This window comes from Actinoplanes sp. TBRC 11911, from assembly GCF_012933445.1.
GTDB lineage: Bacteria > Actinomycetota > Actinomycetes > Mycobacteriales > Micromonosporaceae > Actinoplanes.
The window spans coordinates 1-57671 of sequence record NZ_JABBNC010000021.1 but is presented as its reverse complement, the minus strand read 5'-3'; the positions used below and the strand labels follow the sequence as shown (position 1 = coordinate 57671).

Below are 57671 nucleotides of genomic sequence, written 5' to 3'. Positions count from 1 at the left end.
CTGTCGGCAGCGATTTCGTCAACGACATCTACTCGACCGGCACCGAGGCCGCGTACAACATGTACCAGTACTACCGGTACACGAATGACACCGCGTATCTGCAGAACGTCGCCTATCCGTACATGAAGGACTCGGTTCGCTTCTATCAGAACCGCCTGTCGCGCAACGGATCCCAGTACTACATGGCGAGCTCGAACGCGCACGAGACGTACTGGGATGTCAAGAACGCCCTGACCGATCTGGCCGCCGTCCGCCTGTTGTTCCCCCTCACCATCGCGGTCTCCACCCAGCTCGGCGTCGACGACAATCTCCGGGCCGGTTGGCAGGACGTGCTGAACAACCTCGCGCCGTACCAGGTCAGCAACGGCGCCTACCTGCCGCACGACCCGCCCACGGCGCAGATCCGTAACGGCGAGAACGTGGCCCTGGAGCTCGTCTGGCCGTACGACCAGACCGGCATCGGTTATCCCGACACGCAGACCGCGGTCAATACCTGGAACGTGCGCCCGTTCCCGTACGGCAACGTCTGGGCGAACGACCACGTGCACGCCGCACGGCTCGGCCTCGGCGAACAGGCGTACCAGGGAATGCGGACCATGCTGCAGAAATACCAGAATTATCCGAACGGGATGACGAACAACACCAACGGCGTGTTCGAGTATCTCGGCATCCACCTGGCCGCGATGAACGAGTCGCTGATGCAGTCCTACAACGACAAGATCCGGGTGTTCCCGGCCATCCCGAACGACAGCAATTTCGTCGGCAAGTTCAGCCTGCTCGCCAAGGACGGCTTCGTGGTCAGCTCCGAACGGGAGGCCGGCGAGACCAAATACGTCGGGATCCGTAGCCAGTTCGGCAAGCAGGCCCGCGTGGTCAACCCGTGGGGCACCCAGCAGATCCGGGTGCGCCGCACCTCCGACAACGCGATTCTCACGACGGTTTCGACCGGTGAGGTCAGTTTCGCGACCGCGGCCGGCACCAATTACGTCGTGGAGAGAACCGCCAAACCCCTTTCCTCGTACGCCTCGACGACGCTCACCGGCACCGCCAACCAGAACGTCAAGTCGCTGAGCGGCACCGCGTCCACGCTCGGGCTCGGCACCGCGACCGGCGGCGGTGGTGGCACCGCGCTGCTCGCCCAGGCCAACAACCAATATGTCAGCGCGCCGAGCAACAGCCCGCTCATTGCCAGCGCGACGGCGATCGGCGCGAACGAGCGCTTCGACCTGGTCGACCTGGGCGGCGGCAACGTGGCACTGCGATCGAGAGCCAACAATATGTATGTCTGCGCCGAGAACGCCGGCGCCAACCCGCTCATCGCCAACCGCACCGCGGTCGGCCCGTGGGAGACGTTCGCCCGGATCAGCAACAGCGACGGCACGATCAGCCTCCGGGCGACGGTCAACAACAAATACGTGGTGGCCGAGAACAGTGGCGCCGCCGCGCTGATCGCGAACAGGGACGCCATCGGTCCCTGGGAGAAATTTACGCTCGTCAACGGGTAAGGAGTCAGCCCCCATGCTGCGACGCCTCACCACCGTCCTGTCCGCCCTCGTCCTCCTCCTCATCGCCGCGCCGGCGATCCCCGCGCCGGCGGCGGCACCCGTCACCAAGGTTCTGGTCTTCTCGAAGACCGCCGGTTTCCGGCACGACGCCATCCCCGCCGGCATCGCCGCGATCCAGACGCTCGGCAGCCAGAACGGCTTCTCGGTGACGGCCACCGAGGACGCCGGCCAATTCACCACCGCCAATCTGGCGCAGTACCAGGCGGTGGTCTGGCTCTCCACCACCGGCGACGTGCTGAACGCGACGCAGCAGACCGCGTTCCAGTCGTACATCGCGGCCGGCGGCGGTTACGTCGGCGTGCACGCGGCGGCCGACACCGAATACGACTGGCCCTGGTACGGCGGGCTGGTCGGCGCCTACTTCAATTCACATCCGGCAATTCAACAGGCCACGGTACGCGTCGAGGACGCCACCAATCCGGCGACGGCACATCTGCCGGCGGCGTGGGTCCGCACCGACGAGTGGTACAACTACCGCGCCAATCCCCGCGCGAACGTCCGCGTGCTGCTCAGCCTCGACGAAAGCACGTACTCGGGTGGCTCGATGGCCGGCGACCACCCGATCACGTGGTGCCAGAACTACCAGGGTGGCCGCGCCTTCTACACCGGGCTCGGGCACACCCAGGAGTCGTACGCGGATGCGAACTTCACCCGGCTGCTCCTGGGCGGGATCCGCTTCGCCGGCGGCGCGGTGACCGCGGACTGCACGCCGCGCACCAACCCGGTCCCGGCCGGCACCGCGCTGCGCTCGAAGGCGAACAACAAGTTCGTCAGCACCGCGGCCGGCAACCTGATCGCCAGCGCGACCACGGCGTCGACGGCCGCCGAGCGCTTCGACATCGTGCCGCTGACCGGGAGCAACGTCGCGCTGCGGTCCAAGGCGACCGGCCAGTACGTCTGTGCCGAGAACAGCGGCAACAACCCGCTGATCGCCAACCGCGCCGCCGTCGGGTCCTGGGAGACGTTCACCCGGATCACCAACAGCGACGGCACGGTCAGCTTCCGCGCGACGGTCAACAACCGTTACGTCACGGCGGAGAACGCGGGTGCGTCCGCGCTCATCGCCAACCGCACCGCGATCGGCCCGTGGGAGAAGTTCGACCTCGTCACCGGAGGATGACCATGCGTCTGTCCAAGTATCTGGCCGCGCTGCTCCTCGGCGTCACCGGCGCGGTCGCCGTGGCCACCGTTTCCGAAGCCGCGGACATCCCCGCCGCGGACTACCAGCAAGTGTCGCTGGCCAGCGGCAGCGCCGAGCTCGGTGAGGCCATGTCGCTGGCGGTGCTGCCGAACCGCTCGGTCATCCACACCGCGCGCAACGGCACCGTGCGGGTCACCGACGCGGCGGGCAACACCAAGGTGGCCGCGAACATCCCGGTCTACACGCACGACGAGGAAGGGCTGCAAGGTGTCGCGGTCGATCCTAACTTCGCCAGCAACCGCTGGATCTATCTCTACTACTCGCCACCCCTGAGCACCCCGGCCGGGGACGCGCCGACCACCGGCACGGCGGCCGACTTCAACGCGTGGAAGGGTCATCTCAACCTGTCCCGGTTCACGCTCAACGCGGACGACACCATCAACATGTCCAGTCAAGTCGTCGTGATGACCGTGGACAACGACCGCGGCCAGTGCTGCCACGTCGGCGGCGACCTCGACTTCGACGCGGCCGGCAACCTGTATCTGACCACCGGCGACGACACCAACCCGTTCGAGTCGCAGGCGTTCACCCCGATCGACGAGCGCACCAACCGCAACCCGCAGTTCGACGCGCAGCGCTCCGCGGCGAACACGAACGACCTGCGCGGCAAGGTGCTGCGGATCAAGCCGCAGGCGAACGGCACGTACACGATCCCGGCCGGCAACATGTTCGCGCCGGGCACCGCGAACACCCGCCCGGAGATCTACGCGATGGGCTTCCGTAACCCGTTCCGGATGAGCGTGGACAAGCCGACCGGCATCGTCTACCTCGGCGACTACGGGCCGGACGCGGGCGCCGCCGATGCGAACCGCGGGCCCGGCGGGCAGGTCGAGTTCGACCGGATCACCGCGCCCGGCTTCTACGGCTGGCCGTACTGCACCGGCGGCAACTCGACCGCCGAGACCTACAACGAGTACACGTTCCCGTCCGGGCCGTCCGCAGCCAAGTACAACTGTGCCGGCGGGCCGACGAACAACTCGTTCCGCAACACCGGCCTGCCGACGCTGCCCGCCGCGAAGCCCGCCTGGATCCGGTACGGCTTCGACTCGACGCCCCCGGAGTTCGGCGGTGGATCGGAGTCCCCGATGGGCGGCCCGGTCTACCGGTACGACGCGGCGCTGAACTCGGCGGTCAAGTTCCCGCAGTCGCTGGACGGCCGGTACTTCGCCGGTGAGTACGGCCGCCGCTGGATCAAGGCGATCCAGGTCAACAGCAACGGCACGTACGGCGAGATCAGCGGCTTCCCGTGGTCCGGCACGCAGGTGATGGACATGGCGTTCGGGCCGGACGGCGCGTTGTACGTGCTCGACTACGGGACCGGGGCGAACAATCAGGCGCTGTACCGGATCGAGTACATCGGGGGTGGCAACCGCAGCCCGGTGGCGGTGGCGACGGCGAACAAGACGTCCGGGCCGAGTCCGCTTACCGTCACCTTCTCGTCGGCCGGGAGCAGTGACCCGGAAGGCGGGGCGCTGAGCTACCTGTGGACGTTCGGTGACGGGACCTCCTCGACGGCGGCCAACCCCGTCAAGACGTACGGGAGCAATGGGAATTTCACCGCGACACTGCGGGTGACCGACCCGACCGGGCTGAGCGGCACGGCCAGCATCCCGATCACGGTCGGCAACACCGCGCCGACCGTCACGTTGACGACGCCGGCCGACGGCACTTTGTTCAGCTTCGGCGACACGGTCCCGTTCACGGTGACGGTCAGTGACCCGGAGGACGGCACCATCGACTGCACTAAGGTGACCGTGACGTACCTGCTCGGGCACGACAGCCACGCGCACCAGATCACCTCGAAGACCGGCTGCAGCGGCACGTTGACCGTGCCGGCCGACGGCGAGCACGACAGCGCGGCGAACATCTTCGGGGTGTTCGTGGCCTCGTACACCGACAAGGGCGGGCTGACCGGCACCAGCCAGCGGACGCTGCAGCCGCGGCACCGGCAGGGTGAGCACTTCGGCACCCAGTCGGGCGGCGTGCAGGTCGCGACGCACGCGAACGCCGAGGGCGGCGCGACGGCCGGGTTCATCGACAACGGCGACTGGATCTCGTTCCGGCCGTACAACCTGTCCACGGCGACCCGGTTCACCGCGCGGGTGGCGTCGGCCGGCGCGGGCGGGACGATCGAGGTGCGCAGCGGGTCGGCGACCGGACCGCTGCACGGCACGGCGACCGTCGCGAACACCGGCGGATGGGAGACGTACGTGGATGTCAGCACCGCGCTGACGAACGTGCCATCCGGTCCCACCCAGTTGTATCTGGTGTTCAAGGGCGGTGCGGGCAACCTGTTCGATGTGGACGCCTTCACGTTCGACACCGGCGTGGCGCAGCCGACCGGCTCGACCCTGAAAGCGCTGGTGAACAACCAGTTCGTGTCGGCGCCGAACACGACCACGGCGCTGATCGCCAACAAGGCGACCGCGGGTGCCACCGAACGGTTCGACGTGGTCGACCTGGGCGGCGGCAATGTGGCGCTGCGGTCGCGGGCCAGCGGCATGTACGTCTGTGCCGAGAACGCCGGGGCGGCGGCACTGATCGCGAACCGGGCAACCGTCGGGCCGTGGGAGACGTTCGCGCTGATCCGTAACGCGGACGGAAGTGAGAGCCTAAGATCGGCGGCCAACAATATGTACGTGACGGCGGAGAACGCCGGGGCCGCACCGCTGATCGCCAACCGGGCGGCCATCGGGGCGTGGGAGAAATTCGATCTGGGAGGTTAGATGGCGCTCACCGACGAGGCGATCAACAAGATAAAGCGGATGATCACCTCCGGTGAGATGGGTCCCGGTGACCGCCTGCCGCGAGAGGCCGACCTGGCGGAACGGCTCGGCCTCTCGCGCAACTCCCTGCGCGAGGCGGTACGCGCGTTGTCGACGATCAACGTGCTGGACGTCCGGCAGGGCGACGGCACGTACGTGACCAGCCTGGATCCCGCGCTGCTGCTGGACACGTTGAGTTTCGTGGTCGACTTCCACCGCGACGACACCGTGCTGCAGTTCTTCGAGGTGCGGCGGATCCTCGAGCCGGCCGCCACGGCGCTCGCGGCGGAGCGGATGTCGGTGGCCGACATCGGGAAGCTGCAGGTGCTGCTCGACGAACTGAGCACGGCGCCGTCGGTGTCCGCGCTGGTGGCGAACGACCTGGAGTTTCATCGCCGGATCGCGGCCGGGGCGGGCAACGCGGTGCTCTGCTCGCTGATCGACGGGTTGTCCGCGCCGACCACCCGGGCCCGGATCTGGCGCGGGCTGACCCAGGAGGGGGCGATGGCCAAGACGCGCGAGCAGCACCAGGCCATCCACGACGCTCTGGTCGCGCGGTCGCCGGAGCTGGCCCGGTCGTGGGCGACCGTCCACATTGCCGGGGTGGAGGAGTGGCTGCGGCAGGCGACCTGAATCACAAGAAGTTTCGGCTCGTCGTGAATTTCCGGCCGTGGCGAGCGTTTGACCAAGAGATGGCTAGATCTCGGCGTTCTCCCGTCCGCTTTTGTCCGGTACTGTGGCGATATGTCCGATAAACCACGGGAGCTCCTGGCGGGCCGCTACCGGCTGGGACGTCCGCTCGGCGAAGGCGCCATGGGGCGCGTCTGGGAGGCCCGGGACGAGCTTCTCGGGCGCGCCGTCGCGATCAAGGAGATCGCCCCCAACGGCCTGACCACTGTGGTGCTCGGCGACCTGCGGCGCCGGGCGATCCGGGAGGCCCGCGCGATCGCGCAGGTCAGCCACCCGAACGTGGTGCGCGTCTTCGACGTGGTCACCGAGGACGACGTGCCGTGGATCGTGATGGAGCTGGTCCGGTCGCGGTCGTTGTTCACGGTGGTCAGCGAGGAAGGGCCGATCGATCCGCGGCGGGCCGCCGGGCTCGGCCTGCAGGTGCTCGCCGGGCTGCGGGCCGCGCACGAGGCGGGCATCCTGCACCGCGACGTGAAACCCGCGAACGTTCTGGTCACCGCCGACGGGCGGGCCGTGCTCACCGACTTCGGGCTGGCCGCGCTGGCCGGCGACGCGACGATGACCAGCACCGGCGTGGTGATCGGGTCGCCGTCCTATCTGGCCCCGGAACTGGCCCAGGACGAACCTGCCGGGCCCGCCTCCGACCTGTGGTCACTGGGGGCGACCCTGTTCGCCGTGGTGGAGGGCCGCCCGCCGTACTCGAAATCCTCGCCGATGGCCACGCTCGCCGCGCTGATGGTGGATCCGGCGCCGGTGCCGCGCCGCGCCGGTGTGCTGACGCCGGCCCTGCGGGCGCTGCTGACGAAGGACCCGCAGGAGCGGGCCGGCGGCGACGAGGCGGAGAAGCTGCTGCGGGACGCGGCGGACGGGGTGACGCAGCCGGGGCCCCGGGTGGCTTCCGGTGCCCAGCCCTCGCCCGCCGGTGCCCGGCCGCACACCGTCGGGCCCCCGGAATCGACCGCGTCGCGCTCACGTAAGCGGGCACTGCTCCTGGCGGCCGGTGTCGCGGTCATCGCCGCGATAGCCGCCGCGGCCGTCGTGGTCACTCGTCAGGGCTCGCCGGACACGGTCGTGGTGGAGGCGCTGTCGAGCGCCCCGGAAAATGCGATAAATTCGGTTAAATCCCCTGTCGCCGGGCAGACGCCCAGCGCCAAACCGTCGGTGTCCGCCCCGGCCAGCATCCGTCCCCCCAGCCAGGCGGCTTCGAACCCCGCCGCCACCACGACGACGCGGCCCCCGGTGACCAAGGCGCCCCCGGTGGTGAAACCGTCCACGCACACCCTCGCCGCCGCCTTCAACAACGTGGCGATCACCAGCGACTCGCAGACCACCGCGGGCAACTTCGACGGCGGCGGCGCGACCTATTCGGCGCAGGCGTTCGCCTCGGCCGGCGCGACGCCCGGGACCACGGTGACGGTCGGCGGTGTCGGACTGAAGTGGCCGGCCGGCGCCGGGACCGGGCGTAAGGACAACGTCATCGCGGCCGGTCAGACGGTCGGGGTGCCGGGCTCGGGGCGGCGGCTGGCCTTCCTGGTGGCGGCATCCTACGGCGCGGCGGCGGGCAGCGGCCGGATCACCTACACCGACGGCACCACGCAGGCGTACACGCTCTCGGCACCCGACTGGGACGACACCGAGAACGCGGCGGTCGCGGTCATCGCGCCCTACCAGAACCGGTCCGGCGACGGGCGTTACGAGCAGCCGGCCGCGGTCTTCGGCGTCTCGGTCGCGCTCACCGCGGGCAAAACCGTTGCCTCCGTACGCCTCCCCTCCGCCGGCGCCGTGCCGGTGCAGGAGGGGACGACGACCATGCACATCTTCGCGGCCGGGGTCGGGTAGTCACCAGCCCGTACGCGGCAGCGCGGGCAGCGCCGGGTGGTCCAGCCACGCCGTGAACAGGTCGTCCAGCGGCTCCGCGGCGAACCGGCGGGCGTGCTCGCGGAACTGCTCGGTGGTCACCGTCCGGTACCGGTGCTCGGCGACCCACGAGCGGAGCAGGGCGAAGAACGACTCCTCGCCGATCCGGGCGCGCAACGCGTGCAGGGTGAGCGCACCGCGTTTGTAGACCGCCGGGTCGAACATCCGGCCCACGCCCGGGTTCGCGACGACCAGGAAGGCCGGCTGGTCCCGGAGCCAGGCATGCCATTCGGCCGCGTGGGTATCCGCCGACTTGCCACCGGAGACGGCCGACCACAGCCATTCGGCGTACGTGGCGAATCCCTCGTTGAGCCAGATGTGGCGCCAGTCCGCGACCGTGAGGCTGTTGCCGAACCACTGGTGCGCGAGCTCGTGCGCGACCAGCCGCTCGTGGGTGCGCAGCCCGTCCAGGTGGTTGCGCCCGAAGACGGCCATGCCCTGCGCCTCGACCGGGTCGTCCAGGTCGTCGTCGGCGATCACCACGACGTACTCGCGGAACGGGTACGGCCCGAACAGACGCTGCAGGGCCGTCATGATCTGGTCGTGCCGGCCGAAGTCGTGCCGCAGGGTCTGCCGCAGCCGGGCCGGGACCGCGGCTCGCTGACCGGCGCCCAGCTCGACCATCGCGTACCGTCCGATCTGGACGCTCATCAGGTACGGCGAGGTCGGCTCGTTCCGCTCGTACACCCAGGTGCTGGTGCCCGCCCGCGGGCGGCGCGCGACCAGGTCGCCGGTGACCAGCACGGTGTACGGCGACGCGGCGGTGACCGCCACCAGGAAGGTCGCCTTGTCGTCCGGCCGGTCGTTGCACGGGAACCAGGACGGCGCCCCGTTCGGCTGGCTCGCCACGATCACGCCGTCGGTCAGCTCGTCCCAGCCGATCTCACCCCACCGTCCGGAGATGGGCACCGGCTTCCCGGCGTACCGGATCTCGATTTTGAAGGTGGCGCCGTAGCCGATCGAGCGCTCCGGTTTGATCCGGAGCTTGCCCCAGCGGTGGTCGAACTTCGCCGGCTGCCCGTCGACGCGCACCTGCTCGATCCGGAAGCGGCCGAGGTCGAGGCTGAACCGGGAGAGCCGCTGGAGTGCCCGCGCCGTGATGACGGCCTTGCCGGCGAGCCGGTTCGACTCGACCCGGACGTCGAGGTCCAGGTCGTAGTGCAGCACCCGATAGCCACCGTTACCGTGGTCGGGAATGTACGAATCGGACGAATGGTCGGCACCCGGTAACGCGTTACCGGCCGAGGTCATCGCCAGGCCGCGATCGGATTGCCCAGCCATTGACTGTCGTCGGGCACGGCGTCACCGCGGGTGACCAGCGAACCTGGTCCGACCGTGGTGCGCGCGCCGATGCTGGCGCCGGGCAGCACGATCCCGTGCGGGCCGAGCGTGGCGCCCGGACCCAACCTCACCTCGTCCATGCTCATGATCCGATCATGGAACAGGTGGGTCTGCACCACGCACCCCCGGTTGACTGTGGCGCCCGTCCCCAGGCGCACCAGATCGTACTCGGGGAGCCAGAACGTCTCCAGCCACACGCCCCGGCCGATCTTCGCGCCCAGTGTGCGCAGCCACACGGTCAGCAACGGCGTGCCGGTGGCGAAGCGGAGCAGCCACGGCGCGGCGAGCACCTCGACGAACGTGTCGGCGAGCTCGTTGCGCCAGACGAACGACGTCCACAGCGCCCGGTCGGCGACCCGGAACCGGCCCACCAGCAGCCACTTCACGGCTGTGGCGGTGAGCGCGGCGGCGATCGCGGCGGCCAGCACCACCGGACCGGCGGCCAGCGCGGCCACCCAGCCGCCGGCCGTGCGCCAGATCAGCGCCAGCGCGACGAGCACCAGGACCGCCAGCGCACCGGCCAGGACGACCGGGACGACCCGGCACAGTTCGATCGCGGCGCGGGCCAGCTTCAGCCGCAGCGGCGGGGCGAACGTGCGGCTGGTGTCGGCCGCCTCGACCGTACGGCGCAACGGCATCGGCGGGGCGCCGAGCCACGACGAGCCCTTCTTCGCCTTGCGCGGCGCGGACGACAGCACCCCGACCAGGCCGCGTTTGGGCACCGACCGGCCGGGCGCCGCCATCCCGGAGTTGCCGAGGAACGCCTGCTTGCCGATCCGCGCGGGAGCAACCCGCAGCCAGCCGTGACTGAGCTCGTAGGTGGCGACCATCGTGTCGTCGGCCAGGAACGCGCCGTCGTCCACCGTCGTCATCGCCGGCAGCGCGAGCACCGTGGACGCCTCCACCCCGCGTCCCACCTTGGCGCCGAGCAGGCGCAGCCAGACCGGCGTGAACAGGCTCGCGTACATCGGGAACAACGCGACCCGGGCCATCGCCATCAGCCGTTCGGTAGTCCACACCTGCCACGCGATCCGCCCGCGGACGGGGTGGAAACCTGCCCGCAGGCCGATGCTGAGCACCCGGACCGCCAGCAGAATCATGAGCGCGTACGAGACAAAGGCCACCGGCCCCGCGAACAGCACGGCACCGAGGGAGAGGCGATGGGCGAGCAGAGCGATCGCCGGCAGCGCGGCCAGCACCGGCACCAGCCCGAGCAGTTGCGCGGTAAAGCTGTAGAGGGCCACCCAGAGCCGGGAGCGGGTGGGACGTTCCACCGGCCAGCCCGCGGTGTCCTTGCCGGCGACGCGGACGGCCGGGGAACCGGCCCATCGCTGGTTCGCCGGCACCGCACCGGTCACGGTCGAGCCGGCCGAGATCTTCGCGCCCTTGCCGACCCGGGCGCCGGGCATGAGCGTGCTGCGGGCGCCGACCCGCGCGCCGGCGCCGACCCGCACCGCGCCGATCCGCACGACATCCCCGTCCACCCAGTAACCGGACAGGTCGACCTCGGGCTCGATCGCCGCGCCGCGACCAAGTTTGAGCAGGCCGGTGACCGGCGGCGCGGAGTGCAGGTCGACGTCCGGGGAGATCCGGGCGCCCAGCGCCTTGGCGTAGGTGATCATCCAGCCCGCCCCGGCGACACCGGTCGCGCCGGTCAGCTCGGCGAGCCGCTCGGCCGCCCACAGCCGCAGGTGCACGCTGCCGCCACGCGGGTGGTCGCCGGGGCGTACGCCGCGCAGCAGCAGCCGGGCGCCGCCGGCCGCGATGGCGATCCGGCCGGCCGGGCTGGACAGCAGCACCCAGCTCGCCGCGATCCACCACCAGGAGACGTGCGGCACCGACGGCACGGCGAGAAGGTTGCCGAGCGCCGCGAGGACGGTGAGCCAGCGCAGTCCGACGAGCACGAGCATCGGCAGCATCAGCAGCGCCTGGATCAGCCCCGCACGACGCGGGACGGGCCGCACGTCGCGGCGGACCGTCGCCTCGGTGCCGAGCCCCTCGACCACGGTGGCCATCTGCGACAGTCGCGGGTTCTGATAGACGTCAGCGACCGACACCCGGGGGTAGCTCCGGCGGATCCACGCGACGAGCTGCGCCGCGTTGAGGCTGCTGCCGCCGCTGGAGAAGAAGTCGGCGCCCGGCTCGGCGGGGCGTACGCCGAGGATCTCCTCCCAGCCGCCGGCCAGCCATTCCTCCCCCGCGGTCAGCTCGGCCTGCGCGACGCCGGCGGTGACCAGCGGCCAGGGCAGTGCCGCGCGATCAACCTTTCCCGAGGTACGCGTCGGCAGCTCCGCCACCACGGCCAGCAGCGGCACGAGCGCGGCCGGGAGCTGCTCGCGGATCCGCAGCGACGCGGCCGCGGTGTCGAAGCCGTCGCGCGCCACGACGTAACCGACCAGCAGCTGGTTGCCCGCGACGGTCCGTTTCACCGCGGCGGCGGCACCGGCCACCCCGGGCAGCGCCTGCAGCGCGGCGTCGACCTCACCCAGTTCGATCCGGCGGCCGCCGAGCTTGACCTGCTCGTCACCGCGGCCGAGGAACAACAGTCCGGCCGGCTCGGCGCGCACGATGTCGCCGCTGCGGTACGCCCGCCGCCAGTCCAGCGCGGGCAGCGGCGCGAACTTCTCGGCGTCCTTCGCGGCGTCCAGGTAGCGGGCCAGGCCGACCCCGCCGATGACCAGCTCACCGGTCTCGCCCATCGCAACCGGCGCGCCGGCGGCATCGACCACGGCCAGCTCCCAACCGGCCAGCGGCAGCCCGATGCGCACCGGTCCCTCGCCGGTCAGCCGCGCGGCGCAGGCGACGACGGTGGCCTCGGTCGGGCCGTACGTGTTCCAGACCTCGCGCCCCTCGACGGCCAGCCGCTCGGCCAGCTCGGGCGGGCACGCCTCGCCGCCGAAGATCAGCAGCCGGACGTCCTCGAGCGCCTCGACCGGCCACAACGCGGCCAGCGTGGGCACGGTGGAGACGACGGTGATGCGCTGCTCGGCCAGCCACGGGCCCAGGTCGACGCCGCTGCGGACCAGGGAGCGCGCGGCGGGCACCAGGCAGGCGCCGTTGCGCCAGGCGAGCCACATCTCCTCGCAGGACGCGTCGAAGGCCACCGACAGCCCCGCGAGGACCCGGTCGTGCGGGCCGATCGCCTCGTCGTCGGCCAGGAAGAGCTGCGCCTCGGCGTCGACGAAGGCGGCGGCGGCACCGTGCGAGACGGCGACACCCTTCGGGGTGCCGGTGGAACCCGAGGTGAAGATGATCCAGGCGTCGTCGGAGGGTCCGGGCCGTCCTGGGCGCCCCCCGGGGGTACGGCGCATCGACACGGTGAGGTTGTCGCCGAGGACGGCACAGACGGCGGCCTCGGCGAAGACGAGCTCGGCGCGTTCCTCCGGGTCGTCGGCGTCGACCGGGACGTAGGCGGCGCCGGCCGCTAGGACGCCGAGGATCGCGAGGTAGAGGTCGGCGGTGCCGGAGGAGACGCGGATGCCGACGCGGTCGCCGACGCCGATGCCGTGGGCGGCGAGGGTCGATCGGAGGTCGTCGATGCGGTCGGCTAGGTCGCGGTAGGTCAGGGGGGTGCCGGCGGTGTCGATCGCGTGCGCGGTGGGGTGGGCCTCGATCGTGGCGTCGAGGACGTCGACCAGGGTGCGGCGGATCGGGACCGAGCGGGAGCGGAAGATCGCGGGGGTTTCCGGGGCGTCCGTGGCGTTCGCTGCGTCCGGCGCTTCCGGGGCGCCCGAACCGCCTGGGCCGCCTGGGGCCGCCGGGGCTTCGGGTGCGAAGGTGATCGCGGGCAGGTCGATAATTCGCGGATCAGTCGTCGCGGTCACCGGGCGTACTCCATCTCCAAAGGTCGGCCAGGCGTGCGGCGCTGAAGCCGCCCGGGGCAGCATTAAAGGCTACGGGCGGGAAACGCAAAATGACGGCAAGGTGTCGAATTCGTGTCGGGAGCCACACCCAGTCATCCCGTCCGTGCCGCTATTTCGCAATATTTCGGCGGCGCGGGCGCCGGCGCGGGCGCCGCGCTCCCGCCGCCCGCTCCCGGGTGCCTGCCTTCTGTTGCGCTTCGTGGATGGGCGCGCTTGGCAGCCATGCGGGCGGCGCGTCTGGTCACGCTTGCCTGCCGCCCGTCGCGGCGGCCAGCACTCACCGCCCGGCACGCGCAAACCACGCGCCGCGCCCTTGAGAGCGCCCCGTTCGTCACTCTTGACCCCATTTGGCGCCTCCTCGCCGAGGCGCTTTCCGGCGCTTTTTGTAACCTTGGAGAGTTAAGGCTCGTATGTGGGCGTAACTCTCCAAGGTCTCGAAGACGCGCAAGAAACCGGCGTCACAAAGCAGGCCAATCTTGGCAAATACACCGTCCTGTTTGGATGGTCGCTCACGATGCGGATAGGCATGGCCAAATAGTGAGAACGTGGCTGTCCCGAGCGGCAAGGGGCGCACTCCGCGGTCACGCCCGAGCGTGATCCGGTGGGCGTGCTGCACCGCCGCAACTGCGTCAACATCGTCGACCATGTCAATTAACTGTCATTCCCGCGTGCACCTGTCGGCCGGCATTCCGGATCGCGAGCTATAACGGAGCCGCCTCGGCACGAACGAGAATCAGGAATGGCGATGATTGACGATCTCCCGATCCGCGACGACCTCAAAGGCCAATCCCCGTACGGTGCCCCGCAGATCGACGTACCGGTGCGGTTGAACACCAACGAGAACTCGTACGCCCTGCCGGACGCGGTCGTCGAGGCCGTCGCCGAAGCCGTGCGGGCCGAGATGCGCGACCTCAACCGCTACCCGGATCGTGACGCGGTGGGCCTGCGCACCGATCTGGCGCGCTACCTCGGTCACGGCGTGACCGCGGCGAACGTGTGGGCGGCCAACGGCTCCAACGAGATCCAGCAACAACTCCTGCAGACGTTTGGCGGGCCGGGGCGTACGGCACTCGGGTTCGGTCCGTCGTATTCGATGTACCCGCTGCTGGCCCGGGGCACCGGCACCCGCTGGATCGGCGCCCACCGCAACCCCGATTTCGGCCTGACCCCCGACGTGGCGGTGGCGCAGCTCAAGGAACACCGCCCGGATGTCGTGTTTCTGTGTTCGCCGAACAATCCGACCGGGACCGCGCTCGACCCGGCGGTGATCGACGCGGTTCTGGGCGAGACGAAAGGGATGGTGCTCGTCGACGAGGCGTATTTTGAGTTCGCTCGGTCCGGCACGAAAAGTGCGCTCACGCTCCTGCCCCATCACCGCAATCTCGTGGTGACCCGCACGATGAGCAAGGCGTTCGGTTTCGCCGGCGGCCGGCTGGGCTATTTCGCCGCCGATCCCGACGTGGTCGGCGCCGTGCAACTCGTCCGGCTGCCGTACCACCTGAGCAGCCTCACCCAGGCCGCCGCCCGCGCGGCCCTGGGGCAGGCTCCCGCGTTGCTGGCCACGGTGGACGCGATCAAACAGCAGCGAGACCGGATCGTCGCCACGCTTCGTGAGCGCGGCACCAAGGTGGCCGACAGCGACGCCAACTTCGTGCTGTTCGAGGTCGGCGGCGACCAGAAACGGGTGTGGCAGCGGATGCTCGACCGAGGCGTACTCATCCGCGACGTCGGCCTCGACGCGTGGCTGCGAGTCACCGCGGGAACGGCCACGGAAACCGACGCGTTCCTGGCGGCCATCACCAACCGTCAATAGTGGACGGCGAAAGCGAACGTAACCTCCCTGCCACGGTATGTTCACCGTACGTCTCCGTACCCGTCGTGGCAGGCTCCGACGCTGCCTGGGGACTCATCTATTTAGATCTAGCTAATTCCTGGGAGCGTGCTCGCATGACTGTAAGTCGTCGCCAGGTACTCACCGGTGGGACCGCGGCCGGTGTCGGTCTCACCGTGGCGGGGGTGCTGCCGAGCCTCGCCGAGCCGGCCGCCGCCTCGTCCGGCCACCACGGACACTCGTCGTCGGAAAGCCGCCCGTTTCCGCCGTTACGGGACGACCCGAACGGCATCCTCGCGTTACCGGCCGGTTTCTCGTACCGGATCGTCACCCGTGAGGGTTCGACGGACATGTCGTTCGGTCAGGGCAAGACGCCCGCCTTCCACGACGGCACCGGCGTGGTGGACGCCGACCACGACAAGCTGACCATCATCCAGAACCACGAGATGACGCCGCACATGTCGGCCTTCGGCGTCCCGCACATCGCCGGCACGGTCTACGACCCGGGTGCGCCGAACGCCGGCGGCTGCACGGTGATCGTCACCGACCGCAACGGCCGGACCAAGAGCGAATGGGTCGGGATCTCCGGCACCGTGCGGAACTGCGCGGGCGGCGTCACCCCGTGGGGCACCTGGCTCACCTGCGAGGAAACCTTCATCAACGCGGGCACCGCCTGGACCGCCGGCGGGCAGTCCGGCGTCTACCAGAAGGACCACGGCTACGTCTTCGAGGTCACGCGGAGCGAGTCGAAGCGTCAGGTGCCCAAGCCGATCAAGGCGTTCGGCCGGTACGAGCACGAGGCGCTCGCGGTGGAGCCGGACCTCAAGCGCGTGTACCTCTCCGAGGACGCCAGCGGCCCGAACGGCCTGTTCTACCGGTGGTCGGCCCCCAGCGGCCGGCGGCTGGGCCCGGGCCTGGCGAGCTCGCTGAGCGACACCGCCGGCACGCTCGAGGCGATGCAGATCCGGCTGGACGACGGCAGCATCCTGCCGGACGTGGCGTATCTGACCTCGGCGCAGCTGGGCCGCCCGTTCAAGGTGACCTGGATCGAGGTGCCGGACCGGGACGCCCGGACGCAGCCGACCCGCGCCCAGTTCGCCGACGGCACCGTCACCCGCGGCAAGAAGTTCGAGGGCGTCTGGAGCACCAGCAAGGGCGCGTACATCGTGAACAGCTTCGCGTTCGGTGCCAGCGACCTGCCCGCGGACGCCACCAAACACGACGGCATGGTCTGGTTCTACGACTACGCGGACCAGACGATCACGCTGGTCACCTACTTCCCGCACAACCCGGCCGCGGAGAGCGAGGGCGCCGCGCCGAAGTACGCCGACCTCACCTTCGACGGCCCGGACAACGTGACCGTCACGCCGTGGGGCACGCTCGTGCTCGCCGAGGACGGGGTGCGCGCCTCGCACGTGCTCAGCTCGGTGCCGGGCGGACCGACGTACGCGATCGCCCGCAACATGATCAGCAACGGCACGTCGAACGGCTCGCCGACCTACTCCGAGTTCACCGGCCCGACGTTCTCGCCGGACGGCAAGATCCTCTTCGTCAACATCCAGGTTCCCGGCATCACCCTCGCGATCACCGGCCCGTGGGAGAAGTACCTGGGCTGATCGGCACGCGGACCCCTGGCCGAATCCCCGGCCAGGGGTCCGGCCAGGCTATGAGCCGGGAGCCAGGTGGAACGCCAGCTTGGGGCAGCGGTCGACGGCGCGGCGGGCCGCGCGCGTCAGTTCCTCCGGTACGCCGGACGAGCCGCGCGCCATCGGAAAGCCCCACTCGTCGGACTCCAGCAGCTCGGGCAGCAGTTCGGCGCACAGGCCGCGTCCGTCGCAGGCGGTCCGGTCGATGTGCAGTCTCATCGCGCCACGCATTCGCCCTTGAGGTGTGCGGTCACGTCCTCGTGGAACATCCGCATCGCGCTGCCGATCAGCCGCGCTGTCGCGTCCGGATGATGGCACGCGCCGCGGCCCGTCACGAGCCCGCGCAGCCTGTCCACCTCGCTCGTCATGCCCAGCCAGATGCGGTGATGGGCCAGGTCGGACAGCGCCGACGCCATTCGCGGCAGCCCGTTCAGACACGGCCCGCACTGACCGGACACCTGCCCGGCGAGGTACTCCACGATCCGGGCGGTCTCGCGCAGCCCGCACGACGACGCCGGCAGCGCGGTCACGACGCCCGCGCCCGGGGTCGCACCGTAGGAGTCCAGCCCGGCCCGGCTGACCGGCAGCTCCGGATCGGCCGGCACCCAGCCGCCGTGGTAGCCGCCGACCAGCACCGCCGACAACGGTCCGGACGGTCCGCCGGCTGCCGCGAGCAGCTCCCCCAGCGGCACCCCGTACCCGGCCTCGACGACCTGGGGGTTGACGACCGCACCACCGACGGTGGCGAGGAACGTCCCCGGCTCGTCCTGCGTCCCGCGCGTGCGGAACCACTCGGCGCCGTGCCGTGCGACCAGGGCCAGGTGCGCGAGCGTCTCCACGTTCTGGACCAGCGTCGGCATCTCACGCTTGGCCAGCCGCACCATCTTGTCGGCCGGGATCGCCCCGCCGCCCACCACGGCCGCCGCGGCCGCGGACGCCTCCCCCGCGACGAAAGTCGACGGCGCGGGCGCCAGCCGGACCGAGACGGCCTCGCGACGACGGTCCCACAGCGCCCGCCGCACCGGTTCGAGCGCGGCGGGCGGGGCGTACAGGAAAAGGGCCGAGGCGTGGCATGCCCGGGCGACCAGCTGGAGGCCGTCGAGAACTAGATGCGGCTGGTGGGTCAGCAGGTAGCGGTCCTTCTCGCTACCCGGCTCGCCCTCGGCGCCGTTCGCGATCACCATGGCCGGCCGTCCGGTCGCGGCCACCGCCGCCAGCTTGCGCCCCACCGGGAAACCGGCGCCGCCGCGTCCGGTCAGACCGGCCTGGCGGGCCAGGTCGATCACCTGCTTCGGATCCAGTTTGGGCACGTACGCCTCGACGGGCTCGCCGAGCAGGCGAGGTTCCGCGACGGTGGTCATCGGACCTCCTCGAACGGCCGCACGGCTACCCGGCGACGCGGTGGGTCGAAACGCGGGCTGACGCGCCAGAAGACGGCCGCGGCCACGGCGGCCAGGCAGATCATCGTGATGGCCCACAGCCACCAGGTGTTGTTGTCGGAGCCGGTGCCCAGGCCGTGCGCGAGCGCGACCGGCCAGCACAGGTAGGCCAGCCAGTGCACGGCCCGCCAGCCGCGGGCGCCCAGCCGATGCCGGAACAGGGTGGTCAGCAGGATCGCGGCCATCAGTTCCATGCCGAGCGTGCCGAGGCCCTGCCAGAACGGGCGGTAGGTGCTGGAGAACGGGAAGATGGCGTCGAAGATCGTGATCGGGGCCAGCGGGTCGATGAGCAGGCTGATGATGTGCGCGGCCAGGAACACGATCGCGGTCAGCGCGGCGTTGCGGTGCAGCAGGTTGACCGCGAAGCGGGGCAGGTCGAACGGCGTCCGGCCGGAGCGTGCGCCGATGCCGAGCGCGACCACCACGGTCAGCAGCACCAGCGAGATGACGCCGCTGCCGCGACCCACGAACCAGAGCGCGTCGGAGGTCATGCCGGCCAGCCGCCCAGCCTGAGGACCGCGCGGTCGCGGGTCACCAGACGGCTCGGCACCCCGGCGAGCAGCCGGGTCGCGCCCTCGCCGCGCACGATCGCGGCGGTGCTCAATGTGTTGGCAAGCAAACAGGTGGGCGCGACCACGGACACGGTCCGCCACCCGGTCGCCGCCGGGTGCCCGGTGCGCGGGTCGAGGATGTGGTGCAGGTCGCCCCACGCGCGGGAGACGGTGCTGGAGGTGGCGAGCGCGGCGCCGGCCGGAATCGCGACCGTGCACCGCGGATCGCCGGGCCGGTCCTGCACCAGCACCCGCCACCCGCCGGCCGGGGCCGGGCCCGCGGTGGCGATGTCCCCGCCGAGCGCGACCAGCACGCCGGTGCCGAGCCGGTCCGCGACGAGGGCCGCGGCCCGGTCCGCGGCCACGGCCTTGGCGGTCGCGCCGAGATCCAGCCGGACGCCGTCGGGCACGGTCAGCTCGTTGCCGTCCAGGTGCACGTCGCGCCAGTCGGCGCTGGGGAAGACCCGTATCTTTCGCTCCCGGACGGCGGCGAAGTCGCGGTCGTAGCCGAGTGCGCTCATCGCGTTACCCACGGTGGGGCTGACGTCGCCGTCGGTCTGCCCGGCCGCCCGGAGCGCGGCCTCGAGGAGCGTCGCCAGCAGCGGGCTGACCCGCGCCCGGCCCGCCCGGCACGCCCGGCTCAGCTCGGAGTCGTCCCGGAAGCGGCTGCACGCCGCGTCGACCGCGTCGAGTTCGGCCCGGACCAGCGCGGCGGCGGGCGCCACCAGGGCCGGGTCGGTCAGCACGATCCGGGCCGTGGTGCCCCAGACCGTCCACTGCGCCGTGTCCGCGCCCACCGGCAGCGTCTCGACCAGCGGCATCTCAGGACCCCGCGGAGGTGGCCTGGGCGTCACCGTCCGTACCGGACACCGTCGGGAAGCCCTGCGAGGTGGCCGAACCCGATGACGCAGCCGACCCGGAATCTGGTGGATTCGACGCGTACGCCGCATATCCGACGCCGACCGCACCGCCCACGCTGGCCACGACCAGGGCGCCGGTGAGCAGTGCCGTCCGGCGTAGACCGGTGTCCCTCTCCATCCGCCACCCCTTCCTTGATGCTTCAACGAAGCTACTCGGCACCTCGGGCGGCCGTTCAAGGGGTGGACTGTGACGCTGACCGCTCAGGTCAGCCCTTGGGCATGCCGTCGTCGACGCACATGATGTTGCCTTCGCTGTCCTTGAACCACGCCGCCTTGCCGAGCCCCGGAATGGTCGCGACCGGTCCACTCCACTCGACGCCCGGCATATCCGGATAAATCTCGAAGTCGACCCCTTTGGCGGTCAGCTCCCGGACCTCCTGGTCCACGTCGTCGACGTGCCACTGAGCGATGGTGTGCCCGGCCTGCCCGGCATATTCCGTCCGATAGACATTGAAGAACGTCCCACCGGCCGTGCGATACCGCAGGGCCTCCCCACCGAATTCCTCCACCGGCATCAGGCCGAACGTATCGGCGTAATACTGCCGGGCCCGGTCCAGATCGGCGGCCGGGATGTTCGCTTCCACTGCGCTGTGGTCCAGCATGACCCCTCCCGATGCGGGATGCGTTTCCCGGAGCCTACGCCTTGACCTGCAGATCCTTACCCTGTACGCCGCGCCCTCGCGCCCAGGAGCACCAAGACCGCCCCGGTGTTCGCGCCCGGCCAGGCGCGCCCCCCGGGCCATACCCAGCCGCCGGGCGACGAGACCCGTCGCGCTCACCCCCGCGCGTCGGACGAGTGGCCGAACGCAGGAGAAAGTCCTCAGGATCGCGCGTGCTCCGCCGATAGCCTCGCCCGTGACCCGGCCACCACGACACTCCTCCCGCTGGATAGCCCTCGGTTTGATCGCCGCCATGGTGTCGACCCGCCGCAAGCGCAATCACGACCCGCAAACCCCCGGCGGCACGGCGCAAACCCCCGGCGGCCGGACCGCTCGACCCGGCCGCCCTCGCTGGGTGGCCATCGTCGCGGTGGCCGTCGTCGCCGCCGGCGTCGGAGCTCTCGCCGCGCGCGTAACCCAGCCCGGCGGCAACGTCTCGGATCCAGCGGCGGCCCCGGCGGCGGCGAGCGCGAGCTGGACCCCGCCGCCGCGGCCCTCCAGCCCCGCACCCGTCCCGGCCGGCGGCGTCGTCCCGCGCAACGGCTCGGTCACCATGCAAGGCGACAACGGCGAGCGAATGCTGATATCGATCGTCCGGGTCGAGGATCCGGAACTGTCGAGTTTTCCGGAATTGAAGCCCGCCACCGGCGACCGATTGGTGTCGGTCACCGTCAACGCGCACAACACCGGCACCGTCCCGTTCATCGCACAATTGCAGAAATACGCATGGATCAGCGACGAGCGAAACCATTGGTATCAGCGCGACACCACCATGACCACCGCCATGGCCGCGTTCCCGGACGCCCTGGTCGAACCCGACTGGGAATTCGCCCGGACCATCGTCTTCGAGGTGCCACGGGACGCCGAGCTGACCCGGCTGCGCCTCACCCTGCAACCCGGCGTCGCCGCCCGGACCGCCGAGTGGACGCTGACCTGAGCCGTGGCCGGGCACCCGCACCCCTCCGCTAGGCTGGCGCCCTCCCCCTATCCCTCTCACCTGAGCGTGGCATGTCTCTTTACAGCGCTGAACATCTCCGCCGGCTCCGCCTGATCGTCACCGGCGGCGGCACCGGTGGTCACACCTACCCCGCCCTGACGACCCTCGAGACGTTGAAGACCAAGCTCGCCCCCACCGGGGTGGCGCCGGAGATCCTCTGGGTCGGCGTCCGGGACGGGCTGGAGGCGAAGGTCGCCGCCCGGTCGGGAGTGCCGTTCAAGTCGGTCGTCACCGGTAAGCTCCGCCGCTCGCCGAACCCGAGCGAGCTGCTCCGCAACGTCGTCGACGCGTTCCGGATCCCGATCGGCATCCTGCAGGCGGTGGCCACGGTCGCCCGCATCCGGCCGTCGGTGGTGCTGTCGACCGGCGGATACGTCTCGGTGCCGATCGGTCTGGCCGCCCGGCTCTTCGGCGTCCCGTACGTGCTGCACGAGCAGACGCTCAGCCTCGGCCTGGCCAACCGCATCCTGGCCCGGGTCGCGACCCGGGTGCTGCTCAGCCACCCGTCGTCGCTGCAGCACCTGCCCGAGCGGCTGCGCGCCAAGGCGGTGGTGACCGGCAACCCGATCCGCGCCGAGATCCTGGCCGGGAATCCGGCGGCCGGCCTGTCGTTCTTCGGTCTCGACCCGTCGGTGCCGCTGGTGCTGGTGACCGGCGGCGCGGGCGGCGCGCGGCAGATCAACCGGATGCTGACCGCGGTGCTGCCCGACGTGCTGTCCCGGTGCCAGGTGGTGCATCAGTGCGGCGGCATGGACATCGACGAGATGCGCGAGGTCGCCGCGCGGCTGCCCGGCCAGTTCGCCGCGCGCTACCGGGTGGTCGACTTCCTGCACCAGGAGCTGCCCGACCTGCTCGCGGCCGCCGACGTGGTGGTCGGCCGCAGCGGCGCCGGCACCGTCGCCGAGCTCACCGCGCTGGGCAAGGCCTGCATCCTCATCCCGTATCCGGTGTCGGCCGGCGACGAACAGCGGATCACCGCGCGCACCCTCGCGGCCGACGGCGCCGCGGTGATGCTGGACCAGGAGACGGCGACGCCGGAGAACCTCCGGCACAGCATCGAGATGTTGCTGGCCGACCCGCAGCGGCGGCAGGCGATGGCCGCGGCAGCGGCCCGGCACGGCCGTCCGGACGCCGCCGACCGGGTCGTCGCCGAAATTCTGGCGGTTACCGCCGGCGGATAAATTTCCGCGCGAAGCAATCAGTCGCCGCGTCGTCATGGCGGTTCATCAGGGGAAAAAGATTGCGTTACCCATAAGGAGGACGTCGATGAAGCTCCCCGAAAGGGAATCTCCAAAATAGGGACCTTGTTGTTGCCCGGGGAACATTCCTTATGGTCCTGACCCGTGATCTCCATGACGTTGTCGGAAATCGCGGGTGCTGTCGGCGGGACAGTCCGCGACGCCGATCCGGCCCTGCTGGTGACGGGCCCCGCCTGCTACGACTCGCGGGAGATCGAGCCCGGCGGCCTGTTCGTCGCCTTCCCGGGCGAACGGGTCGACGGGCACGACTTCGCCGCCACGGCGATGGCCGGTGGTGCGGCGGCCGTGCTCGCCGCCCGCCCGGTGGGCGTGCCCGCGGTGGTGGTGGACGACGTCCAGGCGGCGTTCGGCCGGCTCGCCGCCGCGGTCATCGAACGCGCACCGGCATTGACGGTCATCGGTGTCACCGGGTCGGTCGGCAAGACCACCACCAAGGATCTGCTCGGCCAGGTGCTCTCCCGGCTCGGCCCGACGGTGGCGCCGCCCGGCAACCGCAACAACGAGATCGGCATCCCCACCAACGTCTCGCTGGTCGTGCCGGACACCCGGTTCCTGGTGTGCGAGTTCGGCGCCCGCCACGTCGGCGACGTGGCGTATCTGGCGCGGCTCACCCGCCCGCGGGTCGGCGTGGTGACGACGGTCGGCGAGTCACACCTGTCCGAGTTCGGCAGCCTGGCGAACACCACCACGGCCAAGGGTGAGCTGGTCGAGGCCCTGCCCGCCGCCGGGCACGCGGTGCTGAACGCCGACGACCCGCGGGTGGCCGGCATGGCCGCCAGGTCGGCGGCGCCGGTCACCTTCTACGGCACCGGGCCGGCCGCGACGGTGCGGGCCGAGGACATCGTCGTGGACGAGCACGGTCGCGCGTCGTTCCGGATGGGCACCCCAGCCGGATCCGCCCACGTACGGCTGCGGCCCGGTATCGGCCCCCGCGTGCACCGCCACTACCGGCCGGCCTCCGCGAGGACGTAACGGTTCTTGCCCGCCGCCTTGGCCGCGTACATGGCGGCGTCGGCCCCGCGCAGCAGGTCGTCGGCGCTGTCCGCGCCGCCGGGGACGTGGACGGCGATACCCACGCTGGCCGACACGGTCACCGAGATCCCGGTGATGTCGATCGGCTGCTGAACGTCGGCGACGGCCCGGGCAGCCGCGGTGTGCGCGTCGCCGACGTCGGTGAGCGACTCGAGCAGCACCGCGAACTCGTCCCCGCCGAACCGGGCCGCGGTGTCGCTGATCCGCACCCCGGCGTGCAGGCGTTCCGCCACGGTCTTCAGGACGATGTCGCCCGCGTGGTGCCCGCGCGCGTCGTTGACCTCCTTGAAGCCGTCGAGGTCGATGAACAGCACGGCGATGAACCGCTCGCCGCGCGTCGTCAGGGCGTGGGTGAGCCGCTCGTAGAACAGCTGCCGGTTCGCCAGCCCGGTGAGCGGATCGTGGAACGCCAGGTGGTGCAGCTCGTGCTCGCGTTCGCGCAGCCGCGCCTCCACGGCCTCGCGGCGGTCGATGTCGCCGCGCAGCGCCGCGGTGGCCTGCTCGACCTGGTGCAGGGCGCGGCTGCGGCTGCCGGCCAGCACGCCGGTGACGACCGCCAGCATGATCGTCAACGCGATCCCGGAGCCGCCGGTGATCATGCTGATGCCGCGGTCGGTGATGGCCATCAGCCGGCGGGTCGGCCACATGCTGACCTGCCAGCGCCGCTGTCCCACGATCAGGATGCGTTCCCGGTCCAGCCGGTCGTCGGTCAGCCGGCGGCCCGGCCGGGCGGCGGCGATCACCGCACCGGCCGCGGCCGGGTCGGCGAGGCTGACCTGGATGGCGCCCTGACCCCGGTCGATCAGTGTCTGGGCCAGGAAGTCCTGCCCGCGCACCGCCATCACGATCCAGCCCTCGAACGTGTCCGCCCCGCCCACGCTCAGCCCGGCGTGCACCGGCGCGGCGAAGGCCACCGAGGTCTGCCGCAGCGGCGTGGCCACGCCACGGTCGCGGAGGAGTTGGTAGGCCGGGCTGATCGCGAGGGCGCCGCTCTGCCGGGCGGTGCGCAGCGCCTCGACGGCCTGCGGACTCTGGGCCAGGTCCAGGCCGAGTACGCCGGGACTGCTGTCGAACACCCGGTCGAACACGACGAACAGGTGTTCGTCGTGCCCGGGCGCCGGGGTCAGCCGCAGCCCGGCGGACCCGCGCGTGCGCCAGGTCCGCTGCACCGAGCCGACCTGCGCGGTCCGCGCCGCGACGACGAAGGCGACACCGGAGGCGCCGGGCAGTCGCGCCACGTCCAGCCCGGCGGTCAGCCGCTCGTAGAGATCGGCGCGCGGTTCCGCCTCCGCGCCCACGGCCAGCGCGAGGTCGGTGAGCGTGTCGCTGTAGTGGTCGACCCGGTCGGTGATCGCCTCGGTCACCACGTCGGCGTGCCGGTCCATCAGCTGGGCGGCGTAGTGGGTCTCGTTGTGCCGCTGCGCGTCATAGACGACGGCCGAGACGAGCCCCCCGATCAGCAGGACCGCGACCACCAGGGCCAGGCTGCTCCCCCTGCCAACGCGCACCTTCCCTGATCGGCCGGAAACCCGCGACGCTTAGGCGCGGGTCACTTGACGGTGACGGTTCCTTTCATGAAGGGGTGGATCGAGCAGTGGTACGGCACGCTGCCGGCCGCCGGGAAGGTGTGGGCGAACGTCTGCCCGTTGCCCTCCGCCTTCGACGAGAACGAGTTGTCGTCGGCGACCACCGTGTGCTGGATCGAGTCCTGGAAGGTCCAGGTGACCGCGCTGCCCGGCGCGACCGTGATGGTCGCGGGGGTGAACGCGAAGTTGTGGATGTTCACGGCGCCGGCCGCGCCGCCCGCGGCGGCGGATCCGCTGGGGGCCGCCGGGGTGGCGGGGGCCGCCGGGGTGGCGTTGTCGTTCGAGCCGCCGCAGCCCGCGGCGACGATGACGAACACGGCCGCGACCGGGAGTAACGCGGGTAGTCTCATCGGGTCTCCTCCCCGAACAGGGGGAACTGAACCCCTGCTTACCATGGGTGCCGGAACGACCACGATGAGCATGGTCACAAAAGGCGGTCCCGGATGTCCGGGCGCCGCAGCAGGCGTCAGCGCCGGTCGATTTCCCATCGCGCGTAGAGTGACGGTCCGGAGGCCGTGATGAACTTCCTCGACGTCGTCGACGTGCTGCGCGAGCAGCACGACGAGATCCGGCGGCTCTGCTCCCAGGTCGAGCGATCCCAGGGTGCGGAGCGGCAGCGGCTGTTCGCCGAGCTCTGCCGCACGGTCCACCGGCACGAGAGCGGCGAGCAGGCGGTCGTCCACCCGGCCATCCGTGGCGTGGCAGCCCGTGACGAGGTCGTCACGGCCCGCCTGCGGGAGGAGGGCGTCATCGCACGCTCCCTGGAGGAGCTGGACGCCCTCGGCACCGCCGACCCCGGCTTCGACGGCCGGTTCGCCGCCCTGCACCGGACCCTTGTGGAGCACATGGCCCGCGAGGAGTCCGACGAGTTCCCGCTCCTGCGGCTCTACGTGCGGCCGCAGCGGCTGCGCTGGATGGTCGGCGAGCTGCACGACATCCAGGTCCTCGGCAACGCCTGACCGGCTACCCGAGGGACCGCAGAATCCCGGCGGTGGTGGCGTCGGCCGGGAAGAAGGTCTCGATCGCGATCTCGTCGAGCGTGACGTCGCGGGGTGAGCCGAACACGGTCGCCGTGTAGAGCAGGGTCAGCTCGCCGTACGCGGTGCTCATCCGCAGCGGCACCACCAGGTCCGCCGGGCGGGCCGGTGCCATGGCGGCGTCGGGCGGGCCGTAACGCTCGAGCTCGGCAAGCAGTTCGGTCAGTTCGACGGCGGCGGTGCGTTCGATCTGGCGGCGCACCCGGCGCAGCATGTGGGCCCGCCACTGCCGCAGGTTGCGCACCTGGGACGCGAGACCGTCCGGGTGCAGGGTCACGCGCAGCATGTTGACCGGCGGCCGGGCGAGCGCCTCGGGCAGGCCGGCCAGGAAGGTCCGCATCGGCCGGTTGGCGGCGAGCAGGTCCCAGCGCAGGTTGACGGCGGCGGCCGGATTCGGTTCCATGCCCGCGAGCACCGCCCGCACCGCGTCCTGGGCGGCGCCGAGGTCGGTGAACGGCCGCTCCGGGTGCATCGGCGCGAACCCGGCGGCCAGATAGAACCGATTCCGCTCGCGCAACGGCACGTCGAGCTCGTCGCAGATCCGCTCGATCATGTCCCGGCTGGGGTTCGACCGGCCGGTCTCGATGTAGCTGAGGTGCCGCGCCGACAGGTCGGCGGCCAGCGACACGTCCAGCTGGGAGCGCCGGCGCCGTTCCCGCCACCGCTTCACCAGCATCCCGATCGTCTCGTCCGAGCCCAGCGCCGCAGTCATGTCGGCAACGATGCCGGTCGGCCCGGCCGCCCGGCAATGACCTCGGAGGTTATTGAGACCGGTCGGCGCCGCCCACACAGTGGAGGTCGTCCAGCACCGTTCCGCAGAGGGGATGAGACCATGACCGACCCGTCAGGCGTCGTCGACCGGTACGTGGCGTTCTGGAACGCCGCGGACGCGGACGAACGGCAACGCCTCGCCGACGCGACCTTCTCCGGCACCGTCAGCAACCACGCCCCGGTCGGCGTCATGCACGGCGTCGACGAGCTGATCGGCTTCCGGAACAAGTTCGCCGAGCACTCGCCCGGCTATCAGTTCCGGGCCCGCGCCGAGCCGCAGGCGCACCACGGCCACGCCCGGCTGCAGTGGGAGATCGTCGTCGACGGCACGTCGTTCGCGACCGGCACCGACGTGCTCGCGCTGAACGACGACGGCCACATCACCGCGATCGTCGGCTTCCTCGACCGGGCCCCGGCCGGTTTCACCCCTCCGCCGGGGACGTGAGCAAGTAGTCCTCGGCGTCCGCGCTCCACTCCAACCGGACCGCCCCGCTGGTCGCGGCGGCCTTGGTGAACTGCAGAAAGCTGCGGTAACCCAGCTTCTTCTCGCTGAACCCGGGCTCCACCTTGCGCACCTTGTTCTTGAGCCCGGACAGCGCCACCGCGCCGTCGGTGCCCGCCTCGTCGCGGACCACCGAGCGCAGCAGCACGAACGCCGCCTCCCGGTCACCGTGCTCGGGCAGCGTCACGTCCGGGTCGCCCTTGGCCGAGCCGCCGCTGAGCTCGACCACGTTGTGCCCGGCGAGGTGGCGCAGCAACTCGCCGAAGGCCCGGAATCCGTAGTCGGCCTCGCTGAACGTCGGATCCTTGCGGAGCAGGGTGCGCTTCAGCGTGGAGGCGGTCACCGTGCCGCTGGAACTGCTCTGCAGCCCGGCCACGGTCTGCGCGACCAGCGCTGCGAGCGAGTCGACGTCGCGGGCCGGCGCCTCGGCGTCGAGCCGGGGCGCCGCCTCGATCGGGGCGGCCGGGCGGCTGCGCTTGGCCCGCACCGGCGGCGGCGGGACGTCGACGCCCTCCAGCCGGTCGTAGAAGAGGAACTCGTCGCAGGCCGGCGGCAGCAACGCCGAGGTGGTCTTCTCGACACCGACCCCGATCACCCGCTTGTTGAGCGCGCGCAGCTTGTCGACCAGCGGCGTGAAGTCGCTGTCGCCGGTGCACAACACGAACGTCGAGATGTAGTCGCGCTCGAACGCCACCTCCAGCGCGTCGACGACCATCTTGATGTCGGCCGCGTTCTTGCGGGAGGCGCCCATCCGCTGCGGAATGTCGATCAGCTCCACGTGCGAGCGGGTGAGCATCCGGCGGTCCTCGTCGAAGTACGACCAGTCGGCGTAGGCGCGGCGCACGACAACCCGTCCGCGCTCGGCGAGCGCGTCCGCGACCGGCCGCAGATCGAAGGTCATTCCGCCGAGGTGATCACGCGCACCGATCGCCAGATTCTCGTAGTCCAGGAACAGGGCGATCCGCTCTTCTTGATCCACGCAGGTCAGCGTACGCGTGGTCGCCGATCAGGCCGGTGACCAGGCACCGGCAACTTTCGGCCTGGAGGAGTACGTCCTAACCGTGGTGGTAGGCGGCGAGTGATCTGGTCACGGTGTAGTTCCGGTGGTGCGGTGGTGCCAGGGCTGAGGCGCTGTGGCGATCTGTTCGCGGCCGGGCGGTCCCACCATGTGGGACACCGCGGTCACATCGTGGATTTTTGTGAACCTTGGAGAGTTGCGCCCACATACGAGCCCTAACTCTCCAAGGTTCACATTCGGCCGGAAAATCTGCCGGGCGAAAGCTTCGTTACGTGACAAAAGTATTCTCTACAATGGACGCGGGTCTCACATCGCGGACGGTGAGTCCATGATGCGGGCGCGGGTCTCAGCTGGTGGTCGCCCGTCTCACGGAGTGGAAGCGCCGCGCGGCCGCGCGGCGAGCCCGCGTGGCTGCGCGGCGAGCCCGCGTGGCTGCGCGGCGAGCCCGCGTGGCTGCGCGGCGAGCCCGCGTGGCTGCGCGGCGAGCCCGCCCGTCCAGTGGCCCAGCCGATCCGAAGAATCTCAGGAAATATCGGATATGTGAGAGGCGTCGCGGCGAGCTGGTGGACGGACGCCGATCAGATCGCTGATCGCCTCCGGCCACTGACGGCCACTGACTCGCCTCCGGCCACTGACTCGGCTTAGGACTTACTCAGCTAGACGTCGAGGTCGGACAGGATCTCGCGGGCCTGCTCGACCGTCGGGCGGCGGCCCGGATCGACGGCCAGCAGCCGGGCGATGACCGGGCACAGCGGGCCGGCGTGCGCGAACGGCGCGGGCAAGCCCTCGATCGCCGCGGAGATGGTGGCGTTGAGGTCGCCCCGGTCGAAGGGCGATCGGCCCTCCACGGCGGTGTACAGCGTCGCGCCGAGCGAGAACATGTCGCTCGCCGGGCCGGGACGGTTGCCGTTCAGGACCTCCGGGGAGGCGTACGGGAGGCTGCCCATGAATGCCCCGGTAGGCAGGCGGTTGTCGAGGTCGGCGATCGGGCAGGCGATGCCGAAGTCGATGAGCACCACCCGGCCGTCCTCGCACAGGAACACGTTGCTCGGCTTGATGTCGCGGTGCAGGAAGCCCGCGCGATGCACCGCTTGCACGGCGTCGAGCAGCCGCAGCGCCAGGTGCTTGACCATCCGGGGAGCCGACCGGCCGTCGGCCTCGATCGTCTCGCCCAGGGTGCGGCCGCGCAGCGCCTCCATCACGATGCAGTTGAGGCCGTCGTCGCGGACCACGTCGAGGACCTTGACCGCCCCGTGGTGGTTGACGCGGGTGGCGGCCCAGGCCTCGTCGAGCATGCCGATGGCGGGCGGACCGGCCGGTTCGGCGATCGGCCGTTTCAGCGCGACCGGGCGCCGCAGCAGTTCGTCGTACGCCAGGAAGACGCGGGCCATGCCGCCACGCCCCAGCAGCGAGCCGAGCCGGTAGCGTCCGGCGACCAGCCGCCCCGGCTGAGCGTCAGCGGACTGAGCTTCCGCGGCCGGCTCGGGCGCGCCGGCCGGGGAAGCCGCCCCCGCCGGAAGCGACGTGCCGGCGACTGGTGCGGTCGCCTCGGCAACGTCGCTCTCGGCGACGGTGATGTGCTCCAACAGGGCCATCATGCTGAATCATGTTGCTAGGAATCGATACCCGGGTCGATCCCGCAGGCACCCATCTCGCCTTCCCGGTTAGCACCACTCACCGCTACCGGCTAACCGGTAACGCGTCAGCGGACGTAGACGGGTGAGGTCATCGCCACCATCGCCGCGTCGTACGGGCACAGGTTGGCGCCGAGGTCGACCGGACCGCACAGCGGGCTCGCCTCGAGCAGGTCGTTGCCGAGGCGCAGCTCGGCCCGCAGCCAGCCGGGCTCGGCCGGGGCGGTGAACTGGATCGAGCCGTCCCGCGTGAGGTGCTGGTCGAGCAGCGTCTTGTCGTTGGCGATGACGCGCAGCGAGCCGTCGGTGAGCGGGTCCATCGAGCGCACCCGCAGCCGCTCCCCCGGCCGGACGTCGTCGCCGAGGACCGGCACGTACCGTCCGCCGCGCTGCGCCTCGATCACGAGCGGGCGGCCACCGGCGGACGGCGGCAGCACCGACACGCTGGTCCGACCAGCGCGCACCGCGTCGAGGACGCCCTTCGCCGACTTGTCCTTGGCGAGCACCCAGGTGGTCGGGAAACCCGCGCCCTGCGGCTGGGCGACCAGCGTGCGGGCGTCGCTGCCACCGGTCAGCGCGACGCGGTCGCCGCGCTGCAGCCAGCAGTCCAGGTAGTCCTCGGCGGCCCGGATGCTCGAGTTCGGGTTCCAGACCTCGACGGTGTCCGGCTTGACGTCGAAGTTGTAGCCCCAGGAGAGCGTCGAGGCGTCGCAGCCGGCGAACTTCTTGGTGATCCCCTCACCGGGGTGGTCGATCTGAAAGACCCCACCCTTTGCCCGTACGGCGTTGGCAAGCTCGTTGACCGCGGCCGCGGACCCGTCTCCGTTGCTGAGCTGCTTGCTCACGCCGAACACCTGGGCGTCGCCCTTGAGGTGGTCCTGGTAGCCGGGGATCGCGAGGACGCCGTGGCTGCCGTTCACCGGGTGCGCCTTGTCGTCGGTGATCGCGATGTAGTCGAGGTCGCGGCCGCCGGCCTCGGCGAAGCGGTCCCGGACGTCGACGCCCTGGCGGAACGGGTCGGCCTGGCTCCTGGGGTCGGTCTGCGCGCAATAGACGGCGCTGTCGTCGCAGGTGTGCACGTTCAGGTCGCCGGCCAGCCAGGTGCCGTCCTTGGTGCGCAGGCTGTCGCCCTTCGGCGCTACCGGCGCGGCCGGCTGCTTGCGGTCGTTGACCCAGATCGGGCTGGAGTACGCGACCGGCTTGCCGTCGCGCAGCACCCGCAGGAAGTACCAGCTGTCGTCGGTGGCCGTCAACTTCGTGCCGAGCCGGTCGCCGGTCGCGCTCGCGACCACCTTGCCGCCGTTGCTGACCAGCTCCAGCTGCAGCGGGGTGCTCGACCCGCGGACGTCCGCGTCGATCGTCAGCTTGCCGTTCGACCGGATCCGCTCGCCGATGCCGTGCCCGTCGATCGTGAAGTCCAGCCGCAGCGCGTTGTCGAGCACCGCGTAGAAGCGGCGGTCGGCCATCGCCTGCTTGAGGTCCTTCGCGGTGTTCGACTTCGCCAGCATCACGGTCTTCGCGTACTGCGGACCGCCCCAGTCGTCGACGCGCTCGTGCCCGTTGTCCTCGGCGCCGATCGCGCCCACGTGCCAGCCCTTGTCGAGCGCGTAGGAGTACCAGCCCTCGGCCGGCGCGTTGTGGTCGAGCGACGTGCCGAAGTCGCGGTTGCCGTTGAAGACCTCGATGCCGGCCATCTGGTCGTCGGCCTTCGGGACGTACTTGAAGTCCTCCCAGCCGAAGCCGAGGTCGCTGTGCACGTCACACTTCAGCGGGCCGCACAGGGTCTTCTCGCCGGGGTGGTTGAACGTGGCCAGACCGTCGGAGCCGGTGGTGGTCAGCCAGTCGTAGAACCGGTCGATCGCGAGGTTTCCGCCGTCGGTCTCGGGCAGCGAGTTCGCGCCCGGGAAGTAGACGTTGATGTGGCCCATCCGGTCCGAGGTCCACTCGAAGCCGCGGAACGCGGTGAAGTCCTTCGCCGGATCGGTCGCGGCCTTGGCCTGCGCGAGCTCGGCGTCCCACTTGTGCAGCGCGTTGAGCGGGTTGACCGGGTCGGCGACCTGGCAGGTCGGCGCGACCACCGGGTCCAGGCACTCCTCGTTGAAGGTGAACGGGGAGTTGACGTTGGAGGTGTGCTCGCTGCCGGCCATGAAGTCCAGGTGGTGCTTGTCCCGTCCGGACGCGTAGTAGGTGGCGGGCGTGGAGCCGGGCCATCCGTCGGAGTAGCCGCTGTGCTCGTGCAGCGCGCCGATGAGCTCGCGCAGGTGCTGGGGTGGCCCGCCGCGGTTCGCGAGAGCGGGGTTCGCCGCGCCGGCCAGGGCGAGGGCGCCCACGGCGGCGGCGACGAGCAGCGCACGGATGCGCATGTGCATCTCCATCTCTGAGATAGGGAAGTAGACGCACTGCACCCTGCAGGGGAGCGATGACCCCCGGATGGCCCGGACCTGAACGACGGACTAGGCATTCCCCGCGAGCCGGCGCCGCGACACGGCCCGCACGACGGTCTTCACCACGAGGCCGGCGACAGCGCTGACGAAGGCGATGCCGCCCCACGCGGGCAGCGTGGCGTAGATGGCGTTGTCCGGGGCCAGAACCGCCTGGCCGACCACGTTCGCACTCGCGAAACCGACGACGAAGCCGAGAAACGCGCCCCGGCCGCCGACGACCAGGTATGCCAGGGCACCGACGGCGAACAGCACGCCGACCGCGATCTCGGCGGGACTCGTGGTGACCTTTCCGATGTGGGTCCGCAGCGTCGACTCGCCCTCGAACACGCCCATGGCGACGCCGGACAACGTCACCCCGGCGCCGAACATCAGCAGCATCACCGGAAGGAAGGGAAGCCGGTAGAAGTCGCGCAAGGCGGCGGCGAGACGGGTCGGCCGGCTGCTGACGTCGACCATGCCGCCCCGCCGGGGCCGTTCCAACCGGCCCAGCCACAGCGATCCCTTACGCAGGTCGTCCAGTGCCGACACGGCGAGCACCGAGGCGACGATCTGGACGGCGAGAGCCCAGAGCGCCACGGCGACCAGGCCACCGCGAAGAAGAACCCAGCCCTGGCCCCAGAGCACCAACCAGATCGTGCCGACGAGGGAGAACGTCAGGCCCGGTGCCAGCAGCCGCCAGAAGCGGATCATCGGCCGACCCCCGCCGGCACCGGCAGCAGGGTGAGCCGGGCGGCACGATTCTCGCCGCTGGGGTCCCCGGTCAGCAGCAGCACACAGTCCTGCTTGCCGGACACGTAGCTGACCAGACGGCCACCGTAGGCTCGTTGTTCGTCGTCGCCCGAACACGTCAGCTTCGCGGTGACGTCCTTCATCGCCGGAAGGATGAGAACGGCATCCTGCTTGAGGTGGATCCCGTACGCGGCGGAGGAATCGTCCTTGGGTAAGCCGATCGACAGCGAACCGGGTTCGCGAATCGCGCTGCCGGGCGTCTCGCCCAGGGTGGCCGTGCAACTCAGGCTGCCGGTCCGCTCGTCGGCCACCACCACGAGGTCGAACAACCGGCCCGCACCGTTGACCAGATCAACCGAATGGTTCTCCGGGCCGGCCACCCCGGTGTCGACATAGATCGACGTCTGGTGCCGCACGTCGTCGGCCACGTTGATCTGGGTGGGACGATTGCAGCGGGTCGTCAACCGCAACGGCAGGCGTGCGGGATCGACCGGCACCGCGAGGTGGCCCGCGCCGGTTCCGGTGATCGTCGCGGTCGTGCCGATACCGATCGAGCCGCTCGACTCGATCCGGCTGATCCACACCGATGATCTGGTCTCCGCGGTGATCACCAGATACGTGCCCCGGGTGGCCCGGGTCACGGTCGTGTAGCCGCGTGCGTCGTCCTCGAAGAGGGCCCGGCCGCCGTCCACCGTCAGCGTGAAGGGCCGGTCGGTGTGGACCGCGTAGACACCGTCGGTGGCGATCTCGACGGCGAGCCCGGAGTCGTCGACGTCGAGCGGGTTCCCCGCGCCGATCTTGTCGGCGGGCTTCTCGGCCTTGCGCAGGCCGTGCACCTCGGCCGAATAGCCGACGTAGTCCTGCCCGTCGTCGAGTGTCAGGGTCAGCGCGTACCGGCGCCCCGCCTCCACCGCGGCCGTCAGGACCAGGGAGTCGTCGCCGTTCTCGGTCGTGGCGTACGGAAGCTCCGGGCCGAACGTGCCGTCCGGCTCGATCGGGACGATCGCCGCTTTGATCGCGTCACCGTCGCCCGACATGACGGTGATCGAGGCCAGGACGACCTGGAAGTCTCGCTTGGCGCTGAACTCCAGGGTCTCGCCGTCGTGGGTCAGCGTTCCCGTCTTCGCGGCGAGCACTCCGGGCGGCAGCGGCTCCCGCACCCACACGAAGCCCGCGACCAGCCCGATCAGCAGCAGCAGCGCGACGATCGTGACCTTGCGAGAGCGTCGCCGGTGCCGGGCGAACCAGATCTCGTTCGAGTCGAGGACGGCCGCCACCATGCTGTCGTGCGTCAGTTCCGCCCACCGGAAGCGGTGCCGCCGCTCCATCTGGATGAGCCGCGCGTGTTCCAGCGAGTCGATCACCTCGGCCGGCAGGTCGCCGCCGCCGCCGTCGAGCACGTGGATCGTCCGGCGGCGGCCGCGAACCAGGCGATCCTGCAGCCAGCGGCGCACGACTCCCTCGTCGGTGCCGGTCGTGGTGATCACCGCGGTGATGGCCTCGTCGACGAAGCTGCGCATCGACGCGTCGACGTCGACCGGGTCCAGGTTCGCGGCGACCGGCGCGTCCTGGGACTGGGCCGCCACCCGCGCGGACCACAGCCGGCGGCAGACGATCTGCAGCTGGATCAGGTTGACGAACCGGCCGCGGACGGCCTTCGCCGGCGGGTCCATCCGGATGGTGCGCAGGCCGTCCACGAGCCGTTCGACGTCGGCGTCCGGGATGCGCACGTCGGTGCTGCGGAACGCGTCCTTGACGATCTCGCGGGCGGCGTCGGCGTCCACGCGTTCGAGCACGTAGCGCACGAGCAGGCGGGAGGGCAGCTCACCCTCGTACTGGATGAGCTCTTCGAGGTAGTCGCTGCGCATCGCGATCAGCAGCCGGAACTGGTCGTCGCGTTGCAGCGCCTCGCGGAGCTGGCGGAGGAACTCGCTGCGCTCGGGCCAGAGCGCCTCGTCCAGGAAGACCTCCTCGAACTGGTCCAGCACCAGCAGGTACGGGCGGCCGAGATCGCCGCGCAGCTCGCTCACGACCTCGGCGAGCGTCTCGTCGTCGGAGCCGGCGTCCTCGGCGTGCGACCCGCCGCGCAACGACTCGCGGACGAGCCGGATGAACGGGTTCCCGCCGGCCTCGCCGCCCGCGCGCAGCAGCCGGACCGTCGGGGAGACGCGGACGCCCAGGCGCTCCAGCTCGGGCAGCAGCCCGGCTTCCACCAGCGACGACTTCCCGAAGCCGGACGGCGCCGAGAGCAGGACGGCCTGGCTGGACAGGACCAGGGAGGCGAGTTCCTCGGTCTCGGTCGCGCGCCCGAAGAACAGTTGCTGGCCGCGGCGGTACGGCCGGGGACCGGGGAACGGGTTGCCGTCGGTCTCCACCAGGACGGCCGGGGGCGAGGTCACCGCCGGGCCGCGTTCAGCCTCTCGCCGAGCTCGGCGAGGAAACCCGACACGTCGGTCCAGTGCACCCGGATCGCCGAGGTCTCGAAGTAGCGGGTGAGGAACGACTCGGCCTTCTGCCGCCGGTCCGCCGGCAGTTCCGCGTCGGACAGCTGGATGCTGAGGCTGGAGGCCTGCCCGGACCGGTGCACCTTCTGCTGCAGGAACAGGTATTTCATCAGCACCCGGAAGTTCCAGTCCTCCAGGCTGTAGCCGAGGAACAGCAGGCTGTAGTCGGGGCCGAGCCGGCGGCGGACGTGGTGCCACAGCACGTTGGTGACCGGTTCCAGCGCGAGGCTCACCGTGAAGTCGACGTAGTCGTCCTCGGTGAGCAGCAGCGACGACGCGTTCTCCAGCGCCCCGTGCATGTGGAACACCCCCGGCTTCGCGGCGGAGAGGTCGCCGGTGCGGTAGCGCCCGAGGGACTGCGCGAGCTGGTTGTTCCACCGGCAGACCTCGATCCGCGGGTCCAGGCCGCCGGTGCGCAGGGCCTGCTCCATGAGGCCGTCGTAGTTGGTGGTGACGAACAGCGGCAGGCCGAGCTTGGCCAGCACGCGATAGTTCTCCGGCGCCGCGCCGCCGGCCGCCTCGAGGCATTCCTGCTGGGCCTGCTGGATCCGGCGCTGGACGTTGCGTTTGACGAAATTCGGATCGTCGTACGTCGTCGCGACATACTGGGCGACCCGCGGAAGGTTGTCGGGGTCGGCGAACGGATACTCGAATTCGCCGGCGAGGCTCATCGCGAGCGACCGGCCGCTGGGCAGGTGCGGGATGCCGATGCCGGCGCCCAGGAAGGGCGTGCAGTGGCCGGACAGAACGCTGTCCACGAGGGTCGTCCACCGCTTCTCGGGCAGCGATGTCCCGACGGCTTCGCTCTCGGTACGAATCATGGAATAAGCACCCCGAAGGAAAGGATCTCTGACCGTACTCCGTCCCGGTCGTCGGGTAATCGTCTCCGCGAGTCGGCATTATGACTACGCACGTCCGGGTGGTTCGACTATGGACCTTCGGGGGATTGTTGCGGATAAATGCTCTCACTATTCTCCTTTCGGATCCGGCCTTGCCTTCGCCCAGAACGGGAGTTCCACAGTGGTCGCTGCCGAGGGCTTCTGGACCGCGAACAAAGATCTCCTGGCACTCATCGTGTCGCTCGCGGCGCTGCTCTTCTCCATCGTCGCCACCAGCCAGAACATCCGGGCGACGCGGAAGATCGCCGAGGACGCCGCGGACAACGCCGCAGCGATGGCCCGCACCGCCACGTATCAGCGTATTCACGAGTTACTGGTGGACTCCAAGGCCGCGGCGGGCCGGCGACATCTCTTTCAGGCCGCCGCCGCGAACAATTTCCCCCGTCTGGGTGATCCAGGATGGGATGAGATCAATTACTCGCTGGCCCTTTACGACACGATGGCGGGTTACCTCGCCCGGGGCCAGGTGGACAAGGCCGTGGTGATGGACGCCTGGCACCACCCGCTGGCGAATATCGCGGCTCCGGTCCGCGCTTTCATGGCCCATCGCCGCGGCGAGAACGTCCGCCAGCCCTGGGCCCACCTGATGGAGCTGCTGGCCGCCGCGGAGCGACACCGCTGCACCTGCCCCACGATCGGGGACTGAGCCCCGGCGGCACGTTAGCCGCGTCACAGGACCCTCATCACCGCAGGTGGCGGCACCTGCGGGCCAAAGGTGTGAGATACCGCCGATGGATCGTGACGCGGACCGCCCTTACGCTCCGTGGATTAGGTGAGCCTAATCTAACTGCTGGGAGGCGGCGTGCTCGCGACGCTGGTCATCGGCTTACGCGAAGGCCTGGAAGCCGCCCTGATCGTGGGGATCATCGCGGCGTTCCTGCGTAAGAACGGCAAGAGCCTGCGCCCGATGTGGGCCGGCGTGCTGCTGGCCGTGGCGTTGTCGATCGCCGTCGGGGTCGGCCTCGACCTGGTCGAGCGGTCGCTGCCGCAGCGCGACCAGGAGGCGATGGAGTCGGTCATCGGCGCCGTCGCGATCTTCTTCGTCACTACGATGATCGTCTGGATGAACAAGCACGCCCGCGGGATGAAACGCGAGCTGGAGGCCGAGGCGGCCGAGGCACTGGGCCAGGGCAGCGCCTACGCGCTGGCGGTGATGGCCTTCCTCGCGGTCCTCAAGGAGGGCTTCGAGACCAGCGTCTTCCTGCTCGCGACGTTCGAAGCGGCCCAATCGGCGACGCTGGCCGCGACCGGAGCGGTCATCGGCGTGCTCGTCGCGATCGGCATCGGCTGGGGCATCTACGCCGGCGGCGTGAAGATCAACCTGTCGCGGTTCTTCCGCTTCACCGGCGCGTTCCTCATCCTGGTGGCCGCCGGCCTGACCATCACCACGCTGCGCACCGCGCACGAGGCCGGCTGGCTGAGCGCCGGTCAGCAGAGCACGGTGAACCTGTCGTGGCTGGTCGCCCCCGGAACCGTGCAGTCCGCCCTGATCACCGGGGTGCTCGGCATCCCGGCCGACCCGCGGCTGATCGAGGTGCTCGGCTGGTTCGCCTACCTGATCCCGGTCGCGGCGTTCGTCTACTGGCCCCGGGCGTACCGGCCGCAGGGCCGCGCCGCCGTGCGCCTCCAGCTCGGCATGAGCGCCGCGTTCGCGGTCGTCGCGATCGTCCTGGCGATCGCCGTGCCCGGCGGCCGTCCGGACGCGCCCGGCGAGGTGGCCGCCCTGGTGCCGGACGCGGCCGCGGCGGCGGCGCCGGACGCCGGCACCTTACGGCTGTCCGCCGGTGGCAGCACCCTGCTGGTCAGCGCCACCGGTTCGCCGACGCAGTCGCTCGCGCTGCCGCCCGCCCAGGCGCGCGCCGACCTGCACGACGGCATCGACTCCTCGACGTGGACCGTCGACGCCACCGCCACCGCGGTACCGGCACCGTCCACCATCAGCATCGCCCAGCTCACGGCGCTGGCCGGCGGTCACCTTCCGGTCGGCCTGAACCCGCAGCAGCACCCCGGCCCGTTCACCGCCCGCTGGTCGACCCATCGGTCGATCACGGTCTGGGTCGCCGACGGCATGCTGCTGGACGGGATCCAGCAGACCGCGTCGGTCCTGACCATCTCCGGCAGCGGCCTGCAGACCGCGCGCACCCTGTCCGCGGCGGCGGCCCGCCCGGCCACCTGGCAGGTCTCCACCGCCTACCGCGACAGCGTGCTGACCTCGATCCAGCACGCCACCACCGAGCACTCGCTGTGGGGGGTCGACGTGCCGATCGCCCTCGGCGTCGCCGCCGTCTTCCTGGCCGCCGTCGCCGGGCGCCGGCTGTCCGCGTAATAAGGAGTGAAACACCGTGCACCATTTTTGGCGCATCGCCGCCACCGCAACAGTCGCCGCCACGGCGCTCGCCGCCTGTTCCAGCAACAGCGGTTCGCGCACACCGGCGGCCGCCGCCGATGCCGGCGGTGTCGCGCCGGTCAGCAACGGCGCTTCGCAGGTCGCCGTCACGATGACCGGCGACAGCTGCAGCCTCGACAACCGGACCGCCAAGGCCGGGCCGGTCACGTTCACGGTCGCCAACAAGACCGCGACCGCGATCACCGAGGTCGAGTTGCAGAGCGCCAACCGCATCCTCGGCGAGAAGGAGAACCTCGCGCCCGGGCTGCCCCCGGTCAGCTTCACGGTCACCCTCGGCGGCGGGAACTACCAGGTGTTCTGCCCCGGCGCCGCTCCGGAGACGCAGAACTTCACCGTCACCGGCCAGCCCGCCGCACCGCCCAGCGGCAGCACCACGACCGTGCTGGCCGCCGGCACCAAGGGCTACGCCACCTACGTCGACGGGGTGGTGGACGCCATGGTCACCGCGACCGGCACCCTGCAGTCTGACATCGACGCCGGCGACCTGGCCAAGGCCAAGGCCGAGTACCCGGTGGCCCGGCCGTTCTACGAGCGGATCGAATCGGACGTCGACGGCTTCGTGCTGCCCGGGTTCAAGGCCACCGACAACGCCGGCAACCTCGACTACCTCATCGACATGCGTGCCTCCAACCTCGACCCGAAGGTGGGCTGGCACGGCTTCCACGCCATCGAGCGTGACCTGTTCCAGAGCGGGAAGATCAGCGCCGAGACCAAGCAGCAGGCGGCCGAGCTGTCGAAAAACGTGGCCACCCTCGACAAGGTCGTCAAGACGCTGAGCTACCAGCCCGAGGACCTCGCCAACGGCGCGGCGGACCTGCTCGAGGAGGTCCAGAACACGAAGATCACCGGCGAGGAGGAGCAGTTCAGCCACTACGACCTGGTCGACTTCACGGGCAACGTGGAGGGCGCGCAGCAGGCGTTCGCGTTCCTCGACCCGGGCATGCAGAAGATCGACCCGGCCCTGGCCCAGCAGGTCAACGCCCAGTTCACCAGCGTCGGCAAGCTGCTGGACACCTACCGGGACGCGAGCGTTCCGGGCGGCTACCAGCTCTACACCGCGGCGTTGAAGGCCTCCGACGCGGCGAAGCTGAGCAAGGCGATCCAGGCGTTGCAGGAGCCGCTGTCGCACATCGCCGAGAAGGTGGCGACGGCAAGCTGATGACCGGCCCCGACAAACCCGCCGTCTCCCGGCGCGGCCTGCTCCTCGGAGCGGTCGCGGCGGGCGGCGTGGCGGCCGGCGCCGGCGGCGCACTCGGCGCGAACGCCGCCTTCGCCGGCCGGCCCCGACAACTGAACCCGGCCTATCCGTTCTACGGAGGTGCCGAGCAGGCCGGCATCAGGACACCGCCGCAGCTCTACACGGTCTACATGACCTTCGATCTCACCTCGCCGTTGCGCTCGGATCTGCAGGTCCTGCTGGCCCGCTGGTCCGGCGCGATCGCTCAGCTGATGGCCGGGCAGAGCATCGGCCAGGTGGAACCGTCCCGCGAGGACAGCGCCGGCACGGACACCGGCGAGGCTCTGGGGCTCGGCCCGGCGTCGCTGACCGTCACGGTGGGGCTCGGGCCGAGGGTGTTCACCGGCACGTACGGCCTCGCGGCGCAGAAGCCGGCGCTGTTACGCGACCTCAAGCCGCTGCCGTCCGACGCGCTCGACCCGGCGATCACCGGCGGCGACCTCTCGCTGCAGGCGTGCGCCGACGACCCCCAGGTCGCCTACCACGCGATCCGGAACCTCGCGCGGCTCGCGAAGGGCACCGCCGAAACCCGCTGGGCCGCCCTCGGCTTCGGCCGCGCCTCCGCCGGGCCCGGCCAGGTCACGCCGCGCAATCTCCTCGGCTTCAAGGACGGCACCCGCAACATCCGCGAGGACGCCGACTTCCAGCGGTTCGTCTGGGTCACCGGCGGTCCGCAGTGGCAGCGGCACGGCAGCTACCAGGTCGTCCGCAAGATCCAGATGCATGTCGAGAACTGGGACACCGACCGGGTCGGCGACCAGAACAGCGTCTTCGGCCGGCACAAGGAGTCCGGGGCGCCGCTGACCGGCACGCACGAGTTCGACACCCCGGACTTCACCGCCAAGGACACCGGCGGCACCCCGGTCATCGACCCGACCGCGCACATCGCGCTGGCCGCCCACGAGAACAACGGCGGCCTGAAGATCCTGCGCCGCTCCTACAACTACACCGACGGCATCAACCAGGTCGGGCAACTCGACGCCGGGCTGCTGTTCGTCAGCTACCAGAACGATCCCGCCCACTTCGAGACCCTGCAGTCCAAGCTCGGCGCGTCGGACGCGCTCAACGAGTACATCTCGCACATCGGCTCGGCCGTCTTCTTCACCCCGCCCGCCCCGCCGGAGGGCTCCTACCTCGGCGAGGCCATGTTCCGCTGACCGCCGACGATCCGCAGCAGCCGGCTCACCTCGCCGGCCATCGCGGTCCGGGCGCCGGCCAGGTACTTGCGGGGGTCGACCACGGCGGTGTCGCGGTCGAGGGCCTGCCGGACGAGGCCGGTGTACGCGACGTTCAGCGCGGTGCCGACGTTGATTTTCCGCATGCCGGCGTCGACGGCCCGGGCCAGCTCCTCGTCGGGCACGCCGGACGAGCCGTGCAGCACCAGCGGGACCGGCACCGCCGCGGCCAGCTCCGCGATGAGCCCGTGGTCCAGCGTCGCCGTGCGGCTGGTCATCGCGTGCGAGCTGCCCACGGCCACGGCGAGCGCGTCGACGCCGGTGTCGCGCACGAACTGCCGTGCCTCGGCCGGATCGGTGCGGACCCCCGCCGCGTGCGCGCTGGCCGGCGCGTCCGGTTTCCCGCCGACGTACCCGAGCTCGGCCTCCAGCCACAGCCCGTTGACGTGCGCCCATTCGACGGCCGAAGCGGTACGGGCCAGGTTGTCCGGGTAGGCGGCGTCGCCGGCGTCGAACATGGCCGACGAGAAGCCCGCGTCCACGGCCTGACGCAGCAGTCCCAGGTCGGTGACGTGGTCGAGGTGCAGCGCCACGCCGACGCCCGCCGTGCGCGCCATCGCGGCGGCGGCCCGGGCCAGCGGCAGGAGCTGACCGGCGTGGAACTTGACGGCGTTCTCGCTGATCTGGATGACCACCGGCGCCGGGACGTCGTCCGCGCCGCGCACCACCGCCTCGACGTGTTCCAGGGTGATGACGTTGAACGCGGCGACGGCGGTGGCGGTGGAGCGGACCAGGTCCGCGGTGGGGATCAGGGGCACGGTACTTCCTCCACGGTGGGCACGGCGGCCAGCTCGCGGTAGAGGCTCAGCTCCACCTGGCCGGCCACCGGCGCGGCGACGGCGGCCGCGGCGAGGGCGAGGGAGTCGGCGAGCACGAGCGGCCACGGGGAGCCGTGCGCGAGGCCGCGGGCGAGGCCGGCGCTCAGCGCGTCGCCGGCCCCGGTCGGGTTGCCGGTGACCTGCCGCGGTGGCAGCGCCCGCCAGTGGTGCTCGCCGTCGACCGCGACCAGTCCGTCACGGCCCGCGGACACCACCGCGGTGCCGCCGCTGCGGCGGCTCAGCTCGGCCGCCGCCTCGAGCAGCGCGGCAGGGTCACCGGACGCGACGCCGACCTCGTCGCGGTTGGGCGCGAGCACGGTGGCGCCGGCATCGGCCGCGGACCGTAGCTGTGCGCCGGAGGTGTCCACGACGGTCGGCACCCCGTGCCGCCGGGCGAGGAGCACCAGCCGCGCGTACGCGTCGACCGGCGCACCGGGCGGGACACTGCCCGACATCACGACGGCAGCACACCCGGCGAGCTGCTGTTCGAACGTGTCCGCCAGCCCCGAAAAGTCGGCGTCGCGCACCGGCGGGCCCGGCTCGTTGAACACGGTGGCGTCGGCCTCGTCGACCACCGCCACCGACTGCCGGGTCTCGCCGTCGATCCCGGTCAGCCGGTCGGCGACGCCCGAGCCGGCCAGCTCGTCGCGCAGCCATCGGCCGGTGCCGCCACCGGCGAAACCGCACACCGCGACCGGCTCGCCCACCTGCGCCAGGACCCGGGCGACGTTGACGCCCTTGCCGCCGGCCCGGCGGTGCACCGCCGCGATCCGGTGCGACGTGCCGTACCGCAGCGCCGCCACCGAATAGGTCACGTCGACCGCGGGATTAAGGCAGACCGCGAGGATCACAGCTTCACGACGGACCGGGACAGGTGCACCGGCACGTCGGCGTCGCGGCCCCCGGCCGCCGCCCAGGCCACCGCGTGCTGCTGGATGGCGACCAGTTCCACCTGCGGGTCGCGGGTGCCCTGCCGCACGGTCGCGCCGGTCGCCTCCACGGCCTCGATCTGCAGCGGGGTCAGCGGCGTCAGCGACCACACCAGCGTGCCGGGGCCGGCCACGCTGATCGGGCCGTGCCGGTACTCCCCGGTGGCGTACGCCTCGGCCCACATCCCGGCCGACTCGCGGCACTTCAGCGCCGCCTCCTGGGCCAGCGCCGCCGCCCAGCCGGAACCGAGCACGACGAGCTGACGCGGCTCCGGCGTGGTCACCGGATCGGCCAGCACGGACCGGGCCTGCTCGATGAGCGCGGCGGCGTCGAACCCGCCGAGCTGGGTGCGCAGCAGCGTGAGCAGCGTGGTCGGGAACCGGGTCTGCACCACGCTGCGTTCGTCGGCGTAGGACAGGTCGACGATGTCGGTGGCCGCCGCGCCGACCGGGGTGCCCAGCTCGCCGAGCACCGCGGTCACCGGCACCCCGCCGGGCAGCGCGCGCAGCGCCTGGACGACCTCGGTGGTGGTGCCGGACCGGCTGATCGCGAGCACCCGGTCGTAGTCGCGCAGCTCGCCGGGCACCTCGGAGGCGATCAGCGCGTCGGTGACGCCGTGCCCGGCCTGTTCGCGCAGCCACGCGTAGGCGGCCGCGACGTAGTAGGAGGTACCGCAGCCGAGTACCAGGACCCGTTCGCCCGGCGCCGGCAACCCGGCCGGGCGGTTCTCGCCCTGCTCGTTCGCCCGGGCCCAGGTCTCGGGCTGGCTGGCGATCTCCGCGGACGTGATCCGCCCGAGGGTGGCGGAGGTGGCGCTGTCGGTCACGATGATTCGTCTTTCTCTCGGAACTGATGGGGGTTACGACTGGAGGGCCGCGCGGGCCAGCAACGCGGCGCCGAGGCAGGCGGCGTTGTCCTCGAGCGCGGCGGCCACGACGGCGGGCTCGCGCTGCCAGACGAGCAGCTCCGCTAACCGGTGGCGCAGCGGCGCGAACAGGGCCTCGCCGGCGCCGGCCAGGCCGCCGCCGACGACGATCCGCTCCGGCGCGAGCAGCGAGATGTAGGTGGTGAGCGCGCGGGCGAGCGCATCGACCGCCTCGTCCCAGACCCGCGCGGCGATCGGGTCGCCGGCCGCGCGCCGCTGCAGCACCTCGCGGGCGCCGGGCAGCCGCTCGCCGCCGGCCCGGTGGTACTGCCGGGCGATGGACGCGCCGGACGCGACCGCTTCCAGGCAGCCGCGCGCACCGCACGCGCAGGCGACGTCGGCCCCGACGTCGATGTGGCCGATCTCCCCGGCGTACCGGTTGCGCACCAGCACGCCGCCCACGAACATCGCGCCGGCGATGCCGGTGCCGATCGGCATGAACAGCACGTCGTCGACGCCGCCCGCGGCGCCCAGCGTGCGTTCGGCGAGCCCGCCGGCGCGTACGTCGTGGCCGAAGCCGACGGGTAGCCCGGTGCGCTGGTGGACCAGGTCACGGAAGGCGACGTCGTGCCATTCGATGTTCTCCGAGTAGATCGCCACGCCGGCGTCGTCGTCGACGAGCCCGGGGACCACGAGGCCGGCCGCCGCCGCGTCGCCGGAGAGCGCGACGAGCTCGTCGACCGCCTTGAGGGCCGCCGCGACCACGGCGTCGGGGCCGTCGGAGCGCGGTGTCGGCCACCGGTGGTACGTCACGGGGGTGCCGTCGTCGCGCACCACGGCACCCTTCATCGCCGTGCCGCCGACGTCGAGCGCGGCCACCGTCGTCACTTGACGCTCCCGCTGAGCAGGCCGTTGACGATGTAGCGGTTGAGCAGCACGGCGATCACGGCCGGCACCGCGATGGCGAACACACCGGCCGAGCTGAGCAGCCCGAACGGCACGGTGTGCCGGCCCTGCAGCGCGGCGATCGCGACGGTGAGCGGCTGGGTCGAGTCGTCGCTGGACAGGACCAGCGGGAACAGGAACTGCGCCCACGCGAACAGGAACGTGATGATCGCCGTGGACACGACGCCCGGCCAGGCCAGCGGCAGCACGATGCGCCACAGCACCTGCATGCGGCCCGCGCCGTCGACCTGGCCGGCCTCCTCGATCGCGACCGGCAGCGTGGTCATGTAGCTGTGCAGGATCCAGGTCGCCAGCGGCAGGAAACCCGACACATAGACCAGCACAATTCCCGTGTACGTGTTGACGAGGCTGAACATGCTCATGATCCGGTACAGCGGGATCAGCGTCGTGTAGGCGGGGAACGCCATGGTCGCCAGCACCGCGTAGAACAGCAACGTCCGGCCGCGGAACTTCATGCGGGCGAAGGCGTACGCGGCAAGGGTTGCCAGCACCACCGTGATGATGGTCGCGGCGGTGCACTCGACGAAGATGTTGATCGTCGACCGGCGGATGGTGGACGGGATCTCGCCGGAACCGACGAGCAGCGAGTGGAAGTTGTGCAGGGTCGGCGACGGCGGCACGTAATGCGCCGGCTTCGAGCTGATCTGCGCATCGGTCTGCAGGCTGGTGTTGAGCGCCCAGTACAACGGCACCAGCGACCAGAGCAGGATGAACAGCACGCCGAGGCGACGGCCCCACGATCTGCGTTGCGGCATCAGTACTCCACCGGGCGATAGACCAGCTTCACCACACCGAGCGCGATGACCAGGGTGGCGACCGTGATGAGCAGCGACAGCGCGTAGCCCTCGCCGAAGTCCAGGTTCTGGAAGCTGACGTAGTAGGTCTGTTCGGTCAGCGAGGCGCCGGCCTGCGCCGCGCCGTTGAGCACGTACGGCTGGTCGAAGACGTTGAGGGTGGCGATCAGGGCCTGCACCATGGCGATCGCGATGCCGGGGCGGGCCAGCGGCAACGTGATGCGCCGGAACGCGGCCCACGTCGAGCTGCCGTCCAGGTACGCCGCCTCGTACAGCTCGTCCGGGATGTTCTGCAGTGAGGCCAGGATCAGCAGCGTGGACAGCGGCGTCATCTGCCAGATCTGCACCAGCTCGATGGCGAAGATGGTCAGCAGCCGGTTCTGGCCGAGGAACACGTGGTAGTCCGAGATCAGGTGCAGCGAGTTCAGGACGCTGTTGAGCAGCCCGGTGTTGCTGTCCCAGATGCCCGTCCACACGATGCCCTCGACCACGCCGGGCAGCGCCCACGGCAGGATCAGCACCGCGATCAGCAGCGACCGCCCGCGGAAGCGCCGTTGCAGCGTCACCGCCATGACGATGCCCAGCACCGTGGACAGGATCACCCCGATGACCACGTACAGGCCGGTGTTCTCCATGCTGGCGCGAATGGTGGAGTCGCCGAAGAGCCGGCGGAAGTTCTCCAGCCCGGCGAACACGGTGGGCGGGTTTAGCTCCTGCACCCGGTAGAACGACTGGACGATCGTCACGCCCGCCGGGATCAGCGCCAGCGCCACGATGAACAGCGCCAGCGGGGTGACCAGGGCGTACGGGAGCGCGTCGAAACGCCGCCGGCGACGCCGGACCGCAGCGGGGGCGGGCCCCGCGCTGGGCCGGGTGTCGGTGCTGAGGTTGACCGTCATCAGCTGGACAGCTCGTTCGCGGTCGATGCGATCGCCTTGATCGCGTCCGCGACGCTCATCGAGCCCGTCGCGGCGGCGTGCAGGTTCGTGTAGACGGATTTGGAGAACTCGGGATACCAGGACGGGGCGCCCTGCGCGAATATCGGCTTGGCGCTGTTCTTGAGCAGGTCGGACAACTGCTGCCCGCCGATCAGCTTGCCCTTCTCGGTCAGCTCGGTGACGCCGGCCAGCTGCGACGGCAGGAAGTAGCCGGGCATGACCTTGTCCGGCCCGTTCGCCCCGGCGAAGTCGGCCTGGTTCGACGCCGAGGTGAACCACTCGATGAACTTGGCGGCCGCGGCCGGGTACTTCGCCTTCACCGGGATGCCGATGCCGTCCGGGTTGCTCATGTTCGGCCCGGCGCCGCTCACACCCGGCGTCGACAGGTACTGGACCTGGCCGACCACGCTGGACGAGGCCGGGACGTTGTAGAGGCTGCCGACGTTGCCGGAGTAATCGGCGAAGGTGGTGGCCACGGTCCCCTTGGCCATCAGGGTCTGCTGCGCCTGGGTGTCCGGGACGTTGATGTTGCCCGGCGGCACCAGACCCTGCTTGATCGCGTCGACCATCCACTGTGCCGCCTGGTAGCCCGGGGTGTCGGGCGTCGCGAACTGCGGCTTGCCGTTGGCGTCGAGGATGGTCCCGCCGAACGCCGCGGTGGTCTGGTACCAGTACGTCGACAGCCCCTCGGCCGCGGCGAACGGGATGTTGAGCGGGTACTGCACGACGCCCTTGGACTTGATCTGACGCAGGTCCGCCGTGTACTGGTCGAGGGTGGTCGGCATCGAGGTGATCCCGGCCTGGTCGAAGAGTTTCTTGTTGACCGTCGTCACCAGGAACGAGGCGTCGTACGGGATGCCGATGACGTGACCGCCCGGGGAGAACGAGCTGATCTGCGGCATCTGGCTGGCGAGCGCCGTGGTGTCGAGGTATTTCTCCATCGGGTAGAACCAGTTCAGCTTGCTGAGCTGGCCGACCCGGGACCAGTCCACATCGGTCGCGTCAGCGAAGTAGGTCTTGGCGGTGGCCGCCGCGGCGATCTTGGTCTGCAGGCTGTCCCAGTCGAGGTTCGTCCACTTGACCGTGATGCCGGTGCTCTTGGTGAACGCGTCCAGCGACGCCTGCGGCGGGGGCGCGGTGGGCAGCGCCACCGTGATCGTCACACCGGTGGTCTTGTCCGATGCGCTGCTGCTGCCGCCACCGCCTCCGCCGGAGCAGCCGGCCGCGACCACGCTCACCAGCGTCAGGGCACCGGCCAGCAGGACGTTTCTGGTGTGTCGCAACGAAGTCATCTGGGCTAGCCCTTCTCGTCCTTGACAACGGCCCCCGAAGCCCCGGCCGGGGTTTGCGCGCTGTGCGCAACTGCCGGGCGAGACGTGAACAACATTTGCACTCTGCGCACAGCCGGTCAATCCCTGATTGCGCAAAAGCCGAGTTGTGCGCAGTTTTGCCGGTCAAAGTTGCGCGTTTCGCGCTTGTTAAGCGTGCAAAGGCGCAGCACTGGGCTGTCGAACTGCGCGTCGCGGATGCTAAGGTCCTCGATGTGCAACGCAAGGAGCGCCTGCGCCAGATGGTCGCCGCGATCGTGGGCCAGGGCGGCGTCGAGGTCGAGACGCTCGCCAAACTGTTCTCGGTCTCCGCCGCCACCGTCCGCCGCGACCTGGAGGTCCTGGAGAAGCAGCGGCTGGTGACCCGCACCCGAGGCGGCGCGACCACCCACGCGTCCTTCAACGACCTGCCGCTGAGCTACAAGACCGAGCAGGACACGCTGGAGAAACGGCACATCGCGCGGGAGGCGCTGAAGTTCCTCGCGGACGCCCGGGTCATCGGCACCACCGGCGGGACCACCGTGTCCGAGTTCGCCCGCCTGCTGATGGATCGCGACGGGCTCACCATCGTCACCAACGCCCTCAACGTGGCCACCTTCCTGGTCGCCAACCCGCGGCTACGCGTGTTCTCGGCCGGTGGCGAGGTGCGCAGCAGCAGCCAGGAGACGGTCGGGCCGACCGCCGAGAGCTTCATGGCCGGCTACAACATCGACGTCGCCTTCATCGGCGTCGACGGGGTGGACGCCGCGGCCGGCTGCACCAACTACGACCCGGTCGGCGCCCGGGTCAACGCCGTGCTGCGCGAGCAGGCGCGGGTCAGCGTCGTGCTCGCGGACGCGTCGAAGATCGGGCGGGTAGCGCTCGCCCAGGTCTGCAAGATGTCCGATGTCGACGTTCTGGTGACCGATTCCCGGGCGAGCGAGATCGCGCTCGCGAGCATCCGGGCCCAGGGCTGCCAGGTGCTCACGGTGTGAGTGAAACGCGCACACTTTCCCGGCAATACTGAGCGTTCAGCGCCTTCCCTTGTTCGAAGATTGTGCGCGGTGCAGACTTTGCCGCATGGTCAGGATTGGTTTCATCGGCGCCGGCAGTGTCGAGTTCACTCGTAACGTCGTCACCGACCTCTGTTCATTCCCCGAGCTCCGTGGCGAGCTGCACCTGTCGCTGCACGACATCGACGCGGAGCGGCTGGGCTACGCCGAGGCGCTGGCCCGGCGCATCAGCACGCAGCTGGGCGCCGGTGCCACGGTTACCGCGAGCGTCGACCGGCGGACAGCGATCGAGGGCTGCGACTACGTCGTCAACGAGATCCAGGTCGGCGGCTACCGGGCCACCCGGGCGGACTTCGACATCCCGGCCCGCTACGGGCTGCGCCAGACGATCGCCGACACGATCGGGATCGGCGGCGTCTTCCGCGGCCTGCGCACCATCCCGGTGCTGATCGGCATCGGCGAGGACCTGGCGAAGGTGGCCCCGGACTCGGTGCTGCTCAACTACAGCAACCCGATGGCCATGCTTCCCTGGGCCGTGTACGCCGGCAGCCCGTTCCGCAACGTCGTCGGATTGTGCCATTCGGTCCGCGACACGCACCGTTTCCTGGCCGGCCTGCTCGGCCACCGGGTCGACGAGCTCGAGCTGGTCACCGCCGGCTTCAACCACCAGGCGTTCGTGCTGCGGCTCGCACACGACGGCGTCGACCTCTATCCCCGGCTGCGCGAACTGGTCGAGGCCGACCCCGAGTTGCGGCGCCGCGTACGGGTGGAGATCTTCCGGCAGTTCGGCTACTTCCCCACCGAGTCCAGCGAGCACAGCGCCGAGTACGTGCCGTGGTTCATGCACCACGACGAGGAGATCGAGCGGTTCCGGGTGCCCGTCGGGGAGTATCTGCGGCGCTCCGAGGAGAACATCGCCGAGTTCGACACCACCCTGGCCGCCCTGCACTCCGACGCGCCGCTGGACCTGACGCCCACCTCGGAGCTGGCCTCGGAGTTCATCCACGCGCACCAGACCGGGCAGCCGGCGAACATCTACGTCAACGTCCGCAACGACGCTCTGATCGACAACCTCCCGGCCGAGTGCTGCGTCGAGGTGCCCGCGGTGGTCGACCGCGACGGCCTGCACCCGCAGCCGGTCGGGACGCTGCCGCCGCAGCTCGCGGCGCTCAACCGCACCTTCCTCAACGTCGTGGAGCTCACCGTCCGGGCGGTGCTCGACGGCGACCGGAACCTGGTGCATCAGGCGGCGTTGCTCGACCCCAATACCGCGGCGACCCTCACCACCACGCAGATCCGGCAGATGTGCGACGAGCTGTTCGAGGCGCACGGCGACCTCATGCCCGCGTCCCTGCGTTAGCCGCCGTCCGGGCACCGGCCTGCCGGTCCCAGGCCGCGCACACCAGGGTCGCGGCGAGGACGAAGAGCGACGCGGCCCAGAGCAGCCGGTTCTCGGTGTGCCGGGCGGGCGCGGCCAGCGCGGCACCGGCGGCGAGGGTGGCGACCACGGCCGCCAAGGCCAGTCCGAGCAGCCAGCGTCGCGCCGCCGCGCGGCGCCCGTCGAGCGGCAGCCGGCCGTAGACCTCGCGTACCGCCGCGAAAGTCGCCGCGCCGATGACCAGCAGGCCCGCGGCGGCGCCGAACGCCACCGAGCCGAAGATGAGCTCGTACCGGATGGCCAGCGCCGGAATCAGGAACAGCCCCAGCCACCAGGACAGGCCGGTGGTCAGCGTGTCCAGACCGGGCCCGGCGCCTGCGCCGAGCCGTCGTCGGCGTGGCCACGTGTCCGGGTCCGCGCCCTCGCCCGCGCCGCGGCGCCGCCGGCGCAGCCGGGTCGCGGCGATCCGGGCGCCGGCGAGCACCAGGCCGGCCACCATCGCGCCGGGCAGGTGGCCGCCGGCCCGGCCCAGGCTGTAGAGCAGCACGCTGTCGTAGAGGGCGAGCCCCAGATAACCCAGCGCGACGGTCGAGGCCGCGAACGCGAGCAGTTCGGCCGCGCTTCGGGGCGCCCCGACGCCGGGCGGTGCCGACGGCAACGCACCCAGCCGGCGCAGCGCGAACACCGTGACCACGCCGGAGACGGCACGCAGCGCCAGGTTCTGCATCGTGTACGGGGTGTGCAGCGCCCACTCGATCAAACCGAACGTGATCGAGTACGAGGCGCCGGTCAGCGCGACGACGGCGGTGCCGGTCATCCGCCGGTACAGGCGCGGGTCCAGCCAGTTCAGCACGGTCAGGTAGGCGAGCATGCCGAACGGCAGCTCCAGCAGCGACGACACTCGCAGGACGCACACCGCGAACACCTGCGGCGCGGGCGTGTGGTTCGCCAGCCACTGCATCACCGGGCCGTCGGCCAGTTCGAACCAGCCGCCGGGCACGTAGACGTCCAGGTACGACATGTCGCCGTGACGCACCCGCAAGGCGTACACGGTGAAAAGCACTTGATTGACCAACAGTGCCAGGACCACCAGGGCCAGCCACCAACCGGGCCGGCACCACCAGCGCACCGGACCGGGGCGCTCGGCCGGGTCGGAGCGCAGCGCCCGCCACGTGAGCGGAAGGCCGGCCAGTACCGAGGCCAGCACCGTGCCGTGCAGTAACGCCGACGTACCCGTCACAAGCTCTCTCCCCGGTGTTGCGGACCCGCGCCGGGGTGATTGTCACAGGCCCGGGCAAGGCGAAACGCGGCCCCGGTTTCCCGGAGCCGCGTTCTGATCTGCCGTGCCTACTTGGCGCTATCTACTTGGCGCTGAGAATGCCGTACAGGCCGTTCGCCTGGTGGTTCGGACCGGCGGCGTACAGGACGTCGTCCTTGTCGCCCGCGACGCCGTTGCCCGGAACCAGGCCCCACAGACCGTCGATCACGATCGGGTGGCCCTTGTCGTCACGCAACGTCGCGATGAAGTGTCCGTTGCGCGGGTCGAAAACGTTGATCTTGCCGTCGCGGAAGTTGCCGACCAGCAGGTCGCCCGGGTACTCGAACCCGCGCGGTGCGATCGTCAGCCCCCACGGCTCCTGGAGCACTCCGGGGTTCACGAGACGGTGCTGCAGCCGGCCGTCATTCGAGAACTCGTCGACGAAACCCTGAATCTTGTCCGAGGTCGGGTCCGCGTACGCACTTCCTACCTCGTACGTCACGACGGTGCGACCGCCCACCTCCTGAATGTTGAACACGCTCGCGTCGGCCGGCAGCCGGTGGTCCTCGAACGCCCCGTGCAGGCTGATCTGCTGGAAGTTCGAGTTGAAGAAGTCGATCCGGTCGTTGCGGGCGTCGGCGGCCGCGAGCACGGTGCCGTGGCGCGTCGGAATCAGCCCGATTCCGGTGAACACGGCGCCGGTGACCTTCTTGACCTGCACCGCCGAGGTGCCGCCGTTGAACGCGTTGATGGTGCCGTCACGCCCGGCGATGATGAACGCCGCCGGCTTCCCGGTATGCGGGATGACAAAACCCTTGGTGGTGTTGAACACCTGCCCGGTCGGCTGACCGGTCATGGCGGGATCGGCCGCCGGAATCTTGATCGGCGACTGCTCGGACACCCCCTTGTGTGACGTGGCACCACTGAAGAGCGTGGCGAATCCCGAGCCGGCGTTCGCCACCCAGACCGGCGTCGTCGGTCCGAGCGCGATTCCCCACGAATTCTTGAGCTTGTCGTCGTGGATCTTTCCGACATCGGGCTGATCGGACGCAAGATCGGTGCGGACGATCCCGTGCGGGCCGTGGCCGCCGGATTCGGGGCCATGAGCGCTGGCCATGCCGGGTGCGGCCGCCACCATCGCGGCCGACACCGCGCCGGCGCCGATCACTGCGAGTCGATTAAGCATCGCGTCCCTTTCATTCTTGCCCGCACCTGTTCGGTGCGTGGCCTGACCGGGAACAAACGGGATCGCGGTGCCACAGTTCGCAATCGTGATTGGAGACTCGCGATAGATAGAATGAATTTCGCCGGGACATTTCCCGGATCATTCTATTTATCCCGGCGAATCGCCAAGTGGTCCATGACGGACGGTCCACCTTCGCCCCTAAGCAACGCACGACAAGCAATCGACTCGGTTGTGATCGTCGTCTCCCGCCACTTGGGCGACGGTGATCTCACTCACCGAAATCGTCATAGCGCTCAAAAGTGAAGTCTAGTCACCGCGTAACGCCTAGTTCAGCTTGCCGGACACGCACCTCGTCCCGCTGTGCGAAGGTCGGCAGCTCATCACCGATCAAGCAATCGACAACGATACGGAACCCCCTTTTTGAACGGGATCTGTCCTTTCAAAATTCGGTCACAACGGTGACAGCGGAGGCGGACATTCATGTGAGATGCGCCGCCCGGTCCGACGTGGCGCGTGAAACGTTTCGGCCCGTAGCGTCCCATTAGGAAATTGTTGGTTACTCCACACCCGATTTTATCGACGGCGATCCTCGGGTCCACAGGAAGTCCGAAGTGGAGCGACGTGACCGCGAGCCTGTGGCCGCGTATCGGATCTGGAGGAGTTCGGGCCATGACGGCGCCGACCGTATTGGAACGTAAGACGATGGGCACCGCCGCGCTGACGGTGTTCGCCTGTGCCGCTTCCGCGCTGATGGTGGTGCTGCTCGGCAGTATCCCCGCGACGTACGCGTCCACCGGCGTGATCGCGCTGCCCCTTTTGTTCGTGCTGGTGGGTGCGGTGATCGCGCTGCTGTCGGTCGGATACACGGCGATGGCGCGGCGGGTCCGGCACCCGGCGGTGTACTACGCCGCGATCGCGCACGGACTGGGCCGCCCGGTGGGCATGGCCGGCGGCCTGGTCGCGCTGCTGGCGTACAACGGCATTCTCATCTCCGAGTACGGCCTGTTCGGGTTCACCGCGAACAACCTGTTCAAGGCCGGGCCGTGGTGGCTGTGGGCGCTGGGCGCGGCCGCGATCGTCGCCGCCTTCGGCATGCGGGGCATCGCGGCCTCGACGATCTTCCTCACCATCGTCTTCGGGGTCGGCGTGCTGATCGTCGTCCTGTTCGACAGTGCCGCGCTGACCGACCCGGCCGGTGGCCAGCTGACCACGGCGGGCCTGAGCGCGTCCGGGCTGACCGGTGCTGTCGGCGGCGGGGTGGCGTACGTGATCGCCTCCTTGATGGGTTTTGAACTGCCCGGCGCGTTCACCGAGGAACGCCAGACCGAGCAGGCGCCGACCCGGGCGATCTTCATCGCGCTGGCCGTGCTGGTCGGCACCTACGCCATCACCGCGTACGCGCTGCTCGCCGAGGTCGGTCCCGACCAGGCGGCCGCCGCCGATCCGCACACGCTGCTGAACGCGCACTACGGCCCGGAGATGGGACCGTGGGCCGACTTCGCGCTGCTGCTGGCGATCTGCACGTCGATGCTGGCGTTCCACTCGACCAGCAACCGGTACGTGCTCGCGATCAGCCGGGAACGCGTGTTCCCGCAATGGCTCACGCACACCGGCAAGGACGGCCGCGGCAGCTCGCCGGTGGCCGCGTCGTGGATGCAGACCGCGATCTCGGTGGTGGTCATCCTCGGCTTCGCGATCAGCGGCGCCGACCCCGTCCAGACACTTTTCGCCTGGTTCAGCGCACTGGGCGCACTCGGGCTGCTGGCGTTGCTGATCCTGACCTCGCTGGCCGCGTTCCTGACGCTGCCGAGCTCGGGCCCGGACCGGGTGGGCCCGCTGGCCCGCGTGGTCGCCCCGCTGCTCGGCCTCGCCGGCGGTCTGTTCGTCCTCGGAGAAATGATCTACAACCTGGACGCCCTGCTCGGCTCCAAGGGAGCCACCCACTGGGTGATCCCCATCGTGGTGCTGGTCGTGGCCGTGATCGGCCTGATCTGGGGGCTGTACCTGCGGGGCGCGCACCCGCAGATCTACCGCGAGATCGGCCGCGGTGTGCCCGTCGCCGCCTCCGTTGTCGACGTCCGCCTGTCCCACCTGCCGTTGTGAAAGGCACCCCGATGACGCACCCCGAAGGCCGTCACACGTTGCGACAGCCCTCTTGGCCTTCGCCTCCCAGTGGCTCTTTTGGCTCTTTTGGGCCGCCACCTGCTGGCTCGCCCGTTGGTTCGCCTTTGGGTTCGCCGCCCCGGCCGAGTCGCTCGACCATCCTGCGCGGCCGTTTCGTCGACCGGCTCGTCTCGGTGAACGCCGCGCACGCGGGACACGCCGCCGACCTGATCCGGACCAAGGACGACGTCTGCGAGCACGCCCTGGTGCTGTTCTCGGCGAACCCGGCGGTGGACCGCAGCCACGAGACGAGCATCGCCACGCGGCTGTCGCTGAGCGACACCGAGAACGCCGACATCGTGGACTGGCTGGGCGACCTGACCCGGGTGGTCGAGCAGAAGGTCGCCGAGCCGGTCGTGCTCGGCCGCCGCTGGGATCCGCGCACCCCGTTCACCGGGCTGGTCAGCCGCACCGAGGAACTGACCTCCGACATGGTGTACATGGGCGTCGGTGTGTCCACGCTGGACACTCCCGAGCAGTCGTGGCGGCAGATGAAGCGCGGCGTCGAACGGTACAGCGGGCTACGGATGCGCGGCCAGGGCTACCTGCTGCTCGACGACGACACCACGGTGCATCTGATCCGCGCGCCGCAGACCGGTCCGCAGACCGGCCGGCACCAGATCACCGCGAACCAGCCCATCGAGACGCAGTACGGCCACTGGACCCGGCAACACGACATGATCAGGTACGCCGACGAGCGCACCGCCCGGATCTGGGACCGGTTACAGCGTCTGCACCGGCTCCTTCAGGCGGCGACCGCCCGATGATCAACGACTCGCTCGACGACGCAGCGTCCTTGATCACCGGCCGGGCGGTCGACGTCGATGCCGTTCTGGCCCGTCTCTACGATCGGCCCCGCTGGGACCGGCACCTGTTCTATCCGGTGCCGAGGGCCGGCGACTTCAGCGCGCTGGCCCGGTTCTTCGCGCTGCCGTGGAACAACATCGGCCACCGCCTGGGCAACCCGCCCGGCGGCAACCACACCAAGCCGGCCGAGCGTGCCGTACTGGCCTGGGCGGCGGACCTGTTCTTCGGGCTGCGTACCGAGGGAGACTGGTGGGGCAACGTGACCACCGGCGGCACCGGCGGCAACCGGGCCGGGCTGCTGGCCGGCCGCGACACGTTCGCGGCGACCGCCGTCGGCTACTACACCGACAGCGATCACTACAGCATTCCGAAGCTGATGCACGAGCTGAGCATCCCGGCCGTCGCGGTCCGGTCCCGGCCCGACGGCGAGATGGACTACGACGACCTGTACGACCGGCTCCGGCCCGGCGCCCCGGCCATCGTCAACATCACCGCCGGGACCACCACCACCGAGGCGGTCAGCGACCCCGGCAAGGTGTCCGCGGTGCTCGACGCCGCCGGCATCACCGACCGGCACCTGCACTGCGACGCGGCGCTCAGTGGCATCCCGCTGGCCCTGGACGGCCTGCTCGAGACCGGCCCGCTGCACTCGCTCGCCGCCAGCGGGCACAAGTTCCTCGGCGTCCGCCAGCCCACCGGGTTCGTCGTCGGCCGGCGCCTGGCCCACCGGCGCGAGCAGCACATCGCGTACATCGACACCATCGACGACAGCCCCGCCGGCTCGATCGACGGCCTGCCGGTGCTGGCCATGTGGTACGTCGTGGCCACCCTCGGCGACAACGGCCTGCGGGCCTGGGCCCACGAGGCGCGCGAGACCGCGGCCTACCTACGCGACCAGCTCGTACGCCTCGGCGTGCCGGCGTGGCGGCATCCGCACGCGTTCACGGTGGTGTTCCCGGAGCCGCCCGCGCGGGTCCTGCGCGACTGGCCGGTCTACCGGGACGGGAACGGCGGCTGCCACCTGGTGTGCATGCCCGGGGTCACCCGGGAGGGCATCGACGCGTTCGTGGCCGCCATGGCGGACGCGTTGCGGGCCGCCGCCGCCTGAGGTTTTCGCGGTGACGGCGCGGGCGGACGGAATTCTGCTCCGGCCGCCCGTTGTCACCGCCCTCCTTCGCCGGCCGCCCGCTTTCAGGGCCCTCCTTCACCCGCCGCCGCTTTCACCGCCCTCCTTCACCCCGCCGCTGCTTTCACCGCCCTCCTTCACCCCGCCGCTGCTTTCACCGCCCTCCTTCACCCCGCCGCCGCTTTCACCGCCCGAGTTTCTTCGCCGGGCGAGGTGCGCGATGTCGCAGATGTCGTGGCGGTCGGCCAGGGATAGGAACGCGGCGCGGTCCGTGACGTCGAGGGTTCCACGGATACGCGGTCGGTCAGGAAAGACGTCACTCAAATATCCGGATTTTTGCTGTATATCAACGCGGCGTTGGCTCGGGAATCGCGGCGAAATCGCGGCGAGCGCCCGTCCCATTATGCGGGCGATTCCGACCACATTCTGGGTCTTCTCGCGAC

General features: G+C 70.6%; 48 protein-coding genes (1 of these 48 running past the window's edge). 21 read left to right on the top strand and 27 right to left on the bottom strand.

What is annotated here, in order from left to right:
* From HH310_RS25845 to HH310_RS25825, 5 genes are all read left to right on the top strand, one after another.
* A protein-coding gene (locus HH310_RS25845) for a glycosyl hydrolase family 95 catalytic domain-containing protein (RefSeq protein WP_169178241.1) crosses the window boundary here: on the top strand, window positions 1–1505 show its 3' portion. 1213 nt of this gene lie to the left of the window's left edge; 1505 of the gene's 2718 nt are visible here — the last part of the coding sequence; its start codon lies beyond the left edge, outside the window; the stop codon is at window positions 1503–1505.
* A 13-nt stretch (window positions 1506–1518) separates the two neighbouring features.
* Window positions 1519–2685 (top strand): ThuA domain-containing protein, encoded by a 1167-nt coding sequence (locus HH310_RS25840; protein WP_169178240.1) that lies wholly within the window; start codon window positions 1519–1521, stop codon window positions 2683–2685.
* Window positions 2682–5492, top strand: coding sequence for a PQQ-dependent sugar dehydrogenase (locus HH310_RS25835; protein ID WP_169178239.1), 2811 nt, complete (start codon window positions 2682–2684; stop codon window positions 5490–5492). The genes HH310_RS25840 and HH310_RS25835 overlap by 4 nt, the downstream gene beginning before the upstream one ends.
* Window positions 5493–6164: a FadR/GntR family transcriptional regulator gene (locus HH310_RS25830; RefSeq protein WP_169178238.1), complete on the top strand. Its 672-nt coding sequence runs from the start codon at window positions 5493–5495 to the stop codon at window positions 6162–6164.
* A 111-nt stretch (window positions 6165–6275) separates the two neighbouring features.
* Window positions 6276–8060, top strand: coding sequence for a serine/threonine-protein kinase (locus tag HH310_RS25825; RefSeq protein WP_169178237.1), 1785 nt, complete (start codon window positions 6276–6278; stop codon window positions 8058–8060).
* On the opposite strand, the gene HH310_RS25820 is transcribed toward HH310_RS25825, so the two are convergent.
* Both HH310_RS25820 and HH310_RS25815 read right to left on the bottom strand, forming a co-directional pair.
* Complete coding sequence (locus tag HH310_RS25820) at window positions 8061–9419, bottom strand: M1 family metallopeptidase (protein WP_248294411.1); 1359 nt, start codon at window positions 9417–9419, stop codon at window positions 8061–8063.
* Complete coding sequence (locus HH310_RS25815) at window positions 9386–13153, bottom strand: Pls/PosA family non-ribosomal peptide synthetase (RefSeq protein WP_169178311.1); 3768 nt, start codon at window positions 13151–13153, stop codon at window positions 9386–9388. The genes HH310_RS25820 and HH310_RS25815 overlap by 34 nt, the downstream gene beginning before the upstream one ends.
* A 928-nt stretch (window positions 13154–14081) precedes the next feature.
* Here HH310_RS25815 and HH310_RS25810 point away from each other — a divergent pair.
* Both HH310_RS25810 and HH310_RS25805 read left to right on the top strand, forming a co-directional pair.
* Entirely contained in the window at window positions 14082–15155 is a 1074-nt protein-coding gene (locus HH310_RS25810) for a histidinol-phosphate transaminase (RefSeq protein ID WP_169178236.1), read from the top strand.
* Window positions 15156–15289: 134 nt separating this feature from the next.
* Entirely contained in the window at window positions 15290–16789 is a 1500-nt protein-coding gene (locus HH310_RS25805) for an alkaline phosphatase PhoX (RefSeq protein WP_169178235.1), read from the top strand.
* 48 nt (window positions 16790–16837) lie between these two features.
* Here HH310_RS25805 and HH310_RS25800 read toward each other — a convergent pair whose 3' ends face one another.
* From HH310_RS25800 to HH310_RS25775, 6 genes are all read right to left on the bottom strand, one after another.
* The gene (locus HH310_RS25800) at window positions 16838–17038 is read right to left on the bottom strand and encodes a ferredoxin (RefSeq protein WP_211192635.1); all 201 of its coding nucleotides are present in this window, start codon (window positions 17036–17038) and stop codon (window positions 16838–16840) included.
* Window positions 17035–18180, bottom strand: coding sequence for an NADH-ubiquinone oxidoreductase-F iron-sulfur binding region domain-containing protein (locus HH310_RS25795; RefSeq protein ID WP_169178233.1), 1146 nt, complete (start codon window positions 18178–18180; stop codon window positions 17035–17037). Before HH310_RS25795 ends, HH310_RS25800 begins: the two co-directional genes overlap by 4 nt.
* Window positions 18177–18749 carry a ferric reductase-like transmembrane domain-containing protein gene (locus HH310_RS25790; protein ID WP_169178232.1) on the bottom strand — a complete coding sequence of 191 codons (573 nt, stop codon included), beginning with the start codon at window positions 18747–18749 and terminating at the stop codon, window positions 18177–18179. Before HH310_RS25790 ends, HH310_RS25795 begins: the two co-directional genes overlap by 4 nt.
* Window positions 18746–19630, bottom strand: coding sequence for an FAD:protein FMN transferase (locus tag HH310_RS25785; protein WP_169178231.1), 885 nt, complete (start codon window positions 19628–19630; stop codon window positions 18746–18748). Before HH310_RS25785 ends, HH310_RS25790 begins: the two co-directional genes overlap by 4 nt.
* Window position 19631: 1 nt before the next feature.
* A complete protein-coding gene (locus HH310_RS25780) occupies window positions 19632–19847 on the bottom strand; it encodes a hypothetical protein (protein ID WP_169178230.1) in 216 nt (71 codons plus the stop codon).
* An 88-nt stretch (window positions 19848–19935) separates the two neighbouring features.
* Window positions 19936–20331, bottom strand: coding sequence for a VOC family protein (locus HH310_RS25775; protein ID WP_169178229.1), 396 nt, complete (start codon window positions 20329–20331; stop codon window positions 19936–19938).
* A 310-nt stretch (window positions 20332–20641) separates the two neighbouring features.
* Here HH310_RS25775 and HH310_RS25770 point away from each other — a divergent pair, with 310 nt between their 5' ends.
* From HH310_RS25770 to murF, 3 genes are all read left to right on the top strand, one after another.
* A complete protein-coding gene (locus HH310_RS25770; RefSeq protein WP_169178228.1) occupies window positions 20642–21325 on the top strand; it encodes a hypothetical protein in 684 nt (227 codons plus the stop codon).
* 71 nt (window positions 21326–21396) lie between these two features.
* Complete coding sequence (locus HH310_RS25765) at window positions 21397–22566, top strand: glycosyltransferase (protein ID WP_169178227.1); 1170 nt, start codon at window positions 21397–21399, stop codon at window positions 22564–22566.
* A gap of 171 nt (window positions 22567–22737) precedes the next feature.
* Window positions 22738–23616, top strand: coding sequence for a UDP-N-acetylmuramoyl-tripeptide--D-alanyl-D-alanine ligase (gene murF, locus HH310_RS25760; protein ID WP_169178226.1), 879 nt, complete (start codon window positions 22738–22740; stop codon window positions 23614–23616).
* Here murF and HH310_RS25755 read toward each other — a convergent pair.
* On the bottom strand, window positions 23589–25184 hold the full coding sequence (locus HH310_RS25755; protein ID WP_169178225.1) for a sensor domain-containing diguanylate cyclase: 1596 nt from the start codon (window positions 25182–25184) through the stop codon (window positions 23589–23591). The genes murF and HH310_RS25755 overlap by 28 nt on opposite strands.
* A 41-nt stretch (window positions 25185–25225) precedes the next feature.
* A complete protein-coding gene (locus HH310_RS25750) occupies window positions 25226–25612 on the bottom strand; it encodes a cupredoxin family copper-binding protein (protein ID WP_169178224.1) in 387 nt (128 codons plus the stop codon).
* A gap of 168 nt (window positions 25613–25780) precedes the next feature.
* On the opposite strand from HH310_RS25750, the gene HH310_RS25745 reads away from it, so the two are divergent.
* Window positions 25781–26221, top strand: a complete 441-nt coding sequence (locus HH310_RS25745) for a hemerythrin domain-containing protein (RefSeq protein WP_169178223.1) — start codon at window positions 25781–25783, stop codon at window positions 26219–26221.
* A gap of 4 nt (window positions 26222–26225) precedes the next feature.
* On the opposite strand, the gene HH310_RS25740 is transcribed toward HH310_RS25745, so the two are convergent.
* Window positions 26226–27011, bottom strand: a complete 786-nt coding sequence (locus HH310_RS25740; protein WP_248294410.1) for a helix-turn-helix domain-containing protein — start codon at window positions 27009–27011, stop codon at window positions 26226–26228.
* Window positions 27012–27131: 120 nt separating this feature from the next.
* Between HH310_RS25740 and HH310_RS25735 the strand changes: the two genes are divergently transcribed.
* The gene (locus tag HH310_RS25735; RefSeq protein WP_169178222.1) at window positions 27132–27515 is read left to right on the top strand and encodes a nuclear transport factor 2 family protein; all 384 of its coding nucleotides are present in this window, start codon (window positions 27132–27134) and stop codon (window positions 27513–27515) included.
* Here the strand turns inward: HH310_RS25735 and HH310_RS25730 are convergent.
* From HH310_RS25730 to HH310_RS25705, 6 genes are all read right to left on the bottom strand, one after another.
* Complete coding sequence (locus HH310_RS25730; RefSeq protein WP_169178221.1) at window positions 27493–28551, bottom strand: NYN domain-containing protein; 1059 nt, start codon at window positions 28549–28551, stop codon at window positions 27493–27495. The genes HH310_RS25735 and HH310_RS25730 overlap by 23 nt on opposite strands.
* A gap of 695 nt (window positions 28552–29246) precedes the next feature.
* On the bottom strand, window positions 29247–30188 hold the full coding sequence (locus tag HH310_RS25725; protein ID WP_169178220.1) for a serine/threonine-protein kinase: 942 nt from the start codon (window positions 30186–30188) through the stop codon (window positions 29247–29249).
* A 104-nt stretch (window positions 30189–30292) separates the two neighbouring features.
* Entirely contained in the window at window positions 30293–32587 is a 2295-nt protein-coding gene (locus HH310_RS25720; RefSeq protein ID WP_169178219.1) for a CehA/McbA family metallohydrolase, read from the bottom strand.
* A 90-nt stretch (window positions 32588–32677) separates the two neighbouring features.
* Window positions 32678–33358: a hypothetical protein gene (locus HH310_RS25715; RefSeq protein ID WP_169178218.1), complete on the bottom strand. Its 681-nt coding sequence runs from the start codon at window positions 33356–33358 to the stop codon at window positions 32678–32680.
* Window positions 33355–35796, bottom strand: coding sequence for an ATP-binding protein (locus HH310_RS25710; RefSeq protein ID WP_169178217.1), 2442 nt, complete (start codon window positions 35794–35796; stop codon window positions 33355–33357). Before HH310_RS25710 ends, HH310_RS25715 begins: the two co-directional genes overlap by 4 nt.
* Window positions 35793–36722, bottom strand: coding sequence for an SIR2 family protein (locus HH310_RS25705; RefSeq protein WP_169178216.1), 930 nt, complete (start codon window positions 36720–36722; stop codon window positions 35793–35795). Before HH310_RS25705 ends, HH310_RS25710 begins: the two co-directional genes overlap by 4 nt.
* 109 nt (window positions 36723–36831) lie before the next feature.
* On the opposite strand from HH310_RS25705, the gene HH310_RS25700 reads away from it, so the two are divergent.
* The 4 genes from HH310_RS25700 to efeB all read left to right on the top strand — a co-directional run bounded on the left by HH310_RS25700 (window position 36832) and on the right by efeB (window position 41601).
* Window positions 36832–37446, top strand: a complete 615-nt coding sequence (locus tag HH310_RS25700; RefSeq protein WP_169178215.1) for a hypothetical protein — start codon at window positions 36832–36834, stop codon at window positions 37444–37446.
* 156 nt (window positions 37447–37602) lie between these two features.
* A complete protein-coding gene (gene efeU, locus HH310_RS25695) occupies window positions 37603–39126 on the top strand; it encodes an iron uptake transporter permease EfeU (protein WP_169178214.1) in 1524 nt (507 codons plus the stop codon).
* A gap of 16 nt (window positions 39127–39142) precedes the next feature.
* On the top strand, window positions 39143–40366 hold the full coding sequence (gene efeO, locus HH310_RS44080; protein ID WP_211192634.1) for an iron uptake system protein EfeO: 1224 nt from the start codon (window positions 39143–39145) through the stop codon (window positions 40364–40366).
* Window positions 40366–41601: an iron uptake transporter deferrochelatase/peroxidase subunit gene (gene efeB, locus HH310_RS25685; protein WP_169178213.1), complete on the top strand. Its 1236-nt coding sequence runs from the start codon at window positions 40366–40368 to the stop codon at window positions 41599–41601. The genes efeO and efeB overlap by 1 nt, the downstream gene beginning before the upstream one ends.
* Here efeB and HH310_RS25680 read toward each other — a convergent pair.
* From HH310_RS25680 to HH310_RS25650, 7 genes are read right to left on the bottom strand one after another with little or no spacing between them, the layout of a single operon-like run.
* On the bottom strand, window positions 41574–42437 hold the full coding sequence (locus tag HH310_RS25680) for a class II fructose-bisphosphate aldolase (protein WP_169178212.1): 864 nt from the start codon (window positions 42435–42437) through the stop codon (window positions 41574–41576). The two genes, efeB and HH310_RS25680, sit on opposite strands and share 28 nt — an antisense overlap.
* The gene (locus HH310_RS25675; RefSeq protein WP_169178211.1) at window positions 42428–43348 is read right to left on the bottom strand and encodes a 1-phosphofructokinase family hexose kinase; all 921 of its coding nucleotides are present in this window, start codon (window positions 43346–43348) and stop codon (window positions 42428–42430) included. The genes HH310_RS25680 and HH310_RS25675 overlap by 10 nt, the downstream gene beginning before the upstream one ends.
* Window positions 43345–44253: an SIS domain-containing protein gene (locus HH310_RS25670; RefSeq protein ID WP_248294409.1), complete on the bottom strand. Its 909-nt coding sequence runs from the start codon at window positions 44251–44253 to the stop codon at window positions 43345–43347. Before HH310_RS25670 ends, HH310_RS25675 begins: the two co-directional genes overlap by 4 nt.
* A gap of 33 nt (window positions 44254–44286) precedes the next feature.
* A complete protein-coding gene (locus tag HH310_RS25665; protein ID WP_169178210.1) occupies window positions 44287–45180 on the bottom strand; it encodes an ROK family protein in 894 nt (297 codons plus the stop codon).
* Complete coding sequence (locus tag HH310_RS25660; protein WP_169178209.1) at window positions 45177–46013, bottom strand: carbohydrate ABC transporter permease; 837 nt, start codon at window positions 46011–46013, stop codon at window positions 45177–45179. The genes HH310_RS25665 and HH310_RS25660 overlap by 4 nt, the downstream gene beginning before the upstream one ends.
* Window positions 46013–46951: a carbohydrate ABC transporter permease gene (locus HH310_RS25655; protein WP_169178208.1), complete on the bottom strand. Its 939-nt coding sequence runs from the start codon at window positions 46949–46951 to the stop codon at window positions 46013–46015. The genes HH310_RS25660 and HH310_RS25655 overlap by 1 nt, the downstream gene beginning before the upstream one ends.
* Window positions 46951–48282 carry an extracellular solute-binding protein gene (locus HH310_RS25650; protein ID WP_169178207.1) on the bottom strand — a complete coding sequence of 444 codons (1332 nt, stop codon included), beginning with the start codon at window positions 48280–48282 and terminating at the stop codon, window positions 46951–46953. Before HH310_RS25650 ends, HH310_RS25655 begins: the two co-directional genes overlap by 1 nt.
* Before the next feature lie 251 nt (window positions 48283–48533).
* Here HH310_RS25650 and HH310_RS25645 point away from each other — a divergent pair, with 251 nt between their 5' ends.
* Complete coding sequence (locus HH310_RS25645) at window positions 48534–49292, top strand: DeoR/GlpR family DNA-binding transcription regulator (protein ID WP_169178206.1); 759 nt, start codon at window positions 48534–48536, stop codon at window positions 49290–49292.
* Window positions 49293–49377: 85 nt separating this feature from the next.
* Window positions 49378–50670 (top strand): alpha-glucosidase/alpha-galactosidase, encoded by a 1293-nt coding sequence (locus HH310_RS25640; RefSeq protein WP_169178205.1) that lies wholly within the window; start codon window positions 49378–49380, stop codon window positions 50668–50670.
* Here the strand turns inward: HH310_RS25640 and HH310_RS25635 are convergent.
* Together HH310_RS25635 and HH310_RS25630 are read right to left on the bottom strand one after the other, a co-directional pair.
* Window positions 50648–51928, bottom strand: a complete 1281-nt coding sequence (locus HH310_RS25635; protein WP_169178204.1) for a hypothetical protein — start codon at window positions 51926–51928, stop codon at window positions 50648–50650. The two genes, HH310_RS25640 and HH310_RS25635, sit on opposite strands and share 23 nt — an antisense overlap.
* Window positions 51929–52049: 121 nt before the next feature.
* Window positions 52050–53132, bottom strand: coding sequence for a TIGR03118 family protein (locus tag HH310_RS25630; protein ID WP_169178203.1), 1083 nt, complete (start codon window positions 53130–53132; stop codon window positions 52050–52052).
* A 669-nt stretch (window positions 53133–53801) separates the two neighbouring features.
* On the opposite strand from HH310_RS25630, the gene HH310_RS25625 reads away from it, so the two are divergent.
* From HH310_RS25625 to HH310_RS25615, 3 genes are all read left to right on the top strand, one after another.
* Window positions 53802–55235, top strand: a complete 1434-nt coding sequence (locus HH310_RS25625; protein WP_169178202.1) for an APC family permease — start codon at window positions 53802–53804, stop codon at window positions 55233–55235.
* A gap of 125 nt (window positions 55236–55360) precedes the next feature.
* Window positions 55361–56062 (top strand): hypothetical protein, encoded by a 702-nt coding sequence (locus tag HH310_RS25620; protein ID WP_169178201.1) that lies wholly within the window; start codon window positions 55361–55363, stop codon window positions 56060–56062.
* Complete coding sequence (locus tag HH310_RS25615) at window positions 56059–57210, top strand: pyridoxal-dependent decarboxylase (RefSeq protein ID WP_169178200.1); 1152 nt, start codon at window positions 56059–56061, stop codon at window positions 57208–57210. Before HH310_RS25620 ends, HH310_RS25615 begins: the two co-directional genes overlap by 4 nt.
* A gap of 96 nt (window positions 57211–57306) precedes the next feature.
* Here the strand turns inward: HH310_RS25615 and HH310_RS25610 are convergent.
* The coding region (locus tag HH310_RS25610) for a hypothetical protein (protein ID WP_169178199.1) at window positions 57307–57671 on the bottom strand (365 nt) is incomplete at its 5' end.

Excerpts from the sequence above, each read along its gene's own strand:
- HH310_RS25840 (WP_169178240.1), top strand. The coding sequence starts at position 1,519 with ATGCTGCGACGCCTCACCACCGTCCTGTCCGCCCTCGTCCTCCTCCTC.
- HH310_RS25835 (WP_169178239.1), top strand. The coding sequence starts at position 2,682 with ATGACCATGCGTCTGTCCAAGTATCTGGCCGCGCTGCTCCTCGGCGTC.
- HH310_RS25830 (WP_169178238.1), top strand. The coding sequence starts at position 5,493 with ATGGCGCTCACCGACGAGGCGATCAACAAGATAAAGCGGATGATCACC.
- HH310_RS25825 (WP_169178237.1), top strand. The coding sequence starts at position 6,276 with ATGTCCGATAAACCACGGGAGCTCCTGGCGGGCCGCTACCGGCTGGGA.
- HH310_RS25820 (WP_248294411.1), bottom strand. The coding sequence starts at position 9,419 with ATGGCTGGGCAATCCGATCGCGGCCTGGCGATGACCTCGGCCGGTAAC.
- HH310_RS25810 (WP_169178236.1), top strand. The coding sequence starts at position 14,082 with ATGGCGATGATTGACGATCTCCCGATCCGCGACGACCTCAAAGGCCAA.
- HH310_RS25805 (WP_169178235.1), top strand. The coding sequence starts at position 15,290 with ATGACTGTAAGTCGTCGCCAGGTACTCACCGGTGGGACCGCGGCCGGT.
- HH310_RS25800 (WP_211192635.1), bottom strand. The coding sequence starts at position 17,038 with ATGAGACTGCACATCGACCGGACCGCCTGCGACGGACGCGGCCTGTGC.
- HH310_RS25795 (WP_169178233.1), bottom strand. The coding sequence starts at position 18,180 with ATGACCACCGTCGCGGAACCTCGCCTGCTCGGCGAGCCCGTCGAGGCG.
- HH310_RS25790 (WP_169178232.1), bottom strand. The coding sequence starts at position 18,749 with ATGACCTCCGACGCGCTCTGGTTCGTGGGTCGCGGCAGCGGCGTCATC.
- HH310_RS25785 (WP_169178231.1), bottom strand. The coding sequence starts at position 19,630 with ATGCCGCTGGTCGAGACGCTGCCGGTGGGCGCGGACACGGCGCAGTGG.
- HH310_RS25780 (WP_169178230.1), bottom strand. The coding sequence starts at position 19,847 with ATGGAGAGGGACACCGGTCTACGCCGGACGGCACTGCTCACCGGCGCC.
- HH310_RS25775 (WP_169178229.1), bottom strand. The coding sequence starts at position 20,331 with ATGCTGGACCACAGCGCAGTGGAAGCGAACATCCCGGCCGCCGATCTG.
- HH310_RS25770 (WP_169178228.1), top strand. The coding sequence starts at position 20,642 with ATGGTGTCGACCCGCCGCAAGCGCAATCACGACCCGCAAACCCCCGGC.
- HH310_RS25765 (WP_169178227.1), top strand. The coding sequence starts at position 21,397 with ATGTCTCTTTACAGCGCTGAACATCTCCGCCGGCTCCGCCTGATCGTC.
- murF (WP_169178226.1), top strand. The coding sequence starts at position 22,738 with ATGACGTTGTCGGAAATCGCGGGTGCTGTCGGCGGGACAGTCCGCGAC.
- HH310_RS25750 (WP_169178224.1), bottom strand. The coding sequence starts at position 25,612 with ATGAGACTACCCGCGTTACTCCCGGTCGCGGCCGTGTTCGTCATCGTC.
- HH310_RS25745 (WP_169178223.1), top strand. The coding sequence starts at position 25,781 with ATGAACTTCCTCGACGTCGTCGACGTGCTGCGCGAGCAGCACGACGAG.
- HH310_RS25740 (WP_248294410.1), bottom strand. The coding sequence starts at position 27,011 with ATGACTGCGGCGCTGGGCTCGGACGAGACGATCGGGATGCTGGTGAAG.
- HH310_RS25735 (WP_169178222.1), top strand. The coding sequence starts at position 27,132 with ATGACCGACCCGTCAGGCGTCGTCGACCGGTACGTGGCGTTCTGGAAC.
- HH310_RS25725 (WP_169178220.1), bottom strand. The coding sequence starts at position 30,188 with ATGATGGCCCTGTTGGAGCACATCACCGTCGCCGAGAGCGACGTTGCC.
- HH310_RS25720 (WP_169178219.1), bottom strand. The coding sequence starts at position 32,587 with ATGCGCATCCGTGCGCTGCTCGTCGCCGCCGCCGTGGGCGCCCTCGCC.
- HH310_RS25715 (WP_169178218.1), bottom strand. The coding sequence starts at position 33,358 with ATGATCCGCTTCTGGCGGCTGCTGGCACCGGGCCTGACGTTCTCCCTC.
- HH310_RS25705 (WP_169178216.1), bottom strand. The coding sequence starts at position 36,722 with ATGATTCGTACCGAGAGCGAAGCCGTCGGGACATCGCTGCCCGAGAAG.
- HH310_RS25700 (WP_169178215.1), top strand. The coding sequence starts at position 36,832 with ATGGACCTTCGGGGGATTGTTGCGGATAAATGCTCTCACTATTCTCCT.
- efeB (WP_169178213.1), top strand. The coding sequence starts at position 40,366 with ATGACCGGCCCCGACAAACCCGCCGTCTCCCGGCGCGGCCTGCTCCTC.
- HH310_RS25660 (WP_169178209.1), bottom strand. The coding sequence starts at position 46,013 with ATGCCGCAACGCAGATCGTGGGGCCGTCGCCTCGGCGTGCTGTTCATC.
- HH310_RS25655 (WP_169178208.1), bottom strand. The coding sequence starts at position 46,951 with ATGACGGTCAACCTCAGCACCGACACCCGGCCCAGCGCGGGGCCCGCC.
- HH310_RS25650 (WP_169178207.1), bottom strand. The coding sequence starts at position 48,282 with ATGACTTCGTTGCGACACACCAGAAACGTCCTGCTGGCCGGTGCCCTG.
- HH310_RS25640 (WP_169178205.1), top strand. The coding sequence starts at position 49,378 with ATGGTCAGGATTGGTTTCATCGGCGCCGGCAGTGTCGAGTTCACTCGT.
- HH310_RS25630 (WP_169178203.1), bottom strand. The coding sequence starts at position 53,132 with ATGCTTAATCGACTCGCAGTGATCGGCGCCGGCGCGGTGTCGGCCGCG.
- HH310_RS25625 (WP_169178202.1), top strand. The coding sequence starts at position 53,802 with ATGACGGCGCCGACCGTATTGGAACGTAAGACGATGGGCACCGCCGCG.
- HH310_RS25615 (WP_169178200.1), top strand. The coding sequence starts at position 56,059 with ATGATCAACGACTCGCTCGACGACGCAGCGTCCTTGATCACCGGCCGG.